General features: G+C 68.8%; 62 protein-coding genes (2 of these 62 only partly in view). 38 read left to right on the top strand and 24 right to left on the bottom strand.

Annotated elements, in window-relative coordinates; translation table 11 throughout:
- The 3 genes from ACFVVM_RS07210 to ACFVVM_RS07200 all read left to right on the top strand — a co-directional run.
- On the top strand, positions 1–545 hold the 3' portion of the coding sequence (locus ACFVVM_RS07210; RefSeq protein ID WP_387614076.1) for a helix-turn-helix transcriptional regulator. Its footprint begins 370 nt before the window's first position; the window shows 545 of its 915 coding nt (coding positions 371–915); the start codon falls outside the window, past its left edge; it ends in the stop codon at positions 543–545.
- A 240-nt stretch (positions 546–785) separates the two neighbouring features.
- On the top strand, positions 786–1,808 hold the full coding sequence (locus ACFVVM_RS07205) for a zinc-dependent alcohol dehydrogenase family protein (protein WP_387614074.1): 1,023 nt from the start codon (positions 786–788) through the stop codon (positions 1,806–1,808).
- Between the two features lie 160 nt (positions 1,809–1,968).
- The gene (locus tag ACFVVM_RS07200) at positions 1,969–2,913 is read left to right on the top strand and encodes an exodeoxyribonuclease III (RefSeq protein WP_387614072.1); all 945 of its coding nucleotides are present in this window, start codon (positions 1,969–1,971) and stop codon (positions 2,911–2,913) included.
- Here ACFVVM_RS07200 and ACFVVM_RS07195 read toward each other — a convergent pair.
- Complete coding sequence (locus ACFVVM_RS07195; RefSeq protein ID WP_387614069.1) at positions 2,829–3,725, bottom strand: DoxX family protein; 897 nt, start codon at positions 3,723–3,725, stop codon at positions 2,829–2,831. The two genes, ACFVVM_RS07200 and ACFVVM_RS07195, sit on opposite strands and share 85 nt — an antisense overlap.
- A 119-nt stretch (positions 3,726–3,844) precedes the next feature.
- Entirely contained in the window at positions 3,845–4,699 is an 855-nt protein-coding gene (locus tag ACFVVM_RS07190; RefSeq protein ID WP_387616783.1) for a sigma-70 family RNA polymerase sigma factor, read from the bottom strand.
- Positions 4,700–4,934: 235 nt separating this feature from the next.
- Here ACFVVM_RS07190 and ACFVVM_RS07185 point away from each other — a divergent pair, with 235 nt between their 5' ends.
- Positions 4,935–5,393: a DoxX family protein gene (locus ACFVVM_RS07185; RefSeq protein ID WP_387614066.1), complete on the top strand. Its 459-nt coding sequence runs from the start codon at positions 4,935–4,937 to the stop codon at positions 5,391–5,393.
- Between the two features lie 52 nt (positions 5,394–5,445).
- Positions 5,446–5,880: an ester cyclase gene (locus ACFVVM_RS07180; protein ID WP_387614064.1), complete on the top strand. Its 435-nt coding sequence runs from the start codon at positions 5,446–5,448 to the stop codon at positions 5,878–5,880.
- A gap of 374 nt (positions 5,881–6,254) precedes the next feature.
- On the opposite strand, the gene ACFVVM_RS07175 is transcribed toward ACFVVM_RS07180, so the two are convergent.
- Together ACFVVM_RS07175 and ACFVVM_RS07170 are read right to left on the bottom strand one after the other, a co-directional pair.
- Positions 6,255–6,911 carry a response regulator gene (locus ACFVVM_RS07175; RefSeq protein WP_387614062.1) on the bottom strand — a complete coding sequence of 219 codons (657 nt, stop codon included), beginning with the start codon at positions 6,909–6,911 and terminating at the stop codon, positions 6,255–6,257.
- On the bottom strand, positions 6,908–8,050 hold the full coding sequence (locus tag ACFVVM_RS07170) for a sensor histidine kinase (RefSeq protein WP_387614059.1): 1,143 nt from the start codon (positions 8,048–8,050) through the stop codon (positions 6,908–6,910). The genes ACFVVM_RS07175 and ACFVVM_RS07170 overlap by 4 nt, the downstream gene beginning before the upstream one ends.
- Before the next feature lie 132 nt (positions 8,051–8,182).
- Between ACFVVM_RS07170 and ACFVVM_RS07165 the strand changes: the two genes are divergently transcribed.
- From ACFVVM_RS07165 to ACFVVM_RS07145, 5 genes are all read left to right on the top strand, one after another.
- The gene (locus tag ACFVVM_RS07165; RefSeq protein WP_387614056.1) at positions 8,183–9,100 is read left to right on the top strand and encodes an ABC transporter ATP-binding protein; all 918 of its coding nucleotides are present in this window, start codon (positions 8,183–8,185) and stop codon (positions 9,098–9,100) included.
- On the top strand, positions 9,097–9,891 hold the full coding sequence (locus tag ACFVVM_RS07160; protein WP_387614053.1) for an ABC transporter permease: 795 nt from the start codon (positions 9,097–9,099) through the stop codon (positions 9,889–9,891). Before ACFVVM_RS07165 ends, ACFVVM_RS07160 begins: the two co-directional genes overlap by 4 nt.
- Before the next feature lie 192 nt (positions 9,892–10,083).
- Complete coding sequence (locus ACFVVM_RS07155) at positions 10,084–10,422, top strand: DUF732 domain-containing protein (RefSeq protein WP_387614051.1); 339 nt, start codon at positions 10,084–10,086, stop codon at positions 10,420–10,422.
- A 68-nt stretch (positions 10,423–10,490) separates the two neighbouring features.
- On the top strand, positions 10,491–11,453 hold the full coding sequence (locus ACFVVM_RS07150; protein WP_387614049.1) for an RNA polymerase sigma-70 factor: 963 nt from the start codon (positions 10,491–10,493) through the stop codon (positions 11,451–11,453).
- Positions 11,454–11,488: 35 nt separating this feature from the next.
- Positions 11,489–12,253 (top strand): SDR family oxidoreductase, encoded by a 765-nt coding sequence (locus ACFVVM_RS07145; RefSeq protein WP_387614046.1) that lies wholly within the window; start codon positions 11,489–11,491, stop codon positions 12,251–12,253.
- A 145-nt stretch (positions 12,254–12,398) separates the two neighbouring features.
- On the opposite strand, the gene ACFVVM_RS07140 is transcribed toward ACFVVM_RS07145, so the two are convergent.
- Positions 12,399–12,533 (bottom strand): hypothetical protein, encoded by a 135-nt coding sequence (locus ACFVVM_RS07140; protein WP_387614044.1) that lies wholly within the window; start codon positions 12,531–12,533, stop codon positions 12,399–12,401.
- A gap of 190 nt (positions 12,534–12,723) precedes the next feature.
- Positions 12,724–14,133 (bottom strand): PQQ-binding-like beta-propeller repeat protein, encoded by a 1,410-nt coding sequence (locus tag ACFVVM_RS07135; protein ID WP_387614041.1) that lies wholly within the window; start codon positions 14,131–14,133, stop codon positions 12,724–12,726.
- A gap of 292 nt (positions 14,134–14,425) precedes the next feature.
- Between ACFVVM_RS07135 and ACFVVM_RS07130 the strand changes: the two genes are divergently transcribed.
- Positions 14,426–15,409: an exodeoxyribonuclease III gene (locus ACFVVM_RS07130; protein WP_387614039.1), complete on the top strand. Its 984-nt coding sequence runs from the start codon at positions 14,426–14,428 to the stop codon at positions 15,407–15,409.
- Between the two features lie 168 nt (positions 15,410–15,577).
- Here the strand turns inward: ACFVVM_RS07130 and ACFVVM_RS07125 are convergent, their stop codons facing one another.
- Positions 15,578–16,180 carry a TetR/AcrR family transcriptional regulator gene (locus tag ACFVVM_RS07125; protein WP_387614037.1) on the bottom strand — a complete coding sequence of 201 codons (603 nt, stop codon included), beginning with the start codon at positions 16,178–16,180 and terminating at the stop codon, positions 15,578–15,580.
- Positions 16,181–16,330: 150 nt separating this feature from the next.
- Between ACFVVM_RS07125 and ACFVVM_RS07120 the strand changes: the two genes are divergently transcribed.
- The gene (locus ACFVVM_RS07120; RefSeq protein WP_387614035.1) at positions 16,331–17,152 is read left to right on the top strand and encodes an SDR family NAD(P)-dependent oxidoreductase; all 822 of its coding nucleotides are present in this window, start codon (positions 16,331–16,333) and stop codon (positions 17,150–17,152) included.
- Complete coding sequence (locus ACFVVM_RS07115; RefSeq protein ID WP_387614032.1) at positions 17,152–18,399, top strand: NADH:flavin oxidoreductase/NADH oxidase family protein; 1,248 nt, start codon at positions 17,152–17,154, stop codon at positions 18,397–18,399. The genes ACFVVM_RS07120 and ACFVVM_RS07115 overlap by 1 nt, the downstream gene beginning before the upstream one ends.
- A 30-nt stretch (positions 18,400–18,429) precedes the next feature.
- Here the strand turns inward: ACFVVM_RS07115 and ACFVVM_RS07110 are convergent, their stop codons facing one another.
- Positions 18,430–19,095 (bottom strand): dihydrofolate reductase family protein, encoded by a 666-nt coding sequence (locus ACFVVM_RS07110; RefSeq protein WP_387614030.1) that lies wholly within the window; start codon positions 19,093–19,095, stop codon positions 18,430–18,432.
- 91 nt (positions 19,096–19,186) lie between these two features.
- Here ACFVVM_RS07110 and ACFVVM_RS07105 point away from each other — a divergent pair, with 91 nt between their 5' ends.
- On the top strand, positions 19,187–19,681 hold the full coding sequence (locus ACFVVM_RS07105; protein WP_387614027.1) for a winged helix-turn-helix transcriptional regulator: 495 nt from the start codon (positions 19,187–19,189) through the stop codon (positions 19,679–19,681).
- 95 nt (positions 19,682–19,776) lie between these two features.
- Here the strand turns inward: ACFVVM_RS07105 and ACFVVM_RS07100 are convergent, their stop codons facing one another.
- Positions 19,777–20,667, bottom strand: coding sequence for a sigma-70 family RNA polymerase sigma factor (locus ACFVVM_RS07100; protein ID WP_387614024.1), 891 nt, complete (start codon positions 20,665–20,667; stop codon positions 19,777–19,779).
- Between the two features lie 94 nt (positions 20,668–20,761).
- Between ACFVVM_RS07100 and ACFVVM_RS07095 the strand changes: the two genes are divergently transcribed.
- Positions 20,762–21,130, top strand: a complete 369-nt coding sequence (locus ACFVVM_RS07095) for a DoxX family protein (protein ID WP_387616781.1) — start codon at positions 20,762–20,764, stop codon at positions 21,128–21,130.
- A gap of 6 nt (positions 21,131–21,136) precedes the next feature.
- Here the strand turns inward: ACFVVM_RS07095 and ACFVVM_RS07090 are convergent, their stop codons facing one another.
- Positions 21,137–21,700, bottom strand: a complete 564-nt coding sequence (locus ACFVVM_RS07090) for a TetR family transcriptional regulator (RefSeq protein WP_387614021.1) — start codon at positions 21,698–21,700, stop codon at positions 21,137–21,139.
- 91 nt (positions 21,701–21,791) lie between these two features.
- Between ACFVVM_RS07090 and ACFVVM_RS07085 the strand changes: the two genes are divergently transcribed.
- The 3 genes from ACFVVM_RS07085 to ACFVVM_RS07075 are packed head-to-tail and all read left to right on the top strand — an operon-like array spanning position 21,792 to position 24,012.
- Positions 21,792–22,262: a DUF4334 domain-containing protein gene (locus tag ACFVVM_RS07085; RefSeq protein WP_387614019.1), complete on the top strand. Its 471-nt coding sequence runs from the start codon at positions 21,792–21,794 to the stop codon at positions 22,260–22,262.
- Positions 22,262–23,350, top strand: coding sequence for an NAD(P)-dependent alcohol dehydrogenase (locus ACFVVM_RS07080; protein WP_387614016.1), 1,089 nt, complete (start codon positions 22,262–22,264; stop codon positions 23,348–23,350). The genes ACFVVM_RS07085 and ACFVVM_RS07080 overlap by 1 nt, the downstream gene beginning before the upstream one ends.
- Positions 23,344–24,012 (top strand): TetR/AcrR family transcriptional regulator, encoded by a 669-nt coding sequence (locus tag ACFVVM_RS07075; protein WP_387614013.1) that lies wholly within the window; start codon positions 23,344–23,346, stop codon positions 24,010–24,012. Before ACFVVM_RS07080 ends, ACFVVM_RS07075 begins: the two co-directional genes overlap by 7 nt.
- Here ACFVVM_RS07075 and ACFVVM_RS07070 read toward each other — a convergent pair.
- Positions 23,955–24,614, bottom strand: a complete 660-nt coding sequence (locus ACFVVM_RS07070) for a TetR/AcrR family transcriptional regulator (RefSeq protein ID WP_387614010.1) — start codon at positions 24,612–24,614, stop codon at positions 23,955–23,957. The genes ACFVVM_RS07075 and ACFVVM_RS07070 overlap by 58 nt on opposite strands.
- A 152-nt stretch (positions 24,615–24,766) precedes the next feature.
- Between ACFVVM_RS07070 and ACFVVM_RS07065 the strand changes: the two genes are divergently transcribed.
- From ACFVVM_RS07065 to ACFVVM_RS07020, 10 genes are all read left to right on the top strand, one after another.
- Positions 24,767–25,567, top strand: coding sequence for an alpha/beta fold hydrolase (locus tag ACFVVM_RS07065; RefSeq protein ID WP_387614007.1), 801 nt, complete (start codon positions 24,767–24,769; stop codon positions 25,565–25,567).
- A complete protein-coding gene (locus tag ACFVVM_RS07060) occupies positions 25,564–27,012 on the top strand; it encodes a flavin-containing monooxygenase (RefSeq protein ID WP_387614004.1) in 1,449 nt (482 codons plus the stop codon). The genes ACFVVM_RS07065 and ACFVVM_RS07060 overlap by 4 nt, the downstream gene beginning before the upstream one ends.
- Positions 27,009–28,673, top strand: a complete 1,665-nt coding sequence (locus ACFVVM_RS07055; protein WP_387614002.1) for a GMC oxidoreductase — start codon at positions 27,009–27,011, stop codon at positions 28,671–28,673. Before ACFVVM_RS07060 ends, ACFVVM_RS07055 begins: the two co-directional genes overlap by 4 nt.
- Before the next feature lie 17 nt (positions 28,674–28,690).
- On the top strand, positions 28,691–29,224 hold the full coding sequence (locus ACFVVM_RS07050) for a DUF4334 domain-containing protein (protein ID WP_387613999.1): 534 nt from the start codon (positions 28,691–28,693) through the stop codon (positions 29,222–29,224).
- 83 nt (positions 29,225–29,307) lie between these two features.
- Entirely contained in the window at positions 29,308–29,964 is a 657-nt protein-coding gene (locus tag ACFVVM_RS07045; RefSeq protein WP_387613996.1) for a class I SAM-dependent methyltransferase, read from the top strand.
- 38 nt (positions 29,965–30,002) lie between these two features.
- On the top strand, positions 30,003–30,305 hold the full coding sequence (locus ACFVVM_RS07040) for a hypothetical protein (RefSeq protein WP_387613993.1): 303 nt from the start codon (positions 30,003–30,005) through the stop codon (positions 30,303–30,305).
- A 116-nt stretch (positions 30,306–30,421) separates the two neighbouring features.
- The gene (locus ACFVVM_RS07035) at positions 30,422–30,622 is read left to right on the top strand and encodes a hypothetical protein (protein ID WP_387613990.1); all 201 of its coding nucleotides are present in this window, start codon (positions 30,422–30,424) and stop codon (positions 30,620–30,622) included.
- A gap of 40 nt (positions 30,623–30,662) precedes the next feature.
- On the top strand, positions 30,663–31,100 hold the full coding sequence (locus tag ACFVVM_RS07030) for an anti-sigma factor (RefSeq protein ID WP_387613988.1): 438 nt from the start codon (positions 30,663–30,665) through the stop codon (positions 31,098–31,100).
- Positions 31,101–31,187: 87 nt separating this feature from the next.
- Positions 31,188–32,027, top strand: a complete 840-nt coding sequence (locus ACFVVM_RS07025) for a SigB/SigF/SigG family RNA polymerase sigma factor (RefSeq protein ID WP_387613985.1) — start codon at positions 31,188–31,190, stop codon at positions 32,025–32,027.
- 137 nt (positions 32,028–32,164) lie between these two features.
- Positions 32,165–32,587: an STAS domain-containing protein gene (locus tag ACFVVM_RS07020; RefSeq protein WP_387613983.1), complete on the top strand. Its 423-nt coding sequence runs from the start codon at positions 32,165–32,167 to the stop codon at positions 32,585–32,587.
- Here the strand turns inward: ACFVVM_RS07020 and ACFVVM_RS07015 are convergent.
- The gene (locus ACFVVM_RS07015; RefSeq protein WP_387613980.1) at positions 32,567–32,950 is read right to left on the bottom strand and encodes a hypothetical protein; all 384 of its coding nucleotides are present in this window, start codon (positions 32,948–32,950) and stop codon (positions 32,567–32,569) included. The two genes, ACFVVM_RS07020 and ACFVVM_RS07015, sit on opposite strands and share 21 nt — an antisense overlap.
- A 150-nt stretch (positions 32,951–33,100) precedes the next feature.
- Here ACFVVM_RS07015 and ACFVVM_RS07010 point away from each other — a divergent pair, with 150 nt between their 5' ends.
- Positions 33,101–33,532 (top strand): ATP-binding protein, encoded by a 432-nt coding sequence (locus ACFVVM_RS07010; protein WP_387613977.1) that lies wholly within the window; start codon positions 33,101–33,103, stop codon positions 33,530–33,532.
- On the opposite strand, the gene ACFVVM_RS07005 is transcribed toward ACFVVM_RS07010, so the two are convergent.
- From ACFVVM_RS07005 to ACFVVM_RS06990, 4 genes are read right to left on the bottom strand one after another with little or no spacing between them, the layout of a single operon-like run.
- The gene (locus ACFVVM_RS07005) at positions 33,504–34,520 is read right to left on the bottom strand and encodes an iron-containing redox enzyme family protein (RefSeq protein WP_387613975.1); all 1,017 of its coding nucleotides are present in this window, start codon (positions 34,518–34,520) and stop codon (positions 33,504–33,506) included. The two genes, ACFVVM_RS07010 and ACFVVM_RS07005, sit on opposite strands and share 29 nt — an antisense overlap.
- The gene (locus ACFVVM_RS07000; protein WP_387613972.1) at positions 34,517–34,705 is read right to left on the bottom strand and encodes a CDGSH iron-sulfur domain-containing protein; all 189 of its coding nucleotides are present in this window, start codon (positions 34,703–34,705) and stop codon (positions 34,517–34,519) included. The genes ACFVVM_RS07005 and ACFVVM_RS07000 overlap by 4 nt, the downstream gene beginning before the upstream one ends.
- Positions 34,706–34,718: 13 nt before the next feature.
- Positions 34,719–35,393 (bottom strand): HemK2/MTQ2 family protein methyltransferase, encoded by a 675-nt coding sequence (locus ACFVVM_RS06995; protein WP_387613969.1) that lies wholly within the window; start codon positions 35,391–35,393, stop codon positions 34,719–34,721.
- A 1-nt stretch (position 35,394) separates the two neighbouring features.
- Positions 35,395–35,652 carry a hypothetical protein gene (locus tag ACFVVM_RS06990; RefSeq protein ID WP_387613967.1) on the bottom strand — a complete coding sequence of 86 codons (258 nt, stop codon included), beginning with the start codon at positions 35,650–35,652 and terminating at the stop codon, positions 35,395–35,397.
- A gap of 182 nt (positions 35,653–35,834) precedes the next feature.
- Between ACFVVM_RS06990 and ACFVVM_RS06985 the strand changes: the two genes are divergently transcribed.
- From ACFVVM_RS06985 to ACFVVM_RS06965, 5 genes are all read left to right on the top strand, one after another.
- Positions 35,835–36,560, top strand: coding sequence for a hypothetical protein (locus ACFVVM_RS06985; RefSeq protein ID WP_387613965.1), 726 nt, complete (start codon positions 35,835–35,837; stop codon positions 36,558–36,560).
- Positions 36,561–36,595: 35 nt separating this feature from the next.
- Positions 36,596–38,140: an AMP-binding protein gene (locus ACFVVM_RS06980; protein ID WP_387613962.1), complete on the top strand. Its 1,545-nt coding sequence runs from the start codon at positions 36,596–36,598 to the stop codon at positions 38,138–38,140.
- Between the two features lie 111 nt (positions 38,141–38,251).
- The gene (locus tag ACFVVM_RS06975) at positions 38,252–38,959 is read left to right on the top strand and encodes a GNAT family N-acetyltransferase (protein WP_387613960.1); all 708 of its coding nucleotides are present in this window, start codon (positions 38,252–38,254) and stop codon (positions 38,957–38,959) included.
- Between the two features lie 76 nt (positions 38,960–39,035).
- The gene (locus tag ACFVVM_RS06970; protein ID WP_387613958.1) at positions 39,036–40,103 is read left to right on the top strand and encodes an LLM class flavin-dependent oxidoreductase; all 1,068 of its coding nucleotides are present in this window, start codon (positions 39,036–39,038) and stop codon (positions 40,101–40,103) included.
- Positions 40,103–41,461 carry an NtaA/DmoA family FMN-dependent monooxygenase gene (locus ACFVVM_RS06965; protein ID WP_387613955.1) on the top strand — a complete coding sequence of 453 codons (1,359 nt, stop codon included), beginning with the start codon at positions 40,103–40,105 and terminating at the stop codon, positions 41,459–41,461. Before ACFVVM_RS06970 ends, ACFVVM_RS06965 begins: the two co-directional genes overlap by 1 nt.
- A 10-nt stretch (positions 41,462–41,471) precedes the next feature.
- Here the strand turns inward: ACFVVM_RS06965 and ACFVVM_RS06960 are convergent, their stop codons facing one another.
- Positions 41,472–42,194, bottom strand: coding sequence for an NAD-dependent deacetylase (locus ACFVVM_RS06960; protein ID WP_387613952.1), 723 nt, complete (start codon positions 42,192–42,194; stop codon positions 41,472–41,474).
- Positions 42,195–42,315: 121 nt separating this feature from the next.
- On the opposite strand from ACFVVM_RS06960, the gene ACFVVM_RS06955 reads away from it, so the two are divergent.
- The gene (locus ACFVVM_RS06955) at positions 42,316–43,053 is read left to right on the top strand and encodes a hypothetical protein (protein WP_387613950.1); all 738 of its coding nucleotides are present in this window, start codon (positions 42,316–42,318) and stop codon (positions 43,051–43,053) included.
- On the opposite strand, the gene ACFVVM_RS06950 is transcribed toward ACFVVM_RS06955, so the two are convergent.
- The 3 genes from ACFVVM_RS06950 to ppk2 form a co-directional block, all read right to left on the bottom strand.
- A complete protein-coding gene (locus ACFVVM_RS06950; RefSeq protein ID WP_387613947.1) occupies positions 43,050–43,976 on the bottom strand; it encodes an alpha/beta fold hydrolase in 927 nt (308 codons plus the stop codon). The genes ACFVVM_RS06955 and ACFVVM_RS06950 overlap by 4 nt on opposite strands.
- A 76-nt stretch (positions 43,977–44,052) precedes the next feature.
- Positions 44,053–44,631, bottom strand: coding sequence for a TetR/AcrR family transcriptional regulator (locus tag ACFVVM_RS06945; protein WP_387613945.1), 579 nt, complete (start codon positions 44,629–44,631; stop codon positions 44,053–44,055).
- 45 nt (positions 44,632–44,676) lie between these two features.
- Complete coding sequence (ppk2, locus tag ACFVVM_RS06940; protein WP_387613942.1) at positions 44,677–45,612, bottom strand: polyphosphate kinase 2; 936 nt, start codon at positions 45,610–45,612, stop codon at positions 44,677–44,679.
- 192 nt (positions 45,613–45,804) lie between these two features.
- Here ppk2 and ACFVVM_RS06935 point away from each other — a divergent pair, with 192 nt between their 5' ends.
- Both ACFVVM_RS06935 and ACFVVM_RS06930 read left to right on the top strand, forming a co-directional pair.
- The gene (locus ACFVVM_RS06935) at positions 45,805–47,031 is read left to right on the top strand and encodes a hypothetical protein (RefSeq protein WP_387613939.1); all 1,227 of its coding nucleotides are present in this window, start codon (positions 45,805–45,807) and stop codon (positions 47,029–47,031) included.
- A gap of 78 nt (positions 47,032–47,109) precedes the next feature.
- Positions 47,110–48,195 (top strand): metallophosphoesterase, encoded by a 1,086-nt coding sequence (locus ACFVVM_RS06930; RefSeq protein WP_387613936.1) that lies wholly within the window; start codon positions 47,110–47,112, stop codon positions 48,193–48,195.
- A gap of 19 nt (positions 48,196–48,214) precedes the next feature.
- Here the strand turns inward: ACFVVM_RS06930 and ACFVVM_RS06925 are convergent, their stop codons facing one another.
- From ACFVVM_RS06925 to ACFVVM_RS06910, 4 genes are read right to left on the bottom strand one after another with little or no spacing between them, the layout of a single operon-like run.
- On the bottom strand, positions 48,215–51,574 hold the full coding sequence (locus ACFVVM_RS06925) for a helicase HerA domain-containing protein (protein ID WP_387613933.1): 3,360 nt from the start codon (positions 51,572–51,574) through the stop codon (positions 48,215–48,217).
- Positions 51,571–52,179, bottom strand: coding sequence for a hypothetical protein (locus tag ACFVVM_RS06920; RefSeq protein WP_387613930.1), 609 nt, complete (start codon positions 52,177–52,179; stop codon positions 51,571–51,573). Before ACFVVM_RS06920 ends, ACFVVM_RS06925 begins: the two co-directional genes overlap by 4 nt.
- A gap of 31 nt (positions 52,180–52,210) precedes the next feature.
- Positions 52,211–53,233: a hypothetical protein gene (locus ACFVVM_RS06915; protein WP_387613927.1), complete on the bottom strand. Its 1,023-nt coding sequence runs from the start codon at positions 53,231–53,233 to the stop codon at positions 52,211–52,213.
- A 5-nt stretch (positions 53,234–53,238) separates the two neighbouring features.
- Positions 53,239–53,748 carry a DUF4365 domain-containing protein gene (locus ACFVVM_RS06910; RefSeq protein ID WP_387613925.1) on the bottom strand — a complete coding sequence of 170 codons (510 nt, stop codon included), beginning with the start codon at positions 53,746–53,748 and terminating at the stop codon, positions 53,239–53,241.
- A 219-nt stretch (positions 53,749–53,967) separates the two neighbouring features.
- On the opposite strand from ACFVVM_RS06910, the gene ACFVVM_RS06905 reads away from it, so the two are divergent.
- A protein-coding gene (locus ACFVVM_RS06905; RefSeq protein ID WP_387613922.1) for an OsmC family protein crosses the window boundary here: on the top strand, positions 53,968–54,004 show its start. 476 nt of this gene lie beyond the right edge of the window; the window shows 37 of its 513 coding nt (coding positions 1–37); its start codon is at positions 53,968–53,970; its stop codon lies beyond the right edge, outside the window.

The following is a 54,004-nucleotide window of genomic DNA, read 5'->3' as shown; positions in this document are numbered from 1 at the left end:
CGGTGCCCGCGTTCGTGCGCAATGCCCGCCAGGACCTGGTGTGCGCGAACCAGCTCGCCTACGCCTTCTACGCGCCGATGTACCCCGACCCGGACCGGCCCGACATCGCCACGCCGGTGAACTTCGTGCGGTTCTGCTTCCTGGACCCGAAAGCCCACGAGTTCTACCCCGACTGGGATCAGGCCGCCGACAACGCGGTCAACCTGCTGCGCACCGACGCGGGCCGCGATCCGTATGACCGCACCATCTCCGACCTGGTCGGTGAACTATCCACGCGCAGCGACGAATTCCGGGTCCGCTGGGCCAAACACAATGTGCGCCTGCACTACACCGGCACCAAACGTTTCCACCACCCGGTGGTGGGCGAGCTCGAGGTCGCCTACGAAACGATGCCGCTGCCCGCCGAGCCCGGTCTGGTCCTCACCTTCTACAGCCCCGAACCCGGCAGTCCGTCGGCTGATGCCCTCTCACTGCTGGCCAGCTGGAGCGCGACCAATCTCGCCGCCCCCACACCGGGGCAATCCGCACGGATCGTCCCGCACTGACTCAGCCGATCCAACCCCCGTATTCCGAGGAGGACTGATGTCTCACCACACGCACTGGCCGAGGGTGAAGGCCGCAGCGACTACCGCGAGGACGGGTTCCGTATTCCGAGCCCCGGGATCGTCATGATCGGCGAGATCGAGACCGGCCTCGACGCCATCCTCACCGCGGCCACAGATCAGCCCCTCACCATCACCACCGACTGAGCTCATTCACCGCCAACGACCGAGAGGCTCAACGTCATGCGTGGAGTAGTGATGTACGCGCCCGGCGACGTGCGCGTCGTCGACCGCGAGGGCCCGAAGGTCATCGACCCGACCGATGCCGTCATCCGGATCACCGCGACCTGTATCTGCGGGTCGGACCTGTGGCCCTACCGGGGTGTCGAGCCGGTGGACCACACGCTGATGGGCCACGAATACGTCGGGATCGTGGAGGAGATCGGCGCAGATGTGCTGATGTTGAAGGTCGGTGACTTCGTCGTCGGATCGTTCTGCATCTCCGACAACACCTGCCCGATCTGCCGTGACGGCTACCAATCCCGGTGTGTACACGGCTCTTTCGTCGCCGGAGCGATCGGCACCCAGGCCGAGAAGGCGCGCATCCCCTACGCCGACGGCACCCTCGTGGCCACTCCCGCACAGCCCGACGAAGACCTAATCCCGTCCCTGCTCGCGGCCTCCGACGTCCTCGGCACCGGCTGGTTCGCCGCCGTCGCCGCCGCCGCGGGCCCCGGCAAGACCGTCGCCGTGGTCGGTGACGGAGCCGTCGGTCTCATGGGCGTACTGGCCGCGAAACAGCTCGGCGCCGAACGCATCATCGCGATGTCGCGCCACGCCGACCGACAGGCCCTGGCCCGCGAATTCGGCGCCACCGACATCGTGGAAACCCGTGGAGACGAGGGCATCGCCGCCATCAAGGATCTCACCGACGGCCTCGGCGCCCACAGCGTCATCGAAGCCGTCGGCACCCGCGAATCGATGATGCAGGCCATCGGCTCGACCCGCCCCGGCGGCCACATCGGCTACGTCGGCGTCGCCCACGACGTCGCCCTGCCCCTGGACAACCTCTTCTTCGCCGAAGTCCACCTCCTCGGCGGCCCCGCCCCCGTGCGCCGGTTCCTTCCCGAACTGATCGACCTCATCTGGAACCGAAAGATCGACCCCGGCAAGGTTTTCGACCAGGTTCTTCCCCTGGACCAAGTGGCTGAGGGCTACCGTTCCATGGACGAGCGCAAGGCGATCAAGACGTTGCTCACCTTCTGACCGACAGGGGCGACGCTGCCTTTCCAACTCGCGAATGGATGCGCTCACTGTTGGAACCCAACTGGCCAGGGGAAAAGCATTTCGCAGGCAGGACGCGCACCGAGGTCGCGTACCGGAGGTGCCCGTGCGGGTGACGGTGTGACTCCGGCACAGTGTTGCCATGGGTTCGGCTGATTCTCTCACTGTCGCCACGTTCAACGTGAACGGGATTCGCGCGGCACGTCGTCGTGGTTTCGACCAGTGGTTGCGGGCGCGGTCGGTCGATGTGGTCGCGTTGCAGGAGTTGCGTTGTCCCGCATCTGAGGTGGGCACGTTCCCGGGCTATTCGGCGGCGGTGGACGTGGGTTCGGTGGCCGGTCGTAACGGTGTGGCCGTACTGACGAGGGTTCCCGCCGCTGCCGTGCGGACGTGGGTGACCCACCCTCCCAGGGCCCGCGGACTCGGTGAGTTCGCCGCACAGGGACGCTATATCGAGGTCGATTTGGCCGACCGGCCGGTGACGGTGGGCTGTCTCTATTTGCCCAAGGGTGGTCTGCCCGCGCATCTGCAGCGTCCGGGGTCGATGCGTGAACAGCCCGATGGTGGGGTCAAGTATGAACGGAAGCAGAGGTTCCTCGCGGCGTTCGCCCGTGAAGTGCATCGGAACCGGCTCGCGGCGCTGAGTGCGGGACGTGAGTTCGTGCTCACCGGGGATCTGAACATCGCGCACACCCGCCATGATGTGACCAACTGGCGTGCCGCTCGCACGATGGACGGGTTCCTGCCTGTCGACCGTGAGTGGTTCAGTTCGGTTCTCGGCACGCGTCGGCTCGTCGATGTGGTGCGACAGGTGCACGGTGATCGTCCGGGTCCGCTCACGTGGTGGAGTTGGGCGGGTCGATCGTTCGCCAAGGATGTGGGTTGGCGGGTGGACCACCAGCTCGCGACACCCGGTCTCGCCCGCCTGGCCACGTCTGTCGTCGTCGACAAGGAACCGTCGCCCGCCGAGCGGCTCTCCGATCATGCTCCACTCGTGGTGACCTACTCGGCAATGCCCGACCGAGAAGTTCTGGTGCCCTCGGCGGGGTCAGGCGCCGACGCATCGCGTCGGATGTCACGTACGTGATGCGCCGTGAGGCTTCGCGAGGCGGGGCGCAGGGCCCACGAGATCAGTACGCACAGCGCGAACGTTGCCGGCCACCAGAGGTGTTCGACGGCTGATCCGGCCGCGATGTGGGAAGCGAATGCGCCGGCGAAGTTATAGAACGCTCCCGCGTATGCCCATTCCTTCAGGCGTCCGAGGCGGGGCGCGAGAATCACCAGGGCTCCCAGTATCTTCCAAACTCCGAGCATGGTGATGAAATACGTGGGGTAACCCAGCTCCAGCATTCCCGCGACCGTCGCACCGCGTCCCAGCAGATCGGCCATGCCACCGCTGAAGAGGACGATGGCCACGACGCCGGTCGTCGCCCAGAAGCCGACGGTAGCCGCCGATCTCGGTGTGCCGCTGGAGTCGGTTCGTCCTGGTGTCCATGATCCGGTTGCGATGGTCCTGCGGTCCCGGGGACGGGTTGCCCACGACAGACAAGTCATCGTGGCGAAACCGAGCGGACCCGCTGCGGCGGCATCGCCCTGGACGGCCAGTGAAATCGCCGCCCCGAGATAGACGAAAAGGACACCCGCATAGACCCATTCCTTCAGACGGGGCAGCCGCGGCGCCACCAGCACGAAGGCTCCGGGGATCTTGGCGACTCCCAGAATCACCAGGATGTAGGGCGGATATCCGAGCTGATCGACGGCTACGTCGCGGACGATATCGATCTGCAGAATGTCCCAAATACCGCCCATCACGGATTCGAACGCGACGATCGCGGTGGTTATCCAGTAGACAAAGCTGCGGGAGCGGCTGTTCGCTGCGGTGCGCAGGATCTCGGTCATATCGGTCCTCGAAAAGTGTTCCGCCGACCACGGCGGATTCCATTGACACCGATCTGACCGAGCGGACAGCCCCGATGTGACAGGCGGGCGCGGCCTGGTGACGGCGGAGCCGATCGCCGTCACCAGTCGGACAGAGCCATGCCGACGATCCTTTCCGGATCGCCGATCATCTCGATGCCGACGATCTTCGAGTCCAGGATCGCGAACGTGAAGACGATGCGCGGGCGGCCGCCGACCGTCCAGATCGCACCCGGCTCCCGGTCGATCAGAGCCGGTCGGGCGCCCTGTGCGCGGCCGGTGAAGGTTCGGGCCACGGCGTCGGCGCCGATGACTTCCGCCGCGGCTCCGGCCGCGACGACGGTGTTGTCCGCACGCACCACCACATCGGGGTCGAGGAGTTCGAGGAGGGTGTCGAACCGGCCCGTTCGTGCGGCACGTAAGAATGCGTCGACGATCTGACTCCGCTGCGCGATGTCGATCGCCGCGGGTTGATCGATTCCCTGGACCCGGCGTCGGGCGCGGCTGGCGAGTTGACGCGTCGCTGTGGGGGAACGGCCGACGATCGCGGCGATCTCGTCGAACGGGACAGCGAACATGTCGTGCAATACGAACGCGAGTCGTTCGGCCGGGGACAGGGTATCGAGGACGACCAGGAGCGCCGAGCCGACCGAATCGGCCATCATCGTCTCTTGCTCGGGGGAGATCGTGGTGGCTCGTTCGGCCCTGTCGTCGACCACGTCGGTGCCGGAAAGCTGTTCTCGGCGGCTCTTGCGGCGCTGCAGCTCGTTCAGCGAAACCCGCGAGACCACTGTGGTGAGCCAGCCGGCCAGGTTGTCGACGTCGGAGACGTCGGTTCTGCTCAGTCGTATCCATGCCTCCTGCACCGCGTCCTCGGCGTCGGCGACCGACCCCAGCATCCGGTACGCCACCGCGCGCAGGTGCGTTCTGTTGGCCTCGATTCTTTGCTGAGCCATTCGGTGTGGTCCATCGGTCACATTCCTCCCGGGAGATCTGTCAGTACCTTTGACCGGCCCGACCGAGCCGGTGTGACAGCGATACACAAAGGAGGTACCTCGCCAGTGAACATTCTGATGTACCCGGTGATGGACGAGCCGTACCACGTCCAGTTCGAGCTGGGTGGCCAACAGGCCGGGCTCGATCCCAAGGGGCTGACCGGCGCCGCCCCTTCTGCACATCTGGAGGAATGAAATGCTGAAACGCCGCACTGTGCCGACCTGGTTGCGTACCGGCTTCTATTGGTTCCTGGCTTTCGAGTTCTTCGTCGGGTTCGCGACCAAATTCTGGCCGGGGGAGACCTTCTTCGGGCCCGCCTACTCCGAGAAGTTCGCCGACTGGGGCTTCGACCCGAATATGCGTTACCTGGTCGGGGCGATGGAGCTGGTGTGCGCGATTCTGTTGGTTGTTCCGCGCCGGCAGTCCAGATTCCTCGGCGCCGCGGGGTTGGTGCTGCTGCTCACCGGCGCGGTGACAACGCATGTCATCGATGATGCGCCGGTCTACGAAGAGGTATCGGCGCCACTGCATCTGGTGATCATGTTGTGTGTCGCGGCCGTGAACTGGCCCGCCGACCCACACGAACTGATCCGGTGGCGATCCGCACCCGCCCTGCACAAGCGGTCGACGAGTCCCGCCCCGCAGCGGAGCTGACCGTACAACTACCCCTCTCCGAGTACGACCTACCGAAATCGAGGAGAAGCCGATGCCGCCCGCCACGGAGAACACCAACAAGGAGATCGTCAGGCGATTTCACGAAGTCGTGAACACCGGTGACCACCAGGTGATCTCACGCACAATCCGTGAGATCGCCTGGTCCGACGTCATGCTGTGGACTCCACTGCCGACTCCGGAGACTGGGGTGGCCGCTGTCGAGCAGGTGTGGGCAAACCTCCTGCGGGTCTTCCCTGACGTTCATGTCGAGCTCGAGGATATGGTCGCCGAAGACGACAAGGTCGTCGGTCGGTCCACGGTAACGGGCACCCACCGCGGAGAGTTCATGGGTATCGCAGCGACCGGCAAACGCGTCGAATACAACGAGATGTTCATGTTCCACTTCGTGAACGGTCGGATCGCGCAGATATGGGGGGTTGTCGACATCTTCTCCCTGCTACGGCAGCTGGGCGCATATCCACACTGAGTCGTCGCCGCGATCATTCATCTCCCACTGCAGGCACGGGACTGCCCCCCCTGTTCGGTTGACTCCTGCCCTGTGAGGAACGTTGACGCGGATCGCGAAGGATTTCGGGATCTCGCAAAGCTGCGTGAAGACGCAACGGTTGAAGCGCGGCTGGCTGCGGGACTCCGCGAGTTCAACGAACTCGTCCACCGCGATCGGGACTTCTTCGCCGAAGATGCTCTCGAGCACAGGCAGCGAGATGATCGAGAGCGGCCCCCGCGCCTCGAGTTCCCACGCCCGAAATGGTGAGCGCGCAACTGCTGCGATGGAATGCGATCGGCGGGTAGGCACTGGCCGAAGGGCTGGTCGGCCGGCTCGAGCCCGTTCCTACCCGTTCAGTGCCCCACCCGGCCGGTGTCGTAGGCCCACATCGCGATCTCGACCCTGTTCCGGGCGCCGAGCTTGGTCAGCAGGCTGGCGACGTGGGTTTTGGCGGTGGTCAAACCGATGAACAGTTCGGTGGCGATCTCGGCGTTCGTGCGGCCGATGGCGACCAGTTTCAGGACTTCTTCCTCGCGTTGGGTGAGCGGGGTGGTCGGTTGGGGACGGGGTTTCGATGGGGTCCCCGTGGCGAGGGTCGCCAGCAGTCGGCGGGTGATGTTCGGCGCGATCAGGGCATCGCCGACGGCGGCGGCGTGGACGGCCTGCACCAGGAGTTCGGGCCCGGCGTCCTTGAGGAGGAATCCTCGGGCGCCGGCTCGAAGCGCGCCGTGGACGTACTCGTCCAGGTCGAAGGTCGTGATCACGACCACCGCGATCGGGTCCAGGACATCCCGTCCCGCAAGGAGTTCGGTCACCTCGATGCCGTCCAGCCCGGGCATCCGAATGTCGACCAGGCACACGTCGGGGCGGAGCTGACGTGCCAGTTCGACGGCGGTCTTGCCGTCGGCGGCTTGGCCGACGACCTCGATGTCGGGCTCGGCGTCGAGGATCATCGACAGGCCGGTGCGCACCAGGTCTTGGTCGTCGGCCACCAGCACGCGCACTGTCATCGGGGTGTCTCCGTCGGTAGCTCGGCGTCGACCGCCCACCCGCCCCCGGGCATCGGCCCGGCGCGCAGCGTGCCGCCGAGCAGCCGCACACGCTCGGTCATTCCGAGCAGTCCGAAGCCGTGAGTCGTCGGCCGCGCCGGGTCGATCCGGCCGTCGTCGGTCACGCGGATCCGCAGCCTTCCCGCGCTCTCGGCGACCTGGATCTCCACCCGTGAGGCGTTTCGGGCGTGCCGTAGCGCGTTGGTCAGTGACTCCTGCGCTATCCGGTACACGGCTGCGTCGACCTGGGTCCGTAGTCCGGCAAGATCACCGGCCAACTCGACGTCGACGACGGGGTCCGGGTCGCGGCGGGCGAGGGACACCAGGTCGGCGACGCCGGGTTGGGGAGCGTACTCCGCCGGTGCTCCGTCGCGCAGCACCCGGACCATCGCCCGCATCTCCGCCAGCGCCCGCGACGCTTCGCCTTCGATGACCGAAAGCGCCTCGAGTGCCGCTTCAGGTCGCTTCCTTGCCATCGCCCGGCCGGCCTGCGCTTGCACGGTGATCGCCGAGACGTGGTGGGCGACCGAGTCGTGCAGTTCGCGCGCGAGGCCGACGCGCTCCTGGCTGCGGACCTGGTCGAGCGCCCGGCGCCAGCTCTCGGCGCGATAGCGGAACGCCGCTCCTCCCGCCGCCACCGCCGCCAGGACGGCGAGCCCGCCGAAGAGCTCGGTCGGCCCGGTGTAGTCGGTCGCGATGCTCACTGCCGCACCGACCGCCACCACCGCCAGCCCGATCACGATCTGACGCCCCGAACCCCAGCGGACCAGCGCGTAGACGAGCACCAGGATGAAGCTCATCGTGTGCAGGCCCACACCCGGGATTCCGGCCAGCTGGCTCGCCAGTGCCAACGCCATGCCGGTGCCGAAGCCCACCACGACGCAGACCAACGGATGGGTCCGCCGCCACAGCAGCACCGGCGCGAGTCCGACCGTCACGATCGTCACGAGCGGTCGCCAGGTGACGTCCTCGCGGAAGGTTCCTTCGAGCAGCGCCGTCACCATCACCACGCCGACCAGCACCCAGTCGCGCCACGTCTGTTCAGGCGGGTCGGCGGCGCGGGGCTCGTCCCAGAGCGAGCGCAGGGCGGTGGGGATCACCCACTCAGCGTAGGGACTGCCGAGGCGTCTGAGACCCTCCGGAAGAACGAGACGCCGCCTCGTCCCATGGGCGGGGCGGATCCGGCCTCGACGCCGATGTGGCGGGAGTCGGTAGGGGCGAGGCTTCTACTCATGATCACCGTCGACCACCTGACCAAGAGTTATCGCGGCGTGACCGCCGTCGACAACGTCTCGTTCACCGCCCGACCGGGCCGCGTGACCGGCTTCCTCGGCCCCAACGGGGCAGGCAAGTCGACCACGATGCGGATCATGGTCGGCCTGAGCCCAGCCACCTCCGGCCACGCGGAGGTGCTCGGCAGCCGGTACGCCGACCTGCCGAACCCGGGCAGGGAGATCGGCGTACTCCTCGATGCCTCGGCCCAGCACGCCGGCCGCACCGGCCGCGAGGTGCTCACCGTCGCGGCCCGCACCATGGGGCTGCCGACCAGCCGGGTGCCCGAGATGTTGCGCCGGGTGTCGCTGACGGAGAAGGAGGGCGACAGCAGGATCCGCAACTACTCCCTCGGCATGCGGCAGCGGCTCGGCATCGCGACCGCGCTCCTCGGCGACCCCACCGTCCTGGTCCTCGACGAGCCCGCCAACGGACTCGACCCCGCGGGCATCCGCTGGATGCGTGACCTGTTACGCGAGTTCGCCGATCAGGGCGGCACGGTGCTGTTGTCCTCGCACCTGCTGCACGAGATCGAGGTCATCGCCGACGACCTGGTCGTGATCGGGAACGGCCGGATCGTCGCCGCGGGGACCAAGCAGGATCTGCTGTCGACCGCCGGGACGGTCGTCTCGTCCGCGGACAACACCCGGCTGGCCGGCGCCCTCGCGGACGCGGGCATCGGCGCCTCGTCCCCGGGCGGCGGCTCGCTCCACACTCACGCGGACCCCCACCACGTCGGCCGGGTCGCGTTCGCGGCCGGTATCGCCCTGACCGAACTGCGCGCTGCGGACGGCGCCGGTCTGGAGGAGATGTTCCTCGAGCTCACCGCGGAATCCCAGCGCGACAACAACATTCCCGAAGGGGGAGCAGCAGCATGACCACCCAGACCATCCGGACCACCACGTCCGCCGACCGCGCCATACCTCCGATCCCGACCAGCCGGCTCACCGCCGTCGAGCTGCGCAAGATGTTCGACACACGCTCGGGCTTCTGGCTGCTCACGAGCATCGGCATCCTCTCGGTCGTGGCGACCGCGGCCGCCGTCATCTTCGCGCCCGAGCTCAGCTACGAGACCCTCGCCACCGCGCTCGGCTTCCCGATGACGCTGATCCTGCCCATGATCGCGATCCTCGCGGTCACCAGCGAGTGGAGTCAGCGCAGCGGACTGACGACGTTCACACTCGTACCCAGCCGGGGGCGAGTCATCGGCGCCAAGGCGATCGCGACCGTCATCGTCGGAATCGTCTCCATGCTGGTGGCGTTCACGATCGGAGCCGTCGGCAACTCGGTCGGCTCCGCCCTCGCCGGAGCCGACACGGTGTGGAACATCGGACCGGCGCACGCGGTTCAGATCGTCCTGGGCAACCTGATGGGGATGGCCATCGGATTCACCCTGGGCGTGGTGCTGCGCAACTCCGCGGCCGCCATCGTCGGCTACTTCGCGCTGTCGTTCGTGCTCTCCGGCATCCTGGTGCTGTTGGCCCGGGTGCGGGAATGGTTCACCGACCTCCAGCCCTGGATCGACTGGAACCACACGCAGATCGCACTGTTCGAGGGTCGAACCGCCTCGGCACAGGAGTGGGCACAGCTCGGATCGACCACGATGATCTGGATCATCATCCCGCTCGCCATCGGCCTGGTGCTGCTGCGCCGCTCCGAGGTGAAATAGCCCGGTTCACCCTCGGGTTGGGGCGCTCCAACCCTGGGGTGGGTTTCGGACAGTCGCTTGCTGCGGGATCGTTGACGTCACACCGGAAACGGTGTCGGAGAGGATCGATCGAGGGAATCGGTCCCCCTGCTCGAGATCAGAGGCAACACGATGTCCGTACGCCGAATTCAGTTGCGTGCCAAGGTGGTAGTGGTGAGCTTGGCGCTCGCGGTTCTCGGTGCCGCGGTCGCGGGATGCGACCCGGCAACCGAGCCCCGCAGCGCCGACGTCACCAAGGCCCGCACCGTCGACGCCGAGATCAGCGCCGACGACGCGTCGTTCCTCGAGGAGATCAGGATCAACGACGCGGTCCTGCCGGGGAAGACGGAGGAGGAGATGGTCGCCGCGGGCCACGCGACGTGTAAACGCCTGCGTGCCGGCGTGTCCGTGCTCGACGAGACTTCCGCGATCGAGGAGAGCTACCAGTTCGATCAGGGCACGCTGTTCGTCAGCGCGGCGACCACGAATCTGTGCCCGAATTTCGGCTCGTGACCACGGTCTCGTCATCGACACGGTCACGAGGAGATGTGCCAGTATTCGGCGTATCGGTGTCGCAGTGAGTGGAATACGTCGAGGACGGATGGTGGGTGGTGGCCGAGGACGCCGGAGGCGATGCGGCTGTCGGCGAGTTCGAGCGGCAGCGGTCACGGATCTTCGGGCTGGCGTACCGGATGCTCGGCTCTGCCACGGACGCCGAGGACATCGTTCAAGACGCGTTTCTGCGATGGCACGGCACCGAACCCGGCATGGTCCGGGATCCGGCCGCGTGGTTGGTGAAGGTCACCACCAACCTGTGCTGGAACCGGCTGGGTTCGGCGGCCGGTCGGCGTGAACGGTATGTCGGGCAGTGGTTGCCGGAACCGGTGATGACCTCGGACAGTGCGCTGGGACCTGTGGAAGCGGTCGAGCAGCGCGACACCGTTTCGCTCGGCTTTCTCGTGCTCGCCGAGCGGCTCACGCCGCAGGAGCGGGCAGTGTTCGTGCTGCGTGAGGCCTTCGGGTACAGCCATCGTGAGGTGGCCGAGCTGATCGAGCTGTCGGCGGCGAACTGCCGTCAGTTGCACAGTCGTGCCCGCAAGCGGGTCGCTGCCGCCGACCTGCCACGGGAGAACGCCGACTCCGCCGACACCAGGGCCCTGGTCGAACGGTTCCTCGACGCCGCCCGCGGCGGTGACCTCACGGGTCTGGAGCGCATGCTGGCCGACGATGTCATCTCGGTGGCCGACGGCGGTGGCGCCGCGGCTGTCGCCCGGCTGCCGGTCCGTGGTGCCGACAGGGTGGCCAGGTACCTTGCCACCGCCGCGCGCCGGTTCGGCGAGGGTCTCGCCCTGGCGGTGCGGGAAGTGAACGGCGTGCCCGCGGTGTTGGCCCAGGACGGGTCGACGCTGGTCGGAGTGTTGGTTCCGGAGATCGTGGACGGCCGGATCAGCTGTATCCGGATCATCGCCAACCCGGACAAGCTCCGGTTCCTCGGTGCGCAGGTGGATCGGCTGTCACATTCGGGGGAGCTGTTCGGTTCCTAGTGGTGCAAGGCTCTTCAGCCACAACGGAGGAACAGATGACGAAGCGGATATTGGTCACCGGCGGCACCGGTCGGCTCGGGCGCGCGCTGGTGCCACAGCTGCTCGATGTGGGCGATGATGTGCGGGTGTTGACCCGCTCGGAACGTGCGTCGGCGGCGCACCCCTGGATGGTCGGCGACCTGCGCACCGGCAGCGGGCTGGCAGAAGCGGTCGACGGTGTCGATCTGGTCATCCATTTGGCCACGACCAATGGGCGCGGTGATGTGACCGCGACCCGTGCCTTGATCGAGGCCGCGCAGGCGTCGGGCCGGCCGCACCTGGTGTACCTGTCGATCGTCGGTATCGACGGCCACGCGCTCGGCTATTACCGCGCGAAAGTGGAGTGCGAAGCCCTGATTCAGCGATCCGGGCTGCCGTGGACCATCCTACGGACCACGCAATTCCACGATCTGATCGCCGAGATCTGCGACGCCCAGCGGAAATTGCCGTTCACCGTCATGCCGTCGAAGGTGTCCTTCCAGCCGATCGACGTCACCGACGTGGCCGGTCGGCTCGTCGCGACCACGGAGGGTCCCGCGAGAGGCCGCCTACCGGATCTGGGCGGCCCGCAGATACACGCGGCCACCGACCTGGCCCGGATGTACCTGCGGGCCGTCGGCCGCCGCAGACCGGTGTGGGCGGTTCCTTTGCCCGGCAAGGTGATCCGGGACTTCCGCGCGGGCAAGCAGCTCACGCCGGAGCGCGCGGACGGGCGGATCACCTTCGAGGAGTTTCTCGCCGCGCGGGAAGGGGCCCGGTGATGTACGGGTGGCTTCGTGCGGGCCTGGGGTTCCTCACCGTGTCCCAGCTGGTTGTCGGCGTGTGGGCGCTGTTCTTCCCGGCGAGTTTCTTCGCGCTCGAAGTGGTCGGCATGGGTATGGCCTACAACGAGCATCTGATGCGCGACTACGGCGCGATGACGCTGGCCAGCGCCGTGGTCCTCGGCGCGGCCACCATCCGGATGAGTCCCTGGTTGACCCGCACCGCGCTGGTCATGTACTCGGTTTGGGCCGTCCCGCACTTCCTCGTCCACGTCGCCATGGTCGATCACCTCGCGCCCCGGACCGCCGCGATCCTGCTCGCGCTGCTCGGCCTCGCGGTCCTGCTGCCAGCAGGTCTGCTCGTGCTCGCGCTGCGGTCCGCGTCGCCCTCACGGACCTGGGGTGGAGTCGGCCGCTCGGCTCGGACCGAGGAGATTCACCCCGATTCGTGCCCGCTGCTTCTTCCGTGGTCAGCGATGGAACTGGAGTTCGTCGGGCCCGCTGCCCGTACTCACCGCCAGTGCCAGCCAGTCAGCACCCGCACCTTGCAGCCAGCCGACATGCCGATCGATTTCGCGACCCGTTTCGCGGTCGTAGATGATCGTGGTCGGTCGGCCGGCGTATTCGCCGGTCCGAATCGGGCCGCCCACGACAACACGATCGCCGACCAGAAAAGTCGTCCGGTCGCTCGGGTAGGGGGCGAATCCCGGATCGGGTACCGACCACTTCGTCTTCCCGGTCTCGAGATCCAGGAGTGACAAGGCGCCCTGGTCGGCGAATTCGCTGACCAGAAGCGATCGTTCGTCACCGTCCAGGGGAGTGCCGCGATCGGAGGCCGTCCAGACCGTGGAACCCGTTGTCAGATCGAACAGTTGAGGAGTTCCGTCAGCGGTGACGGCCGCGATCCTCGAGCCGGTGCCGATTACCGGGGTGAGCTCCGACCCGCTCAGCCTCTTCTGGCATTCGTTGTTCTCTTTGCGTCGGCCGCCGTGTACAGATGCGGACCACTGTCGGGTTCCGGTCGAGCCGTTGATCGCCTCCAGGGCGATTTCGCAGCGGTCCTCGTTCCGGTCGTGGTCGGTGTTGATGAGCAGCTCGCCGACGCTGAAGGCGTACCAGGCGTGATTGGCGCTGCGTCCAGGGAGAACGTGACCGGTGGCGGTCGCTACCGAGGCCCACGGCCGGTCTTCGGGACCCGCCGGCGATGACCCCACCCAGATGGGTAGATGCTCGGATTCCGGTGGAGCCTGCTGGTGCCAGGTTCCGATCTTGTCATCGCCGAGTGTGCCGTCCGCGGGGCGCGGCCACGTCGCCTTTCCATCGGCGATGTCGTGTCGCATCGTCGTGCACTGCACGTCGGACGTACCCATTGCCGTGCACTGGGTCTGGTACACCGCGTCACCATAGACGTTCAGGTAATTCGCACTGGCCTGCCACCGGGTGCGGCCGGTGGCCACCTCGATCACTTCGAACAAGGTGGGGTCGCTGGATGCGGCTCGACGCTCGGAGAGCACGACCAGCTCGCCGCTGATCCGATACTCGAATCCCACTCCGTTGGTGATCTTCTGATCTCGGCGCCACCGCTCACGGCCGGAGGCACGGTCCACCGCGATGAAGGAGCTCTTGCGCGGAGTGATGACCACGTCGCCCACCACGGCGACCTCTGCTGCGCCGAGATCGAAGTCGATCGACCACACGGCAGGCCGGTTCACGGGCGTTGTGGTCGTGGTTGGCGCCGACGATGAGGATGGGACGGGGGTGGGATGACCCTGCTGCTCTGTGGCACATGCTGAGACGCTCAACGCCGCTACGACAACCCCAGCAGTAGCCAACCTGCGCAACTTCGCCCCCTGATACTCGCGTGCCGTATCCCTTGCCACGGCCGATCGAGCGTATCAAGCCTGACCTCAGCAATAGCCAGCGTACGAAACCTTTGCTCTCCCATCGTCTGTCAGTTCAGCGGGTGCGGGTGAACTTGCCCCGAGTTTGCCTTGGTTGCAGTGGAATGAGGCTGCACTCCCAGGCCCCCGGCTGGGCAGCCCGATGCACGGCAGCAGCCGTGCGCATCGAAGGAGTCGGGTGGCGGGGAGCAGGTCCAAGGTGTCGGGCACCATGAAGTCGCGTACCGGTGCTGCCCGTGCGGGTGACGGGGGACTCCGGCACAGTGTTGCCATGGGTTCGTCGGTCGCTGATTCTCTCACTGTCGCCACGTTCAACGTGAATGGAATCCGCGCGGCACGTCGTCGTGGTTTCGACCAGTGGTTGCGGGCGCGGTCGGTCGATGTGGTCGCGTTGCAGGAGTTGCGTTGTCCCGCAGCTGAGTTGGGCGCCTTCCCGGGGTATTCGGCGGCGGTGGATGTGGGTTCGGTGGCCGGTCGTAACGGTGTGGCCGTACTGACGAGGGTTCCCGCCGCTGCCGTGCGGACGTGGGTGACCCACCCTCCCAGGGCCCGCGGACTCGGTGAGTTCGCCGCACAGGGACGCTATATCGAGGTCGATTTGGCCGACCGGCCGGTGACGGTGGGCTGTCTCTATTTGCCCAAGGGTGGTCTGCCCGCGCATCTGCAGCGTCCGGGGTCGATGCGTGAACAGCCCGATGGTGGGGTCAAGTATGAACGGAAGCAGAGGTTCCTCGCGGCGTTCGCCCGTGAAGTGCATCGGAACCGGCTCGCGGCGCTGAGTGCGGGACGTGAGTTCGTGCTCACCGGGGATCTGAACATCGCGCACACCCGCCATGATGTGACCAACTGGCGTGCCGCTCGCACGATGGACGGGTTCCTGCCTGTCGACCGTGAGTGGTTCAGTTCGGTTCTCGGCACGCGTCGGCTCGTCGATGTGGTGCGACAGGTGCACGGTGATCGTCCGGGTCCGCTCACGTGGTGGAGTTGGGCGGGTCGATCGTTCGCCAAGGATGTGGGTTGGCGGGTGGACCACCAGCTCGCGACACCCGGTCTCGCCCGCCTGGCCACGTCTGTCGTCGTCGACAAGGAACCGTCGCCCGCCGAGCGGCTCTCCGATCATGCTCCACTCGTGGTGACCTACTCGGCAATGCCCGACCGAGAAGTTCTGGTGCCCTCGGCGGGGCATATCGAAGATGGGAACGCGGGTGACCTGGGGATCAACTCCGGGCCGTCAGCGCGTGTTGTGGGTTCATAACGGGAATCAGCGACGGCGCTTGGCTCTCGAGGGTGCTCGGTGCAGCCGAGGCATTCGAACGGGCCGAGATCGGTGCTCGGAAGATGGATCAGGTCGGTGGCCTCGACGTGTCTCGACCTTCCGCCACGTTCGAGCTGGTCAGGGCGTCGTGACGGTCGGGGCGCTGCCCTACCCGTGATCTGCCGGGGTCGAGATGGTGCGCAGGAGGAGTGCGCGGGTCTGCGGCCAGTCGACGCCGCTCGACGGTGCCGTGGGCAGCGACGCGACGACGACCAGGCCCCGCATGGTCGCCACGCAGGTGAGGACCCAGTCGGTGAAGTCGGGTCGGGCGGCGAGATCGGGGAGTGCCTGCTCGACCATCGCGATGGTCAGGGCGTGGGCGGTGTCGACGCCCGCGGTGATGGTGGCGCGCAGGTCGGTGTCGGTGCGCGCGGCCACGAGCAGTTCGGTGATGACGTGGGCGATGGGCAGATTGTGGATCTCCCAGAGCATGTCGAGCACTTCCTCACCACGCTGCGGCTGGGCATCGGGGAGCGTGAGCATGCGCTTCTGGGCCTGCTCGAACAATCGCGCCGCGAGCTGGAGCAACGCGGCCTCCACCAGCACTGTCCTGGTGGGGAAATGATGCTGCAGCGCGCCCTGGCTCACCCCGGCCCTGCGGGCGACCGCGCGCACGGAGATGCCCGCGTACCCGTGTTCGGCCAGGGAGTCCACGGTCGCGTCGAGAATCGCGTCGCGCGCCACGGTGGGCGTCGTCGCCTTGCGGCTCATCGCGACGCTTTCGGAATGGTCTCCATACCCGCGAGCATAGGTAATCACCCAGTGCCAAGTCACTGACTTGACCGAGTCGGGGAGTGGTCCGTACATTCCAAGTCATCGACTTGCCGTGATGGCGGTCACTGACAGCGAGAAGGAATTGATGTGGCTGATTCGATCGTGGACGCCGTTGTCCTGATCACCGGCGCGGGCCAGGGGATCGGCGCCGACGTGGCCCGCAAACTCGTCGCCCGCGGCGCCCGGGTCGCGCTGGTCGACCGGGTCGCCGACACCGTCGACGCGCTGGCCGCCGAACTCGGCGGTGCGTCGGCGGCCTTCGTCGCCGACGTGTCCGACGAGGCGGCGATCACCGCCGCTGTCGCCGCGGCGGCCGAACACTTCGGACGACTGGATGTGGTCGTCGCCAACGCGGGTGTGATGGACCCGTCGGCGACCGTCGCACAGACGACATCGAAGCAGTTCGCCCGGTTGCTCGAGGTGAATGTGCTCGGCGTGTTCCACACCGTGCACGCGGCGCTGCCGTACCTGGCCGAGTCCAGGGGCTACGTGCTGTGCGTGTCATCGGTGGCCGGGCTCGTCCCGGTGCCGACGATCGCGTCGTATGTGGCGAGCAAGCACGCGGTCGACGGATTCGCGCGCAGCTTACGGATCGAACTCGCGCCGACGGGTATCGCGGTCGGTGTCGCGTACTTCGGCGTGATCGATACGCCCATGGCGCACAACGCGATCGCCCACGTCGCCGACATCTGGGCGGCGATGCCGGGCCCGATCGGCCGTCCTGCTCCCGTCGACGCGGCGGGCAAGGCCATCGTCGAGGGCATCGCCCGCCGATCGTCGTCGGTGTATGCGCCGAGTTGGCTGGCCGGTGCCCTCGCCACCACCCGCGGCGCCGCGGGAATCTACGAGAAAGTGTCCGGGCTGCACCCGGCGGTGCGCGCGCTGGTGCGCGGAAAAGGAAACAACTGATGTCGAACACCACCATCGCGCTGACCGATGCGCTCGCACTGCCCTGCGGTGCGTCCCTGCCCAACCGGATCATGAAATCGGCGATGAGCGAGGCGCTCGCCGACGCCGGCCACGGTCCGACCCCCGCGCTCGAACAGCTCTACCGGCGGTGGGCGAGCGGTGGCTTCGGCCTGGTGGTGACCGGCAATGTGATGGTCGACCGAGGCCATCTCGGCGAGCCGGGCAACATGGTCATCGAAGACGACCGGCACCTCGAACAGCTCCGCCGTGTGGCGTCCGCGTTCGACCGCGTCGACACCGCGTGCTGGGTGCAGCTCAATCATCCAGGGCGTCAGTCGAACCCGCTCGCTCGCACCACTCCTGTCGCACCGAGCGCGATCGCGCTCGATGTCCCCGGCGCGACCCGGCCGCGGGCGCTGACCGGACCGGAGATCGAGGAGATCGTCACCCGGTTCGCCGACGCGGCCGCCGTGTGCGAGGCCGCGGGCTTCGCCGGTGTGCAGATCCATGCCGCGCACGGCTACTTGATCACCCAGTTCCTCTCGCCATCGACCAACCAGCGCGACGACGAATGGGGTGGCGATCCGGTGCGACGGCGCCGGTTCCTGCTCGAGATCGTGCGCGCGGTCCGGTCTCGGGTGAATCCGGGGTTCGCCGTTGGCGTGAAACTGAATTCGGCCGACTTCCAGCGGGGCGGCTGCACCGAGGACGAGTCCCGCGATGTGGTGTCGGCGCTGGTCGCCGAGGGAATCGACCTGCTCGAGATCAGCGGGGGTTCCTACGAGAGTCCCGCGATGATGGGTCCGGTCACGGCGTCGGCCTCGGCCAGGGAGGCGTACTTCCTCGACTACGCGCGCACCGTCGCCGAGCTGGCGGGTTCGGTCCCGGTCGCGGTCACCGGCGGCTTCCGGACGGTGACGGCGATGCGGGAAGCGGTCGCCTCTGGTGATTGCGACATGGTCGGACTGGGTCGGCCCACCTGTCTCGACCCCGATGCGGGCGACACCGTGCTGCGGGAACGTCGCACTCGACTGGCCGAGGGCAGGGTCCGGGTACCGTTCGCGACCGCGTCACGGATCCGCCCACTGCAGAGCCTCGTCGAATTGCAGTGGCACACCGATCAACTGCATCGACTGGGCAACGGACACGACCCCGACCTGAAGCGTGCCTGGTGGCAGACCGCGGCGAGCGCGCTACGACGCAACGGCGCCGACCTCCTGCGACCGAAACGCGGTGGCCGCAGCTAGTGCCGATGCCTCGCTTCTACCCGCATGTGCTCACGCCTCGCGGGTGAAAGTCACGTGGACCACGCCGCTGGGTGAGCTGACGGACTCGACGTGGAATCGGTCTTCGATGGCTTCGAGGCCGTCCCAGAGTCGTTCGCCGCGTCCCAGCACGATCGGTACGACGGCCAGGTGGAGGTGGTCGATCAGGTCCGCGGCCAGGAACTCCCGCACGGTGGTCGGTCCGCCGCCGATTCGGACGTCGTCGCCGAGATCGTCGCGTTCGGCGGCGAATTGGCGGGCTGCCGCGAGGGCGTCGGCCGGGGAGGCGTCGAGGAAGTGGAAGACGGTGCCGTTGGCGAACTCGATGCTGGGTCGTGGGTGGTGGGTGAGCACCACGACGGGGGTGCCGAAGGGCGGTTCGTCGCCCCACCAGCCCCGCCATTCGTGGTCGGTCCAGGGGCCGCGGTGGGGCGCGAACTTGTTGCGGCCCATGATCTCGACGCCGATTCCGGGCTGCCACTGCTCGACGTAGGCGTCGTCCACCGTGCGCAGGCCCCCGGACTCGCCGTGGATGCGTCGCCCGAATCTGGTGCCGTCGATCATCCAGTCGAGCAGTCGTGTCCCGGCATGACCGAAGGGTTCATCCAGCGACTGGCCCTCGCCGGTCGCGTAGCCGTCCAGCGAGATCCCCATGTTGTGTACCCGTACCGCCGACATGTCCACTTCCTCCAAGTGATTGTGATCTGCAACTACTTCAGGCACGCTACGCTGTAGTGGTTGCGATTCGCAAGTACTTGGAAGGAGCCGGATGCGCACGAAGGGACCACGCAGTGGTTGCGCGATCAATGCCACGGTGGAGGCGCTCGGCGATCCGTGGAGTCTGATCGTGCTGCGCGATGTGATCTTCGGTAATCGGCGCAGCTTCCGGGACCTGCTCACCCACTCCGAGGAGGGGATCGCCTCCAACATTCTCAGCAGCAGGCTGCGGTCGCTCGTCGAGGCCGGGCTGCTCACCAAGGCCGAGGCCGTCCGGGGTCAGCGCGGCTCCTATTCACTCACCGAGGCGGGCATCCAGACCTTGCCCATCCTGGTCGCACTCGGGACATGGGGCCTTGCGCACCGGGACGGTACCGAAGAGCTGCGGGTCCGCGTCGAGCTGCTGCGCGACGGGGGGCCGGAACTGGTGGACGGGCTGATGGACGAGTTGCGTGAGCTCCACCTGGGCATCCCGCGGCCTGATCCGTGGGCTCCCCGCGCTTCCGCGCAACTGCAAGCGGCGTACGAGGCGGCGCTGAACCGATAGCGCAGTCCAGGGCGGCCGCCATGGAAGCTGTGCGCCCTGGCCAGCCTCGCTTCACCGGTAAGGGATCGACTTGTCCGGCCGGACGCCCGAGGGCTCTACGGGGACATGTACCTGGATGCCCACGCGGCGGTGATCGGGGTCGACGGCATCGCGCATTCTGTCCCCGCCGACGCTCGGTTGATGTCGATCCGGGCGACTCGTCCGCCGCTGGTGACGATGTCGATGATCGCGAGCAGGTGACCGCCCGGAGCGATGACCTGGGCCCATCGATCGTCGACGAGCATCGGTGTGCTCGCTCTGATGCGGTCGGCGAATCGGGTCGTCTCCTCGGCGACCGCGGCGGCGCCGGAGACGATCGAGGGTGTGCCGGGTGGGAGGAGGGCCGGATCGGCGGTTCGGACACAGTCCGCGGTCATCAGCGACAGCATTCGGTCGATGTCGCCGCCGGCCGCCGCGGCGAGGAAGGCATCGATGACCGCGTGGTCGGTGGGCGGGGCGGTGGCGTGCTGGGCGGGGGTGGTCCGGGTGATTCGGGCGCGTGCGCGGCTGGCGTGCTTCTTGGCACTGTCCGGGCTGGTGCCGAGCGTCTCCGCCACCGCATGGAACGGGATGTCGAACAGATCGTGGAGAACGTAGGCGACGCGCTGTGGCGGCGTCAGCTGATGCAGGACCACCATCAGCGCTCGGCCGACGCGTTCCTGTCGCAGATAGTGCTCGTCGGCCGCGAGCGCCTCGGCGGGGATCAGGTCGGCGAGCAGGGGTTCTTCCCGTCGGCGCTGCCGTGCCCTGAGCTGGTCGAGGCAGATGCGGGTCACGACGGTGGTCAGCCAGGCCGCGGGGTTCCTGAGCTCACCGGGGTCGCCGGTCGATGCTTTGAGCCAGGTGGCCTGCACGGCGTCTTCCGCGTCGTGGATCGAGCCGAGCAGACGGAACGCGATCGCGGTCAATCGCGGGCGTTCTGTTTCGAATTCGGCAGCTGTAACCACCGGGTGTCACCTTTCCGGAGTGCGGGACGTCGGGATGGACGAGACCACCATCTCGATTCCGATGCTCGACGCCACCAGAGGAGGCACCCCGCCGATGACCCTACAAAACGCCCTACTCGTCGCCACGATCGCGTGCATCGCGGCCAACGCGTTCATCGCCGTCGCCGACTATGCCAAGGCGGAGTTCGTGGTGAAGAACTCCGGCGAAGTCCACCTTCCCGCGAGCACTCTGCCCTACCTCGCGACCGCGAAACTGGCCGGTGCGCTCGGTCTCGTCGTCGGAGCGACCGTGATCCCGTGGCTGGGCGTAGCGGCCGGGGCGGGTTTGATCCTGTTCTTCGTCGGCGCCGTGATCGCGCATCTGCGAGCGCGCGTGCTCTACAAGATCGCCTTCCCTGGCCTGTTCCTGCTGCTCGCCGTCGCCGCGACCGCCTACATGATCGACCTCGCGACCGGATCCTGACGCGGGCTAGGGGGCCGTGATGCGTTGGGCGGCAAGGACTGTCGCCGCTCGCTGGGCGGCCAGCTGATCGCCGCCGGAGTGTTCGGCGGCGAGGCGGGCGCGGGTGGCGGTGGTGCGGGCGAGGTCGGTGAGCATGCGCAACAGCAGGGGGGCGGCGATGTCGGCGGTGATCAGGCCCGCGCGCTGGCCGCGGCGCAGTTCGGCGTGTTTGGTCTCGAGCGTGGCGCGCAGTGCCTGGGCGATGTGGTCGCCGGAGGGTTCCAGATCGGCCCAGGCCTGGAGGCGGGCATTGTCGGGGTGGGCGATGAAGTGGTCGAACAGCCGGCCGACGTAGGCGGGCACGTCCTCGGCGCTGAGCGCGGTCTCGGCGCTGGCCTCACCGGTCCAGCGCTCGGTGACCGCGGCGTAGAGTTCGTTCTTCCCGGGAAAATAGGCGTAGAGACGGTCCTTGCTGGCGCGCGCCGCCGCCGCGATCCGGTTGATCCGGGCGCCCGCGATACCATACCGCGCGAACTCCGCCTTCGCCGCGGCCAGTATTCGTTCCCTGGTCGCCGCCCCTGCCGCACGCATGGCCGAATGGTACCCCTTGCCGAACCATCTGGTTCGGAACTATGGTCGATTCGCGAACCGCATGGTTGGCGATCGGTGAGACGAGGACACGATGGGCGCGGACAAGCCACGCTGGCAACAACTCCGGGAACAGGCCGAGGGGGTCTCGACCACCGAACTGGACGACCTGTGGACCCGGCTACGCCCGGCCCGCGCCGAAGAGATCCTCGGCTCCTGGCACGGTGACGCCTTCCAGACCGGTCATCCGCTGTGCCGGGCCCTGCCCGCGAGCCGGTGGTACGGCAAGGACTTCCTCGCCGTCGACGATGCCAAGCCGCTGATCTGTCGCGCCGAGGACGGCACGCTGTTCTCGAATGTCGAACTGGGACAGGGCGAGGCGACGCTGTGGAACATCGAGTTCCGCGGCGAGGTCACCGCGACCATGGTCTACGACGGCCGCGCCGTGTTCGACCACTTCAAATGGCTCGACGCCACCACGCTGATGGGCATCATGAACGGGCGCGCCGAGCTGGTCCTGTCCCGCGGCGAGCACTTCTACTTCCTGCTGGAACGGGTGTCCTGATGCGCACCACGGCAGTGCTGTCCCGCGATCCGAAGGCGGAGTTCTCGATCGAGCCGGTCGAGATCGACGAACCCCGAGCGGGGGAGATCCTGGTGCGGATCACCGCCGCCGGGATCTGCCACACCGACTTGGCGACCCGCCGCGCCGGCGCCGCCGACCGGCCGATCCTGCTCGGGCACGAGGGCGCGGGCGTGGTCGAGGCGGTCGGACCCGAGGTGCGTACCGCGCGTCCCGGCGACCATGTGGTGCTGACGTTCCGGCACTGCGGCGCCTGCGCCAACTGCACCGCCGGACGCCCGGCCTACTGCCATCGGTCCGTCGCGCTCAACCAGTTCGGCCGCCGCGGCCACGACTTCCCCCGGCTGACCGTTGACGGCGCGCCGATCCTGGACGGATTCTTCGGCCAGTCCAGCTTCGCCGGCTACGCCCTGACCACCCAGGACAACACCATCGTGGTCGACCCCGCGGTGGACCTGGCGCTGGCGGCGCCGTTCGGCTGCGGCTTCCAGACCGGCGCGGGCGCGGTGCTCAACGCATTGCGTCCCGAGCCGGGCGCGTGGCTCGCCGTGTACGGGGCGGGCGCGGTCGGCATGGCCGCGCTGCTGGCCGCCCGCACCATCGCCGGGGTCCAGGTGGTCGTCGTCGAAACGTCCTCCGCGCGTCGGGAACTCGCGCTCGAACTGGGCGCCGAAGCCGCGCTCGACCCCGCCGACGGAGAGACCGTGGCGCGCATCCGCGAACTCACCGGTGGCGGCGCAACCCACGCGCTGGACACCACCGGCATCCCGGCCGTGCTCGGGGACGCGGTGGCCGCGCTCGGCATCGGTGCCACGGTGGTCGCCGTCGGCCTCGGACTCGGTACCCCGCCGATCGACGTCAGCGATATCGTGCTGCGCGGCAAGACGATTCGTGGCTGCCTCGAAGGCGACAGCGTCCCGGCCGCGTTCGTTCCGCATCTGCTCGACCTGCACGCCGAGGGCCGGTTCCCGGTGGAGCGGCTCATCACGCGCTACCCGCACGCCGAGATCGCCACGGCGCTGGCCGACCAGCGCGCGGGCCGAGTGGTCAAGCCGGTGCTGACATGGTGAGCATCCTGCCCGGCGACACCCGGGCCGAAGCCGCCCGGGCCGAACGACGCCGGATCGTGCTCACCGCCGCCAGGGAGATCTTCGTGGTGTACGGCTATCACGGCGCGAGCATGGACGACATCAGCACCAGGGCCGGGATGAGCAAACCGGTGCTGTACACGCACTTTCCGAGCAAGCTGGACCTCTATCTGGCCGTGCTGCAGATCTATCTGGACCGGATGGTCGATGGCACTCGCGAGGCGCTGAACTGCCCGCCGGGGGAGCAGAAGGTGCGGCGCGCCGTGCTGTCCTACTTCGACTTCGTCGACCAGGACGCGGGCGGGCACACCCTGGTCTTCGAATCGGCGGTGCCCAGCGAACCGGTGGTGCGGTGGCGGGTGCGCAACGCGATGGCCGAATGCGCGGTGCTGGTCAGCGCCGAGTTGCGCGCGCGGGGAATGCCGGACGCACGGGCCTACACCTGCGCGTTCGGCCTGGTCGGGGCCAGTCACGCGGCCGCGCGCCACTGGCTCGACGCCGGGCGGCCGATTCCGAAGGACGACGCGGTCGACACCACGGTCGCGCTGTACTGGACCGGCCTGTCCGGAATCCGGCAGGCGGCCGCTCAGTTCGCGGCGGCGGGCAACGGGGAACCGTCGAGCAACTCGTCGCTGGGGAGCTGACCCACCAGCACCGCCAGCGCGCGCTTCCAGCGCCGCACGACGGCCTCGCGTTCACCGAGGGTGCCGGTGAGCATGGCCGTCATCGACAGGCCGGTCAGCAGGTCGATGGTGAACTCGACCAGGATCTCCGCGCGTGGGTCGGAGGCATAGGGCTCGCCGAGCACCTCGACGTAGAGCCTGCGCATCTCGGTGAAGACCCGCCGCTCCTCGTGCACGAGCCGTTCGCGCAGTTCGGCGTCGGTGCGCGCGGCGACCCACAGATCCAGCGCGGTGAAGAAGGCCGGGCTGTTGAGATCGCGCCAGGCCAGATCGACGACGGACTGCAGCCGGTCGCGGCCGGGCGGGAGCAGTTCGGCCTCGTGCCGGAATCGCGCCAGCCGGATGTCGACGACCTCGGTGGTCGCCGCGATGAGCAGTTCTGCCCTGGTGGGGAAGTGGTGCTGCACGGTGCCGCGGGCGAGTCCGGCCCGCTCCTGCACCGCGCTCACGGTGGTGGCCGCGTAGCCGCGTTCGAGCAGGCATTCCGCGGTGCAGGCCAAGATTCTGGCCCTGGTCGAGGCCCGGCGCTCGGCCTGGGTGCGGCGGGGTCGTTGCACGGTCACCCGAGAAATCGTACGCCCTGACGGTTGTTTGCGGGATACTGTGACGGCGGTCTCGGCCTCGGACCGAAGACATCCACTATTGACGACGAGCGTCCGAGCTGATGCAATCAACAAACCGTACGCAGTAACTGTTTCCTGGACGAAGGGCTGCGATGACGCAGATCTCCTACAGTCGCCGAGGTAGCGGCTCGCCGATCGTGCTCGTGCACGGTCTCGGCAGCCGCTGGCAGGTGTTCACGCCGATCCTGGACCGACTCGCCGAACAGCACGAGGTGATCGCGGTCGATCTCCCCGGCTTCGGCGAATCCCCGGCGCTGGACGGGGTGCGACCCGGTCCGCGCGGCTACGCCGACTGGCTCACCCGATGGCTGTCCGACAACGACATCCGCCGCCCGCACGTGGTCGGCAGTTCGATGGGCGGTGGCATCGCGATCGAACTCGGCCGTTCCGGGCTGGCCTCGGCGGTCACCGCCTTCTCGCCGATCGGCTTCTACGGCACCGCCGGACGGCGCTGGACCCAGGGGCTGCTCACCGGCATGCGCGGTGCCGCCCGTCTGGCCGGTCCCGTCCTCGGCCGGGCGGTCGACCACCGGATCGGACGGTTCGCGCTGCTCTCGTCCATGTTCGGCAAACCCGACCGCGTCACCCCCGAGGCGGCGCGCATGGACCTGGCCGGACTCGCGGGCGCCACGGCGTTCACCGCGGCCCGCGACGACTTCGACAACTACACGCTGAACCCGGGTGAGGATTTCGGTGCGCTGCGCGAGATCCCGGTGACCATCGCCTGGGGCACCCGCGATGTCGTGCTGATCCATCGCACGCAGAGCGCACGCGCCCGCGTGGTGCTGCCGTTCGCGCGGCACGTCGATCTGCCCGGCTGTGGGCACCTGCCCTTCAGTGACGAACCGGACGGGTGCGCGCGCCTGGTCCTCGAGAACGTGAGGCAGATGTGAAGCCCTCCATCGCGGTCATCGGTAGCGGTTTCGGCGGTCTGGCCGCCGTCATCGAGTTGAAGAAGCAGGGCTTCGAGGACATCGTGGTGTTCGAGAAGGCCGACGAGGTCGGCGGTGTGTGGCGGGAGAACACCTATCCCGGCGCGGCCTGCGATGTGCCCTCGCCGTTCTACTCCTATTCCTTCGAGCCGAATCCGCGCTGGCCGCACCGTTTCTCGCGGCAGCCGGTGATTCTCGACTACATCCGGCACGTGACCGACAAGTACGACGTGCGCCGCCACATCCGCTTCGGCACCGAGGTCGTGGGCGCCGCCTTCGACGAGGCGGCGGGGAAGTGGACCGTCGAGCTGAGCACGGGGGAGCCGGTGGTCGTCGACGTGCTGGTCTCGGCGGTCGGTCAGCTGTCGCGGCCCGCACTGCCCGCCATCGAGGGCCGGGACTCCTTCGCGGGCACCAGTTTCCACTCCGCGCAGTGGGATCACGATGTCGATTTGGCGGGCAAGCGGGTCGCGGTGATCGGCACCGGGGCCAGCGCGATCCAGTTCGTGCCCGAGATCCAGCCGAAGGTGGAGACGCTGACGCTGTTCCAGCGGACCGCGCCCTACATCATCCCGCGCCCGGATCGCGAGTTCTCCGCACGCCACCACCGGGTGTTCGAGAAGCTGCCGGTGACCGAATTGGCCGAGCGCGGCACCTGGTACGGCGTGGTCGAAGGGCTCAGCCTGGCCTGGGTCTACGCCAAGCCGCTCGCCGCCGCGATCCGTGGCGTGTCCAAGTGGCACATGCGCAGGCAGACCAAGGCCAAGCCCGGCCTGTTCGAGAAGGTGTGGCCGGACTACCCGATCGGCTGCAAGCGAATCCTGTTCTCCGACAACTATCTTCCCGCGCTCGCGGAGCCGAATGTCGACGTGGTGACCGAGCGGATCGACCGGATCACGCCGTCAGGGGTGCGCACCGCCGACGGGCGCGAGCACGAGGTCGACGTGATCATCTGGGGGACCGGGTTCAAGACGACCGAATTCCTCGCGCCGATGTCGATCACCGGCGTCGGGGGTCATCCGCTGACCGAGGAATGGCGCGAGGGCGCGCACGCCTACTTCGGCATGACCGTGCCGCAGTTTCCGAATCTGTTCCTGATGTACGGCCCCAACACCAATACCGGTGGCGGGTCGATCATCTACTTCCTGGAGGCGCAGGCGAAGTACCTGGGCCGCTACGTCGCCCACCTCGCCGCGACCGGCAAGGCGCTGACCGTGCGCCGTGACGTCGAGAAGGCCTACGACGCGCGCATCCAGGCAGAGCTCACCAACAGCGTGTGGAGCCAGTGTTCGTCGTGGTATCGCCAGGCCGACGGCCGGATCACCACCAACTGGCCGCTGCTGGGCATCCAGTACAAGAAGCAGGCGCGGTTCGACCCCGCCGATTACGAGGTGATGGCTCGATGAGTACCTACGACTACGACGTGATCGTCGTCGGTTCCGGCTTCGGCGGGAGCGTGAGCGCGCTGCGCCTGACCGAGAAGGGCTACCGGGTCGGCGTTCTCGAATCCGGGCGCCGCTGGGACGCCGACACCTACCCGAAGACCAACTGGAACATCCCCAAGGCGATCTGGGCGCCGCGACTCGGCCTGACCGGTCCGCAGCGGATCAGCGCGCTGGGCAAGTGCCTGGTGTTCAGCGGAGCGGGTGTCGGCGGTGGCTCGCTGATCTACGGCAACACGCTCTACGAGCCGCTGCCGGAGTTCTATCGCGACAACGCCTGGGCGCACATCACCGACTGGAAGACCGAGCTCGCGCCGTACTACGACCAGGCCAAACGGATGCTCGGGGTCGTCGAGAACCCGCGGCTGGGCCCGAAAGACGAAGTGCTGCTGCAGGTCGCGCGCACCCTCGATGTCGCCGACACCTTCCACCGCACCCACGTGGGCGTCTTCTTCAACGAGGGCAAGGAAGGCGTGGAGGTCGACGATCCGTACTTCGGTGGGGTCGGCCCGCGCCGGGCCGGGTGCATCCACTGCTCGGAATGCTTCACCGGCTGCAAGCACAACGCCAAGAACACCACCACGCTCAACTACCTGCACCTGGCGGAAAGCAAAGGCGCGCAGGTACATCCGCTGACCACGGTGACCTCGGTGGCACCGGACGGGCGGGGTGGTTACCGGGTGGAGACCGTGCAGTCCAACGGCTGGCTGCGCAAGGAACGTCGCACGTTCACCGCCGAGCAGGTGGTCTTCGCCGCGGCCGCTCTCGGCACCCAGAAGCTGCTGCACAAGCTGCGCGGAGACGGCACGCTGCCCGCGCTGTCGCCGCGACTCGGGGAACTGACCCGCAGCAATTCCGAGGCGATCATCGGCGTCACCAGCAAGTCGCGCCGCGACTTCGCCCAGGGCGTCGCGATCACCTCCTCGATCCACCCGGAACCGCAGACCCACGTCGAGGTGTGCACCTACGGCAAGGGCCAGAACGCGCTGTTCCTGCAGACCGTGCCGATGGTCGACGGTGGCGCGTTCCGGTTCCTGCGGCTGCTGCTGACCATCCTGTTGCACCCGATCCAGTTCCTGCGCTCGCAGAACGCGCACGGCGCCTCGGATCGATCGGTGATCCTGCTGGTCATGCAGTCGCTGGACAACTCGCTGACCTCGTACCTGAAGGGGCGACGGCTGGTCACCAAACAGGGCAGCGGACAACCCAATCCCGAATGGATCCCACAGGCGCACGACATCGCCCGCCGCTACGCCGCCGAATCCGACGCCATCACCGGCAACATCGCCACCGACATCTTCAACATCCCCGCCACCGCCCACTACATCGGCGGCTGCACCATCGGCGACTCCCGCGAGACCGGGGTGATCGACGGCTACCAGCGCGTCTTCGGCTACCCGGGCCTGCACATCGCCGACGGGAGCGCGATCACCGCCAATCTCGGCGTGAACCCCTCGCTCACCATCACCGCCCAGGCCGAACGCGCGATGGCGTACTGGCCCAACAAGGGCGAGCCGGACCCGCGGCCCGAACTCGGCAAGGCCTACCAGCGGATCAGTCCCGTGGTCCCGGGCCGCCCGGTCGTGCCCGAGTCCGCGCCCGGCGCCCTGCGCCTGCCCGTCTGAACCCCTCGGAGGACTTCGTGACCGCGACCGATCAACTCACCGGGCTCGAGCCCGCCTGCACCCGCGAGGACGCCCTCGCCTTCTTCGACAGCCTGCCGCCGGTGCCCGTCACCGACCTGACCGGTCGCTGGCACGGCCGCGAACTGGCCACCGGCCACCGGCTCGACGGGCTGCTCGAGGCCTCGGGCTGGTACGGCAAACAATTCGACGACGCCGAGCGCGTGCACCCGCTGCTGTTCCGCGATCCGGGCGGCGACATCTTCGCCGTCGACCCCAAGCGGGTTCCGCTCGGCGTCGCCGACAAGGTGCCCGCCGCGCTCGTCGACCGGGGACGCGGCCTGCTCGGCGTGCTCAAACCGGCACTGCGCACCCGCAGGTACCGGGCGCGCCTGCGGTCGGTGGAACACCGCGGGGTGGTGACCACGGCGATGGTCTACGACCACCTGCCGATCATCGACGTGTTCCGGCGCGTCGACGCCGACACCGTGCTCGGCGTCATGGACTTCCGCGACATTCCCGAACCGTATTTCTTCGTCCTCGCCCGGGACTGAGCGGGCGATTCGGGGTTGTCCCTGATGTGGTGGCCGCGTCCGCGCGCCAGACTGGGCAGAAGTCGGTCGGCGAGAGGGAGCGGATGAGACAACCCAGTGGTGCGGAGATCGCGGCGATCTACGACAAGAACGCGGCGGCCTACGACCAGCAGATCGGCTGGTTCGAGCGGGTCGTACTCGGCGACGCGCGCCACTGGGTCACCGCGCGAGCCACCGGGAAGGTGGTGGAGTTCGCGGTCGGCACCGGGTTGAATCTGCCGAACTACGGCGCCGAGGTTCGCCAGGTCATCGGGATCGACCTGTCCTCACGCATGCTCGGCATCGCGGGTGAACGTGTGCGCCGCCTCGGCCTGACCCACGTCCAGCTGCGCCACGGCGACGTGCAGGACGTCGACCTGCCCGACGGTGTGGTCGACACCGTCGTGTCGACCTTCAGCTTCTGCACCGTCCCCGACCCGGACCGCGCCGCCGCGGAGGCCTTCCGCCTGCTCACTCCTGGTGGCCGATTCGTGCTGGCCGAGCACGGCCCGGCCACCTCGGCACCGTGGCGCACCGTGCTGCGCCTGGCTCAGCCGCTGGCGCTACGTTTCAGTGCCGACCACCTGCTCCGCGATCCGATCCCGTACCTCACCGCCGCCGGATTCGTCATCGAGGAATCCCACCGTGGCGGCCGCGGCGGCATCACCTTCCGCGTGCTCGCCCGCAAACCGGCACTGCTCGCCGGCCCCGATCCCGAGTAGGCTGCGAGTAGGGAAAATCACCGAAAGGACGGTCGGCCATGAACGCCACCAGCCTTCCCCACGAGCACCATTTCCCCGACAACGACCGCACCACCCGATCGCACGTCGGAGAATCGATCGAGGACTATCTGAACTGGCCGGGCCTGCTCCTGGTCGGTATCGGCATCGTCGCCCTCGCCGCCACGCTCACCGCGGCAGGCTACGGTTTCGCGGGCTGGGCGTTGATCGCCGGAATCACCAGCGCCGTCTGCCTGCTCGCCGGCATCTCGATCGTGCTGGCCGAACACAGCCGAATAAAGGCGCTCGAAGGACTACGCCTGCGCGATCCCTGCGGGCACTGACCGCAGCGCTCGTCCGTCCTCGCCGCTGATCGCCCCGCGGGAACCGCCCCTCGGTTCCGGTGCGATCGAAGCGGCCCGCCGCGACGCGCGACGGTGACCGTGGAATGATCGGCCGCATGAGTGGACCGACGAGCACCAAACGACTGCTGGGTCTGTTCGCCGGCGTCGCGATCATCATGCTGCTCGCCAATTGGAGCCCGATGCGGGCGGTCGCGTTCGCGGTGATCTGGTCGATCGCGGCGGCGGTGCTGCTGCTGCGCGACCGGCGCCGGGCGGCGGATTCCCCGGCGACGAATAGCTCGGCCACGGACGGGTAACCTCCGACCACGATCGGTGGAGGTGAACGAGGGAGGTGGCATGCGGGCTGACGATCGCGACATCGCACCCCGGTCGGCTTCCGTCGGTTTCCAGGTTCCCGCCCACCTCGACCAGCTGACCATGGTGCACGCGCTCGCCGAGACCGTCCTGCTCGTCGGCGGATTCGCGCTCGACGAGGTCACCGACCTGCTGCTCGCCGTGGACGAGGTGGTCACCGCACTGGTCCTGGTCGCGGCCCCCGATTCGCGCATCGACTGCTCGTTCACCGGTGGCGACGGCGCGCTCGGCGCCCGCGTCACCGCGGTGTCGACCACCGATTCCCCGATCGACGAACACGCCTTCGGCTGGCACGTGGTGGCCACCCTCACCGATGCTCTCCGCACCGAATGCGCCCCCTTCGACCAGGACCGCAACGGGTATCCGACCACGGTCGAATTCGGCTGGATCCGCCGCTCGCACGGCCCCTCCGCACCCTGATCGCCGCCCCGGACATCGGGCCGGGGGGAGTATTCTCGGTAGCGATCGGGTACCCCTCGTACATCCGAAGCCACCGAATGGAGGCACATGGTGATTACCGGGGAAGCTACGACATCCCAGATTTCGACGGCACGGCGTTCGCATTCGCGCGGCGACAGCTACGACAACATCGAGCCGTGGTTCGAGAAGCTGCGCGACCTGCCACCCGACGATCCGCACTACGACGACGTCCGCGAAGAGGTGATCCGGCGGTGTCTGCCGCTGGCCGATCACATCGCGCGCAAGTTCACCGGGCGCGGCGAGCTGTTCGACGATCTGGAGCAGACGGCACGGGTCGGCCTGGTCCTCGCGGTCGACCGCTACGACGTGAGCCGTGGTTCCTCGTTCCTGTCGTTCGCGATTCCGACGATCATGGGTGAGGTGCGCAGGCACTTCCGCGATCACACGTGGGCGGTGCGCGTCCCGCGCCGGCTCAAGGAGATCCAGCTCAGGATCGGACCGGCCACCGAGGAGCTGTCCCAGCGCCTCGGCAGGCTGCCCAACGCCCGGGAGCTCGCCGACGAGCTGGAGGTCGACCTGATCGAGGTCACCCGCACGCTGGTCGCGGGCAACGGCTATCAGACCAACTCGATCGACGGTGTCACCCAGGACGATCGGGACAACTCCTCGCAACCCATCGCCGACACCCTCGGTGTCGAGGAGCCCTGCTATCAGCTCACCGAGGACGCGATGGCGGTGCGCCCGCTGATCGCCGCGCTGCCCGCCGAGGAGCGGCAGGTGCTGATCATGCGGTTCTACGAGGCCAAGACGCAGAACCAGATCGCCGAGGCGCTCGGCGTCTCCCAGATGCAGGTGTCGCGCATCCTGGCGCGCACGCTGCACTCGTTGCGCGAGCAGGCGCTGGAGGAACACTCTTCCGTGTCGTGACAGCGGCGGTTCCACGTGCCAGACTTGGTGCAGGTTGAGACTTCCAGCCGACCCCCGGTTCACGTGCGCGACATCCGGACAGTCGGTCAGACCTGTCGGCACGCACGAATCGGGATCCCTGTCGCACAGGAGGTTCTATGTCTGTCGTCACGGATCGCAGGCGTTCCAGCCGGCTCCGCTGGTACGGCGGATCCTCGCCGCACGACGAAGCCTCGCTGCGCATCGACGAACCCGGTAGACACGGTTGCTGGGTGTTGCGGGCGGGGAGCGAACTCGACGCGGCGCGTCAGCCGCAGTTCTCGGCGCTGTTGGCCCGTTCGATGCGTTCGGGCGCGCACGTGGTGGTGCTCGATCTGCGCGGCACCGATTTCCTGAGCATCCGGGTGGCCGCGCTGCTGGGTCAGGCCAAATCCGACGCCTGGCGCCTCGGCGTGGAATTGCGGCTGCTCACCGGGAGCAGGGAAGTCGAGCGGGCGCTGCAGCTGGCCGGGGTGCGGCCGCTGTTCCGGTACTACCTGTCGGTCGACGACGCGACGTGCTCAGAAACCGGCCAGCGCTGAGGCCAGGTCGGGCACCTCGAGGATCTGGATCGCCTGCTCGCGCAATTCGGGACAGTGCTGGCTGGTCACCGTGTCGACCACGGCCCGGTTGCGGGCCACCGCGGCATTGATGCCGCCGCTGCGCGCCGCCCAGTTGTGCACCGTGCCGTTGAACGACACCCTGGCCACGGCCGTGCCCTGGGTGCGCCAGTTGTCGAGTTCGGGCGCGATCATGTCGCACAGGTGCTGACCGGCCGCGTCGGAGACCTCGGGGGAGTCGGCCGGTACGGGCGGAAGGCCGGGGTCGGGGGCTTCGGTGCTCGTCGCGCACCCGGCGACGGCGAGAACGCCGATCAGGACGGCACCCGTTAGACGTGTGATCATGGCGCGATCAGCTCCGTTCGCCGTAGTTGCCCTGCGACGGGCGAGTGCCCCGTCCCGGCTCGGCCAAACGGCGTTTGGCCGACGGTATCGAGGGTAGGCGCTGGGTGACCCACTCCGGCGGAATTCGATCATCCTGGGAGGAGGCACGCCGTGGTCTCGAGCGAGCGGATCGTCGCGGATTCACGACACTCGGCCTCGGTCCACGTCCGGATCGGGGCCGAACTCGAGCAGCTGGTGCTGGTGCGCGCCATCACCGAAACAGCCGCTCTCCTCGCCGATTTCACCCTCGACGAGGTTGCCGACATCCGGATGGCACTCGACGAGGCGGCGACCTGCCTGATTCTGGCCGCCGTGCCCGGCTCGCAGATCCGGTGCGACCTCACCGCCGACGGCTTCCGCCTGCGGATCACCGTGCGCGCGGTGTGCGCCGAGCCCGACCCCGTCGACGAGTCCGGGTTCGGCTGGAATGTGCTGCATTCGATCACCGATCATCTGGCGGTCGAGTACGCGCCCTACGACGCGGTTCGCGGCGGTTGGCCCGTGGTCGTGACGTTCAGCCGCGTGCGGCGGGTGCGCCGGTGACCGGCCCGGCCTGGCGCAGCGAGCTCCGGTCCGCGCGCCAACAGCTCAGTACGTGCTCGGCGAAGCGGTCCTCGAGCAGCGTGGTCGCCTGGATGCCGAACACGATCGGTGCGACCGAATCGGGCTCGGCGGCAAGCAGTTCGGCGATCACCTCACGGCGCATCACCTGCTCGTGCACGGCGTCGGCCTCGATGTGCTCGGTGTAGAAGTGCGCGCACGCCGGATGCGGGAGCAGCGTGCGCGCCAGGGCGGCGAGACGGCGCGAGGCGGGCGAGGAGGTGATCTCGGTGGCGGCGAAATGGCCGACCGAGGCGGCGCGTAACCCGCGGTGCAGCCCGAACAGCGACATCATGTCGACCAGGGCGAGCATGGGCGCGGGGACGACGTCGAGGTAGTGCAGGTAGCCCGGCGCGAGGTCGGCGCCGGCGAGCAGGTCGGCGAACAGCCGCGCGTGCACGCGCTCGCCACGACCGCCGCCGAACTCGTCGAACTCCACCGCGACCAGCGCCGCTTTCGCCTGACCGCGCAGCCGGGGGATGACCCACGCGTACGGGTCGGCTTCGATGTGGTGGTAGATCGACCGGTGCACGAAGTATTCGCGGAGGTGATCGGGGGTGCCGTGCTCGGCGAGGAATCCGGCGATGCCGTCGGTGTCGCGGGTCGGCTCCAGCAGCCGGTCGAGTTCGGCGTCGACATCGTCGCCGCCGGGTACGTCGGCGCGCAGGGCATCGAGGAATCGCTGTTCCAGATCGCGGCGCAGGCGCAGGAGTCCGGGGTCCCACTCCCAGTTCTCGTCGACCTCGGCGAAGCCCTGGTAGTGCAGTTCGTAGCAGGTGTGCAGGGCCAGCAGCAGGTCCTCGCCGTACGGATCGGCGTCGGTGACGGTCGGGGCAGCCGAACCCGGTGGGCGAGTGAGCAATTCGGCGACGGCGGCGGAGAGCTCGCCGCGCGGGACGGGCAGGCGGCGGGTGTCGACGGTGCTGGTCATCGGTCGGTGCTTCCGGGTGCGCGGCGGCGTGCGCGGCGGTGGCTGGTGTCGCAGAGCGGGTAGTTCGCCGAGCGGCGGCACAGACACAGCGCCACCCGGAACCGGTCGCAGTGCAGCACCGTGCCGTCGGCGGTGACGAGGTCGATCGGGCCGTCGACGAGGGCGGGGCCGTCGTCGGTGAGCACGATACGCCTGCGGTCAGGCGGGGTCGGCGACGACGGGGGACGGGGTTCGGTCGGCACGGATCACCACCAGTCGCTCATCGTCCTGCCCGGGTGCGATGAGGCCGCGGGCGGCCAGCCAGCGGGCGCGGGCCCGCAGTACCGGGCCGAACGGCACGTTACCCGCGGCGATCACGGATGCTCGCGTCCCACGGTCACGCAATTGGGCGAGGCTGCGATCAGCATCGCTGATCGCCGAGTGCACGATCAACCCTACGCCGCGGTCGGTGAGCAGGTCCGGCAGTGTCGCGCACAGCCGGTCGAGCACGCTACGCCCGTCCGGGCCCGCGTCCCAGGCGAGTGCGGGCCCGCCACCGCGATCGTGCTCGGCGGGCACATACGGCGGATTGGCCAGCACCACGTCGAAGCGCGGCAGGCGCAGGGCGGCGGCGAAATCGCCGTGCAGCAACTGCACCGAGACCCCGCGCAACCGGCAGTTCAGCCACGTCGACATCAACGCGTTGCGCGACAGGTCGACCGCGGTGACGGTGTGGGCCCCCGCCCTGGCCGCAGCCAGGGTCACCACCCCTGTACCGGCGCACACCTCGAGCACTCGGCCGCCGCGCAGTCCGGGGAGCTCACGCAGCGCGCGGGCCAGCAGCCAGGTGTCGGCCTGGGGCCGGTAGACACCAGGTGCCCGGAAGACGATCACCTCACTGGGCTCTCACCCGGCGATGCTCGGCCACTACGATGCCGATGCCGCCGAGCAGGCACACCGCGCACAGGATGCCGGCGACCACCGCCCAGCCCGCGAAGCCGTAGCCCGCGGCCGTGAGGGTCAGCGCGAGCAGCACCAGGCCGACCGCGGCGAGGGCGAAGCCGGGCCAGTTGCGCGCGTCCTCGATGGATTCACCCGCATGGGGGCGGGTGGTCCTGGCATCGTCGGGGAAGTTGTGGTCGGGCTGGTTCATCAGGCGTGTTCCTTTCGCTGCTGCGACACGGTCCTGTTGTCCGCATGCCCCGAAAGCGGCGAACCAATCAGCGACCACGATCGGATGGACCGCGGACGCCGGGCGAACCTAGGATCGGCGGGATCGTGTCCTGGTCGAGGGGGATTGTTGTGTCATCGGTGTGGCCCGAGCCGGAGACGCCGGTGTCCAGGGCGGAGAAGCTCTGGACAGCGCTGGCCAGGCCCGCGGTGTTGATCGTGGTCGTGAGCTGGCTGATCGCACTGGTGTCGATGCTGCTGCCACCCGTGCGGTGGCGCTGGCTGACCATCGGGGTCGGGATCATGGCGCCGCTGTGGTTCGGGTGGCTCTACCTGCGGGCCGAGACGATCTTCCCCGCCGGATACGCGCGGCGGCGACTGCGGGCACGTCCGATCGCGCTGGCCGCCGCGGCGCTGATGGTCGTGGTCGGCTGGGGTCCCGCGTACTGGGGACGGACCGCACCGGTCGACGCCGGTGACGTGCGGACGGGATACTTCGCGCTCCTCGTCGCGTGCGCGGTGGCGTGTCTGGGCCATGCCGTGGTGCAGGTGGGCCGCCTGCGATCGGCCGCGGACGAGTTCGACGCGGCCGAGCACGGTGAGAGTCTGTACCTGCGCGGGTACGGCTGGATCCTGTTCGTCCTGCCGATCACCCTGCTGTTCGGCTGGATCGTCGGCTTCTTCGCGTTCCAGCCCGCGGCCAAGTGGGCGGCCGTCGCGATCGTCACGGTGCTCGTCCTGACCTTCTTGCTCGAGGCCGCGGCGGTGAAGATCGTCACGAAAGTCCATGGCTCCATGGACATCCCGATCATCGTGTTCTTTACGATCGGGGTCGGCGCGTTGCTGGTGTGGTCGGTGCTCCGCCTCGGCGCGGCTCCGCTGCGGCTGTGACGCGTCCCGAGTTCGCCACCCGACCGAAGGTTGCCATGACCCCAGCCACCGACCGACCGCCGACGATCACCTGCGGCGGGCGCGTCCGCCGTCAATCCGACGCCCATCACCGGGCGGGCCTGCTCGCCACCGCGCTGCTGGGCGCCGGGGTCGAACGCGGGGAACGGGTCGCGGTGATGGCGCGCAACGACATCGAGTTCCTCGAGGTCTCCCTCGCCATCGCCTCGGCCGGGGCCAACCCGGTGCCGGTGAACACCCGCTGGCGCGCGGGTGAGGTGGCGCACGTGCTGGCCGACTGCGCGCCGCGAATCGTCTTCGCGCACACCGAATTCGTGCCGATCGTCGAGGACGCGCTGACCCGGGCCGGTATCGACGCGCCCGTCGTCGAGATCGCCATGCCGAAGGAGACGCTCGTCGAGGCCGGTCTCGACCTGGCACTGGCGACACCGACGGGACGCCACCGGCTCTACGAGGACTGGATCACGGACCAGGACACCCCGGTCGGCTACCTCGAGGGCGCCGTGGCCGACTCGATGGGCCTGATCTACACCTCGGGCACCACCGGCGCGCCCAAAGGTGTGCTGCGCGAACGGATGACACCGCACCAGCTGCTCTCGATCGCGGGCGGCATCGCGCAGCGAATGGGCTTGGCACCGGGCGGGCGGATGCTGGTGGCCGGGCCGATGTATCACACCTCGCCGAACGCGGTCGCCGTGCTCGCGCTGCGAATGGGCACCGACATCGTCATCATGCCGCGCTGGGACAGCGAACGGTTCCTGCACCTGGTCGCCGAGCACGGCATCCAGCAGGCCAAGATCGTGCCGACCATGCTCTCCCGGCTGCTGTCGCTGCCCGAGGAGGTCCGGCACCGCTACGACGTCTCCTCGCTGACCCATCTGATCCATTCCGCGGCCCCGTGCCCACCGGCGATCAAACGCGCCGCCATCGACTGGTTCGGCGAGGCGGTCATCGAGTACTTCGGCTCCACCGAGACCGGCACGATCACCTGGATCGGGGCGCGGGAGTGGCTGGCGCATCCGGGCAGTGTTGGCCGACCGGTGGACGGGTCCGCCGTGGCGATCCTCGACGACGAAGGCAACGCGCTGCCCGCCGGACAGACCGGGCGCGTCTACGTGCGCGGGGCCGACTACTGGCCCGCTTTCCGCTACCTGCACCGCGACGGCGCGGTGACCGCGCACGACGACCTGATCTGGGTCGGCGACACCGGCCACCTCGACGCCGACGGATTCCTGTATCTCACCGGGCGCTCCAGTGAGAGCGTGATCCGCGGTGGGGTCAACATCTATCCCGCCGAGATCGAGAACGCCGTGATGGCGATCCCGGCGGTCGAGGATGTCGCGGTGTTCGGCGTGCCCGCCGACGACGATCTGGGAGAGGCCCTGGTGGCGTATGTGGTGGCGCGGCCCGGATTCGCGCTGGACGCCGACGCGGTGCGCACGGCGCTGACCGGTGAACTGGCGAACTACAAACTGCCGTCACAGATCCGGATCGTCGACACCGTGCCGCGCGACGACTCGGGCAAGATCTACAAGCGCGAGCTGCGCGAAGCCCACCGCTGACCACGCCGGCGCCGCGCGGGGAACGAAATCGGGGTGAGCGCAACCGGTGACCGGCGCTCGTGTGCCTGGCTAACGTCTCTGTATCGGATTCGCTGGCTGGAGGAGAATGCGTTGACCATCGAGTCGATCATCGACGTCGATACCGCACTGCATCCACTGGACGACCCGGTGCGCAGCTCCCTGCGGGGTGAGCACCACCGGTTCGCCGACTGGGTGGGCCGGATCGGACGGTACGACCCGGAGGTCGCCAAGTTCGTCGGCCACCCGCCCGCGCTCGATGAACAGGACTGGCGGGACCTGGCCACGGTGGTCGGTCCGGGTGGTATCACGGGACTGCGGGGTTTCGGCCACGTGCCACCGCCGGGCTGGACGGTGATCGAGGAGTTCCGGAGCGTACAGCTGGACGGTACCGGGCTGCGCGTCGCGACCGATCCCGAGCTCGAAATCCTCACCGCCGCCGATGTTCCCGAGATTCTGGAACTGATCGCGCGCACCGAGCCGGGACCGTTCGCGCCGCGCACCATCGAGATGGGCACCTATCTGGGCCTGCGGGTGGACGGACGGCTGGTCGCGATGGCGGGGGAGCGGATGCATCCGCCGGGGTGGACCGAGATCAGCGCGGTGTGCACCGACGCGGAGTTCCGGGGACGCGGGTTCGCCGGTCGGCTGGTGCGCGCGGTCGGCGCCGGGATCAGGGCGCGCGGCGAGACACCGTTCCTGCACGCGGTCGCGTACAACACCACGGCGATCAGCCTCTACGAGACGCTGGGCTTCACCCTGCGCAAGAAGTCCGTCGTGACGCTGGTGCAGGCGCCCTAGATCCGCGGCGCGGCGGTTGTAATCACCGTGCAGGAAAGTGTTCCGGATTCGGTCCGGTTCGATGATCGTCGTACCTATGAGCGTCTTCGCCTTGGGCATCGAACTGGACGGCGAGGGATTCCACCCCGCCGCCTGGCGTCGAGCCGGACACGAGCCCGATCAGCTGCTGACCGCCCGCACACTGCGCGAACGAGTCGCCGCGGCCGAGAACGCGGGGTTCACCTTCGCCACTTTCGACGACTCGATCCTGCCGCCCGCGACCGGACCCGCCGGACGCATCGACGGGCCGACCCGCGCCGCGTTCGTCGCACCCATCACCAGCACCATCGGCCTGGTCCCGACCGTGGCCACCACCTACGCCGAGCCGTTCCACACCACCTCGCAGCTGGCCACCCTCGACTACGCCTCGCGCGGGCGGGCGGGCTGGCTCGCCACCCAGGACCCCGCGGCCGCGCGGACCTGGGGACGACCGGCGGTCACCGGACCCGACGCGCTGGTCACCGAGCAGCGTGATTCGGTGGAAGTGGCGCGGCGGCTGTGGGATTCGTGGGAAGACGACGCCGTCGTGCGCGACTACACCACCGGCCGGTTCCTGGACCGGGACAAGCTGCACTACGCGGACTTCGTCGGCCAGACCTTCTCGGTCAAGGGCCCGTCGATCGTGCCGCGACCGCCGCAGGGCCAGATCGTCGTCTTCGCCGGGGACACCACGACCGACGCGGACGTGGTGCTGGTGAACGCCGAACTGGTGCAGGAGGTGATCGATGCCCTCGACGCGGCCCGATCCGCCAGTGGCGCACTGGTTGTCGCCGAGGTCGAGGTGGTGCTCGACACCCCTGACGTCTCGGCGAGCGAACGGCTCGCCGCGCTGGAGGCCGACGAGACCGCGGAATCCCGTGGCCGCCTGCGCTTCTCGGGATCGGCCAACGATCTGGTCGCGCTGCTGACCCAACTGGCACAGCATGCCGACGGAGTGCGTCTGCATCCGGCCGTACTCGACGAGGACCTGCCGGTGCTGGCCCGCGCGGTCGTCCCGGCCCTGCTGCGCGCCGGTATCGCGCACCGTCCCGTGCCCGGCTCGACACTGCGCTCGAACCTTGGCCTGCACCGCCCGAGCAACCGCTACGCGAAGGATCAGCACTGATGACCGAGGTCCCGTTCCCCGCTGCCGAGGTGCATTTCGGGGTGTTCCAGCAGGGTGTCAACCACAGCACGATCTGGTCGGACGCGCGCAGCGGTTCCCAGATCGACTTCGAGACGTTCCGGCGCGTGGCGACCACCGCCGAACGCGGACTGTTCGACGCGTACTTCCTCGGCGAGGGACTGCGCCTGCGCGAGCAGGACGGCAAGATCCTCGACCTCGACATCGCGGGCCGCCCCGACGCGATCACCGAGCTCGCCGCCCTGGCCGCGGTCACCGAACGCATCGGCCTGGTCGCCACCCAGAACACCACCTACAACGAGCCCGCCGACCTCGCCCGGAAACTGGCCGGCCTGGACCTGCTCTCGGGTGGGCGTGCCGGGTGGAACGCGGTCACCACCGACAACGCCTGGACCGGCGAGAACTTCCGCCGCGGCGGATTCCTCGACCACGCCCAGCGCTACGAGCGGGCGGGGGAGTTCCTGCGCACGGCGCGCGAGATCTGGAACTCCTGGTCCGACAACGCGATTGCCCGCTCGCGGACCGACACCGGGTGGCTGGCGCCGGACGCGGTGCGCACGGTCACCCGCGACAACGAGCACTTCCAGGTGTCGGTGACCCCGACCCTGCCGCGCAGCCCGCAGGGGCATCCGGTGATCTTCCAGGCCGGTGACTCCCCGGCGGGCCGCGAGTTCGCCGCCGCGCACGCCGACGTGATCTTCTCCCGCCACGGCACCCATTTCGACGACGCGCTGGCCTTCGCCATCGACATCAGGTCGCGACTGCGCGCCGCGGGCCGCCCCGAGGACGACATCAAGATCCTGCCCGGCACCCAGATCGTATTGGCGGAGAAGGAATCCGAGGTCGAGGAGAAGGCGCGCTGGGTGCAGGAGAACCAGTTCACAGGCGCGACGACCCTGTCGCTGGCCGGTGAGGTGTGGGGCCGCGACCTGTCCGGGCTCGACCCCGACGGCCCGCTGCCCGCCGATGACCCGGTACCGACCAAGATCTCGGGCGCGCGCGGTGCGCAGCGGGACGGGCAGGACCGGGTCGCGCTCGCCAAGGAGTGGCGTGAACTCGCCGAGGCGAAGGGGCTCTCGCTGCGCCAGGTCGTCATCGCGAAGACCCAGCGCTCCGGTTTCGCCGGCACGCCCGGCCAGGTCGCCGACGAGCTGACCCGCTGGGTCCGCCACGGCGCCTCGCACGGCTTCAACGTCACCCCGTACCTGGTGCCCACCGGCCTGGACGAGATCGTCGACTGGCTCGTCCCCGAACTGCAGGAACGCGGTTCCTACCGCACCGAATACACCGGCACCACCCTGCGTGAACACCTGGGCCTGCGCCCCGCCCGGACATCCTGACCGGCCACGCTCACCCGAGCGTGGCCAGCAGGGCGGGCAGCGCGGTCCCGATCGGCTCGCGGATCACCTCGTCGGCCAGCTCGTCATAGGGCGTGGGCTCGGCATTGACGATGATCAGCCGCGCGCCGTGGTCGGCGGCGACACCGGCCAGCGACGCGGCGGGCTGAACCTGCAGGCTGGTGCCGACGGCGACGAAGACGGTGCACGCCTGCGCGATCGCCATGGCGTGCCCGAGTACCTCGGGGTCGAGGGCCTGCCCGAACATGACGGTGGCCGTCTTCAGGATCCCGCCACAGCGCAGGCAGGCCGGGTCGTCCTCGCCCGCCGCGATCCGGTCCAGCGCCTGCTCGGTGGTGGTGCGGTCCGCACACGCCGTGCACACCACGGCGCGGGCAGTGCCGTGCAGCTCGAGGACCTTGCGGTCGGGCAGTCCGGCCAGCTGGTGCAGCCCGTCGACATTCTGGGTGATCACCCGCACCGCGACCCCGCTCGCGGCCAGCGCGGTGACGGCGCGGTGGGCGGCATTGGGCTCGGCGCGCCAGGCCGGGTGCTCGGCGCGCATGAGCCAGGACCGGCGGCGGATGTCGGGGTCGCGCATGTAGTAGTCGTAGGTGACCAGCTTCTCGGCGTCGGGGTCGCGTTGCCACAGGCCGTTCGGGCCGCGATAGTCGGGAATGCCGCTGTCGGTGGAGACACCGGCGCCGGACAGGATCGCGACCAGGGGCTGGTTCATGCGGTTCAGGGTAGGGCGCGACGGTGCCCGCGGGCGACGGTGTTTCGGCGAACCCTGCCCAATCTGACTATTGGACGCTAAAGTCTGCTGGGATCGGACGTACAGCGGAAGGTGGCAGACGATGACGGCGGCAGCGGTCAAACAGCAGGTGCTCGAACTCGGCGGGGCGTTCATGCTCTCGCGCGAGGTCCGGCAGTTCGGGGCCGATATCGGGGTGCCCGGCTTCCACGGCACCTACACGCGCGGCCGGGGTGGGGTGCTCGGTGAAGTGGACGCCGATGTCATCGTGGCGGCCTTCGGCTTCTTCGAACCCGAATGTGTCCGCACGGCATGGGAATCGGTGCCGCTGCCCGCCGACAAGGCCGCCGAGGCCTACCTGAACGCCTGCCGGGAGTTCGGTCGGCGCAAACTGGCCGCCTTCGAGGAGGCCGACCGGCTGGCCGAGCTGCTGGGGCGCGTGGTCGCGGCTGCCTCGCCGGTCGGCGTGCCGTTGTTCGCGGGATGGCGGGCGATGCCGGTCGCCGAGGACGGACGCGCGGCGGTCGCGCAGTTGACCCACGTGCTGCGCGAACTGCGCGGCGGCCTGCACCTGCTCGCCGTCACCGCGCAGGGACTGACCCCGTTGCAGGCCGTGCTGATCGCCGGATCACCGGTCTCCGACGGCCCGACCCACGCACGCCTGCTGGGCTGGAACGAGCCGTTCGAGCCGACCACCGACGACCAGCGGGCCCGTTGGACGGCCGCGGAAGCGGTGACCGAAGCCCTCATCGCCCCCAGCTTCGAGGTCCTCGACGCCGACGAGAGCGCCGAACTGGTCACCCTGATGACCGCCGCGCACCGAGCCGCCCTGGTGCGCTAGACGTCGGCCGAGAAGGCCATCAGTTCGGCCACCAGGAAGTCCGGCCGCTCCTCGGCGATGTAGTGACCGCTGCCCGGAACGGCGATGACGCGCACATCGATGCCCTTGTCGGCCATCTGCTCGCGCAGGATCCCGGCAGTGTCCTCGGCCGCGAGGGTCAGGATCGGCACTGTCACCGGTGCGTAGGTGGCCAGATCGGCGACGTCCTGGCGCATCGTCTGATACCAGCGGTTGCCGGCCCGAATGGCTTCCGGTGAGTCGTAGGCGTGTGCGTAGATACGGCGCGTGTCCTCGTCCACGGCCGCCTGGTCGGCGAGCATGTGACCGTAGAGCCAGTCGATCAGCAGCCGGAATCGGCCGTCGAGCAGCTGTTCTGGGAGCTGCGGCAATTGGTTGAGGGAGAACCACCAGGGGTACCCGCCGCGGCCATGGGCGAGTGCGGCAGTCTGTTCGTCGGTGGCGGGGAGCATCGGGATGCTCAGCCACGAGGCGTCGGGAACACCCAGGTCGAGGGTGACCAGGCGGCGCACGGCCGAGGGGAAATTGGCGCTCAGGTGGTAGGCGACCGATGCTCCGATGTCGTGGCCGACGACGAAGGCCGACTCGTGGCCGAGGTGGCCGATCAGCGCATGGATGTCGGCCGCCATGGTCTTCTTGTCGTAGCCGGAGTCCGGCTTCGCGGAGCCGCCCATCCCGCGCAGGTCGACGGCGGTCACTTCGAATGCACGAGCGAGTGGGGCCATGACCTTGCGGAACTGCCACCAGGTCTGCGGCCAGCCGCCGAGCAGAATCAGCGGCGCGCCGACACCGCCGGTGACGTAATGCAGGCGGGTGCCGTTCACTGCGGCGTGGGCGCTGGTGAAATCACCATCCAGGGTGGCGGCCAGTTCGGCATCGGTGGGAACTGCGGTTGTCGAGACCATCGACAGAACTCCTTTATTGGAATGAACAGTCAAGAAATGGGGCAGGAAAAGGTGCAGGGGTGTTCGGACTGCTCCGTCAGTCGAAGACGCTGAGTGCCTGGGCGACGGTGTCGTCGAGGAAGCGTCGACGGATCGATGTCTTGCCGACCACGCGAATGCCTTGGAGGACGGTCACCAGAAAGCGGGCCAGCGCCACGGGATCGCGGTCCGCGGGTAGCTCGCCTTCGCTTCGGGCTCGCATGAGGGCGGCCGTCAGAACGGTCTCCATGTCCTCGAGGCTCGAAGTGACGAGGCGGCCGGCGTCACGATCCTCGGGCACCTCCACCGCCGTGTTGGTCATGAAGCAGCCTTTGCGCTGTTCATCGTCGGAAGCGGTCTGGGCGTACCAGCGGACGAGCGACTTGACGGCGTCCAGTGACGAGCCGGGGGCGGAGAGCTGATCCAGCAGGCCGGCGCGTGCGTCGTCCACGTAGCGCTCGAAGGCTCGCAGGAACAGGTCGTGCTTGCCGCCGAAGGTGGCGTAGATGCTGCCCCGTCCGAGGCCGAGATGGTCGACCAGGTCCTGCATCGACGTGGCCTCGTAGCCTTGACGCCAGAACAGATCCATCGCCGCCCGCAGTGCGACGTCCGGATCGAACTCCTTCACCCTGCCCATGGCTCGAACGCTACGCTATTCGGACCGATCGTTCAAATAAACCGCTCAGGACCCCAGGACGTCGCGACCCCGGCCCACGATGAGTGGGTCGGCGGCGCGGACGATCTCGTCGTCCTTGTTCTCGTAGTCGAAGCGCTCGAGCACGTGGCGCATCGCGTTGAGCCGGGCGCGCTTCTTGTCGTTGCTCTTGACCACGATCCACGGCGCGTAGTCGGTGTCGGTGTGCTCGAAGTTCTCTTCCTTGGCCGCGGTGTACTGGTCCCACTTGTCCAGTGAGGCCAGGTCCATCGGTGAGAGCTTCCACTGCCGGACCGGGTCGACCTGGCGGATGGCGAAGCGGGTGCGCTGTTCCAGCGGGGACACCGAGAACCAGAACTTCACCAGGTCGATGCCGTCGTCGACGAGCATGCGCTCGAACAGCGGCGCCTGGGCCAGGAACCGGCGATGCTGTTCGGGCGTGCAGAAGCCCATCACCCGTTCGACCCCGGCGCGGTTGTACCAGGACCGGTCGAACAACACGAGCTCACCGGCGGCGGGCAGATGCTCGACATAGCGCTGGAAATACCACTGGGTGGACTCGCGCGCCGACGGCTTCTCCAGTGCCACCACCCGCGCGCCACGCGGATTCAGGTGTTCCATGAAGCGTTTGATGGTGCCGCCCTTGCCCGCGGCATCGCGTCCTTCGAAGACGATGACGATGCGGCGCCCGGTCGCCTTCACCCAGTTCTGCAGTTTCAGCAGCTCGATCTGCAGCAACCGCTTGTCGGCCTCGTACTCCAGCCGCGAGAGGCGCTCGTCGTACGGGTAGCCCTCCCGCCAGGTGTCGACGATCAGGCCGCCGGGCTCGGTGAGCAGGATCGGATCGTCGTCGTCGGTGTCGTCGACGGAGAACGCGGTGGTGTCGGCGAGATCCACCGCGGTCGCGAGATCGGCGATCTCGCTGATCGCGCGCGGGATCGTGCGTGTCTCGAGCTCGGTCATCCAGCGGACGCTAAACGACCAGCGTGACCGGCCGGTGAACGCACGGTGTGCACGAATTCCGCGCCCCGGCCGGTTCGAACTGAACGTTTGTCCAAGTTGGTCGAGTGTTCACTTGAACGGCACCTTTTCGGAAACTGTGGGGTCTTAGGTTCGGATCGCCCGTTCCCCCGTTCGAGCCGGAGATCACCGCGCATGCGCTTGCCCCTGTCCCGACTGACCGCGTCCTGCGCGGGCGGTCTCACCGCACTCGCCCTGGTCGCGGGTCTACTGCTAGCGCCGGGCGTGCACGCCGAACCCACCGCTGAGACGCTCGCCTCGACCCCGGTCGTCGACGTGCCGGAGCTGTGCGTCGGTGGCGCACCGACATTCGACGATGTGGTGACCGCCGCGGCTTCCGTCGTCCGCGGCGTCGTCGGGCCCGCCGAACTCGCGGCCTACGACCACCGGGTCGCCGAGGTGCGTGCGGCGCTGGCCGCGACGCGGGTCCACCGCGACGGGCTGCCGATGCGACCGGAGCTGGTCGGCACCCGCCCGGCCGAGCTCGACGATCCGATCGTCACCTACCTCGTGAACGGCCTCGACGCGGTGCGTACCGGCCGGATCGACGAGACCATGTCGGTGTCGCAGCTGACCATCAGCGACGCGATCGAGGTGTTCGTCCTCGCGACCGGCATCGTCAAGATCCCGGCCAAGCTGGCCGCGGGCATGGTGCCCACGGTCGGCTTCTTCCTGAAACCGGTTGTCGGCGCCGCGTTCTCCGGGACGAAGGCGCTGGCCCGCGCGGTGCAGAACTCGATCGAGGCCGGTTGTGTCGCCCCGAACGTGTATCCGCCGCTGGTGCTCGACGAACCCGTGGTCGAGCCGGTCGCGGTGCCCCAGCCGATCCGCGACCTCGCCGCACTGGTGATGACCGCCGACGGCACCTGCACACCGGTCGCCGAACTCACCCTGGCGACCGTGGTCGAGCGCACCCGCGCCTTCCTCGACAGCGGTGCGGTCGACGTCGACCGGGTCGCGATGAACGACGCCGCCGACGCGCTGCAGGACTTCCTCGCGGCCAACCGGGTGGCCAAGGTGATGCTGATGCGCCGCGCCGACGATCTCGGCCCGCTGGTCGAGGCGCTGGACATGGGCCCGGTGACCTTCCTGGCCAATCTGGGCGCCGACCTCGCCGAGGGCTCGGCACTCGACACCGTGCCGCTCGCGCAGGTCAGGGTCGAGAACGCCTACGATCTGGCAACGCTGAGCCTCGACGTCGCCAGCCTGCTGTTCTCGGCGGGCACCTCGATCGCCGGGTTCGCCGGAGTCGCCGAGACGATCACCACCCCGCTGTCGATCGTGCAGAAGCTGGTGTTCGCGCCGACCGACTACGGCGCCCCGATCGTCCGAGGCGTCATGCAGTCGATGTGCGCGATCTAGGTCCGCGCGGGGCGCGCGGGTGTCATTGTGTTTCGATCAGGTCAGTTGTCCAGTAGTCCTCCCAGTCAGAAGGTGAGCATGCACGAGCAGAACCCGACCGGTATCGGCCGTCGTGAAGTCCTCGCGGGCACGGCGGGCGTCCTCGCCGGTCTCACCCTGGTCGGCCTCACGCCCGCGGCGGCGGTGCCCGCCGAGGTGCCGAAGTTCCAGCCGAAGGCCGGGCGCAATGTGCGCGTACTGATCACCGGCGACGCGGGCACCGGCACCCGCACCCAGTGGGCCGTCGCCGACGCGGCGCGGGAATTCCATGCGCGCGAACCGTTCTCGCTGGCGGTGGGTCTGGGCGACAACATCTACGAATCGGGCCCCGACGGCCCCGACGACATCCAGTTCGCCACGAAGTTCGAAGACCCCAACGCGGGCCTGGACTTCCCGTGGGCCATGGTGCTCGGCAACCACGACACCAGCGCGATCTTCCCCGGCGACGGCGGCTGGCTCGCGCGCGGCAATCACGAGGTGGCCTATCACGCCAAGTCCTCGCGCTGGTGGATGCCGAGCCGCTACTACTCGGTGCGTGTGCCCGAGGAGAACCCGGTCGTGGAGTTCTTCGTCCTCGACATCAACCCCCTGGCCGCCTACATCCCGCCGCTGCTCGACCCCTACTGGGCCGTCGACGGTCCCTATATGAACGAACAGCGCGCCTGGCTCGACCGCGCGCTGGCCGAATCACCGGCCGAGTGGAAGATCGCCTGCACCCACCAGCCCTACCTGAGCAACGGCCCGCACGGCGACGCGGGCAACTACGAGAACCTGCCGATCGAGCCGATCAACGGCGTGCACGCCAAGCGCTTCTTCGAAGACCATGTGCTGGGCAAGGTCTCGTTCCTGCTGTCGGGCCACGATCACACCCTGCAAGCCCTCGAGCCGACCACGGCGTCCAAGGGCACCCGCCAGATCGTCTCCGGCGCCGCGGGCAAGACCGCGCGCGGGCACGGCCCGGCCAGCGGATCGTCGGACTCCGGCCACCCCGCCCTGGTCGACATCCAGGACGAACTCGGCTTCATGGTCATGGACCTGACGCCGGGTTCGGCGAACCTGCGCGTGGTGACCGTCGACCTCGCCTCGGGCGCCGGCACCGTGGTGTTCGACCGACGCCTGGCCTGACGGTCGAACACCGGGCGGCTCAGTTCTCGTCGGGACGTGCCCGCCGCAGCACCTCGTCCTCGGTGAGGGCGCTGGGCGGATGGTGGGTCAGGCACATCGGGGTGCCGAGCTTGCCGAACCCCGCGCCCTCGGTGGCCCCGTAGAAGCTGCCCGCCGGGAGCCGGGCGACGTCGTCGATCCGGCCGCCCTTGGCCCTGGCCAGCTCGGCGGCGGCCTGGATCTGCACGGGCGCGTTGAGCAGACCGAAGAACTGGGTAGCCGCGTTCCCGGTCACCAAGTTGTGCAACGCTTTCGGTGCCTGGGTGGCGTACACCATCCCGAGCCCGTACTTGCGGGCCTGGGTGGCCAGCTTCAGCGTGCTCTCGGTGGAGGCGGTGCTGCCGCGGGCCGGGACGAAGGTCTGCGCCTCGTCGAGCACCAGCAGCCCGCCCAGCGGCCGATCACCGGCGGGATGCCGTTTGATCCAGGCGAACAGCGCCAATTGCAGCTGGTTGACGAAAGTCTGGCGCTGCTCGTCGGTGGGCAGTCCGATACAGCTGATCACCGAGACGCGGGCGCGTTTGCCCGGCGCGGGGGTGAGCAGCATGCCGGGATCGAGGCGTACGCCCGCGCCGCCGAAGACGGGATCGTTGATCATCGCCGCCTTGAGCTCCTCGGCCATGCCCTCCGCGAGCCGGTGCGCGTCCCTGATGGTGCTGATCCCCTCGGGCAGATCACCCAGCAGCGTGACGAACTCACCGAGATCGCTGCCGCCCCGCTTGGCGAAATGGGTCAGTGCCTCGGTGAGTACCGCCTTGCCGGTGGCGATCCGGCGGGTGGTGAGGCCGGACCTCGGTACCAGGCCCGCGACGGAGGCGTCGATCGAGGTGCGGAACTCGTCGGGGTCGTCGAGCACACCGCTGAAGTCCGGCAGCGGATTCAGCGCGAGGGGCCGGCCCGCTTCCCGGCGCGGGGTCCAGACCACCACGTCGGTGCCGGCGAAGTACTGGTCGGCGCGGGCCACGTCGCCGGGGCTCCAGCCCTGAGGCGGTGCGGGCCACGGGTCGCCCAGGCGCGCGAGATCGTTGTTGCTGTCGATGAGGATCGAGGACACGCCGTGGATCGCGGCCTCTTCGACCAGCCTGCGCAAAAGCACGGTCTTACCCGAGCCGCTGCCCGCGAATACCGCGGTGTGCTTGCGCAGCAGCACCAGCGGGACGGTGAACGGTGCGCCGGTGCCGGTGCGATGCCCGAGCAGGACCGAGGCCGCGCCGTCGCCGTCGGTAGATCCGTTGATCGGTGGTGCGATGGGGGATGGGACCACGAGTGCGCCGGAATCGGTGTTGCCGCCTACCCCGGCCGGTGGGGCGATGGCCGGTGGGACCGGCCGCTCGGCGGATCCGGTGTCGCCGTCCACCCCGACGGACGGGGTGATGGCGGGCGGGACTACCGGCACGGCGGATCCGGTGTCGCCGTTCATCCCGACCGCCGGGGCGGTGACGGGTTGGATCTCCCGCGCGGCGGGATCGGTGTCGCCGTCCACTCCGGCCGTCGGGGCGACGACCGGTGGCACCGGCACCTTGGACCGTAGCTGCACGCGATCCTCGGTTCTGTTGCGCGAGAGGGCCACCCGGCCCAGCACCTCGCTGAGCAGCCGGGACCGGCTGGCCGGGCGCCGGACCGCCAGCCAGTTCAGGAACCCCGGTGCGGCGGCGGTCGACATGGCGGTCAGCGCGGCGAAGGTCCTGACGTCGTCCTCGCAGAGCGGCACCGCCACCCCGTGTGCCGCTTCGAATTCGGTGAGAGTGGCCTTGGTGACCGGACCGCCGGAGAACGGCGTGTTCCGCAGTACCACCAGGTGCCGTTTCGGCGCCCGCTCGTGCAGACCCGCCTCCAGGCCGGCCGAACGCAATCGGGTGAGCACGGCGCGATGGTGCGGATGGCCGATGGCGCGGAAACTCCAGTGCTCCTCGGCTTCGCTGGCCTCGTCGAGGGTGCGGCGCAGGCGGGCGTGCAGGGCTGGTCGCATCGTCGCGGCCCGGTCGACCGTGAAGTCGAAGCCGTCGAGGCGCTGCTCCACGGCATAGACGGTGAGCGCGGCGTTGAGCAGTGTGAACATCTGCTCGTCCTCGTGCTGCGGGTCGAACGGCGAGACGGTGTCGGCGGCCGCGCGCAGTCGCGCGAATTCGGCGTCGAGGTCGGACAGTTCGCGCGCCGCGGGCACGACGGCGACGCCGCGATCGCCGCTGACGGTCTGGAAGTCGGTGAGCTCGGTGACCTCGTCGGCGGCCAGGCAGTCGCGCACGTGCTCCTCCACGCGCTGCAGCAGGCGCCGGGGCGTGAAGTCCGCGATATCGGGGTCCTGGAACGCCACCGGCGACACCGGCCAAGTCGGATACGGCGGCGTGAAACCGATCTCGCCGTACAGGCTGCCGAGGTGGCCCTCGATGATGGCGGTCGCCACCTCGACCCCGGGCAGCTTGGTGGACAGTTCGAGCACCGTGAACCGGTCGGCCGCGGAGTTCACCGCACGGGTCTTGACGAGCTCCCACGACTTGGGGATGCAGGCCGCCACGATGATGGTGCGGGTGGTCTCCTCCCGCATCGACATCAATCCGTCGGCGAGCCGGTTCGCGAGGGAGTCCTCGTCGATCTCGTCGGACTGGGCGATCACGCTGTCGATCTGGTCGATGGCGAGCACCACCGGACCGGTGAGGGCGAACAGCCGCGACAGGTGCTGGAAGATCAACTGCGGCACGCAGTTCCGTTCGCGGAATCCCCAGGCGAGGCGCTCGGTGTCCTCGATGCCGTCGGCCAGGACCAGGAAACTGTGCCCGATCTCGCGCAGCGCGCCCTTCGCCTGATACAGCACCAGCGCGCGCAGGGTGTCCTGACACTGCTGGATCACCTGGACGTCGAGATCCTCGACCCGCTCCAGGAATTCGTCGAGATGGGCGCGGGTGACCGGCAGCGTTCCGCGCAATCGCATCCGCAGCTCGTCCCCGCAGCCGCTGCGCTCGGCGAGCACGCCGAGCATGTGGCCCAACTGGCCACCGTCGGCGCCGAGCAGCTGACTGACCACCCCGTGCACCGCGCCCGCCCAGAACGACTTGCCGTCGATGAGCTTCGGCATGAAGAACGCGCCGCCGCTGTCCTGCACGTGCTGACGCAGCCAGCCGAGCATGTGGGTCTTGCCGACACCGCGTTCACCGCTGAGCACCAGGCCGGTCGGGGTACTGCGCGGCCGGGCGACCGCCGCGCGCACCGCACGGGTGATCTCGGCGACCGCACGCGGGTGCAGGCCGTCGACGTGGTGGTTCAGCGGACTCCAGATCTCGTCGGGTCCGAGCGCGCTGCTGAACTGGATCGACGCGAGAGCGAGGTGGTGTTCCTCGTTCACCGCGACGCCTCGATCGTGAGCAGATGTCGTGGCGTGCCGCCCAGCACGATCGCCGCGTCGAGGTCGGCCTCGGTGAGAGTCTTCTGATCGGCCTCGGAGCGGACGTGGACCCCCTCGCGACGCGACAGCAACCCCAGCGCCCGGTCGAACTCGCCGCGCGGCAGCCCGTCGAGACGCTCGCGCAGCACGGCCAACCGCACGGGTGCGCCGGTGCCCTTGGTGACATGGGCGTAGGCGGCTTCGACCTGACCGGCGATGTCGGGTGGGAAGAGATCGGCGAGGGCGTGGCCGGAATCGGCGAGGTAGCGGCCCAATCCGGCCAGCACGGCGTAGAGCGCGCCACCCGCTGGGCCGGAGCGGTCCGGGCGTTCGGCGCCGAGTTCGGCGACGCATCGGACGGCACCCCGGTCGGTGAGCTCGTGTACGAAGGCGCCGTTGATCCGTGGGCTGTTGACCAGGCCGAGATCGTTGAGGTTGCGGCGGTACTTTCCGTCGAGCTTGAGACCCGAGATCGCGTACAGCTCGGCATTGGTGAGCTCGCGCGCCTCGGCCAGCAAGACGAGCAGCACACTGCGCTCGGTCAGCGTCAATCGGTCATCGGACATGGCTGTTCCCGTTTCTTTCCAGAGGTGGTGGTCATGGGTGGTCGTGCACGGTGAAACCGTCTGCCGCCGCGACGATTCCGGTCGATCGCGCGATGCGGGCGATCGGTCCGTGGACGCCGACCGGGTGACCGTCACGATGGGCGGCCAGCGCGGCGGCGTAGTCCTCGGCCCCGGCCAGTCGCACCGGGACCTGGCGTTGCCGGTCCTCGGTGACGCCGTCGACCGCGAGCGTGCCGCGCACTCCGATGCGCCAGCGGTCGCCGTCGTCGTCGACGAGGCTGGTGATCTGGCCTCGCACGCTACCGAGGCCGAGGGGTAGCTGATCCACGCGTTTGCCCACTGCGCGGAGTCGCTCACCCGAACCGGGCGGGAACGCCACGGATTCCTCGGCGCGGGGGAGCCGGCGCGACCAGCGGAAGTGCAGGTCGAAGGCGGACGCGCCGCCGAGGTCGGCCAGCGCGGTCACCGAGGCGGACACGTCGATTCGCCGCAGGTCGGCGATCGTGTCGGCGCCGGGGGAGACCACGGCGTGCCGTGCGGTCACCGATAGGTCGAACACGTGCAGCGAGACAGTGCGGGCGAAGGTGTCGTCCTCGGTGATCGGCAGTGCCACGTCGAGGCCGAAGGTCTGCTCGGGAAGCGACAGCATCGACTGTTCGAGGAGCGCGCGGGCGGCATCGGACGCGGTGGTCGTCTCGTCGGCGACGGCACGGGCGCTGCCCGCGAGCAGGTCGCGCAGAGCCCGCACCGCACGCATCCCGGCCGGAAGGGAGACCTCCTCCGGCGCGGGTCGCGGACGATAGCTGATCACGTCGAGCTCGGGTGCGGCCATCTCGCGGCGCACCACCCGCGGTGTGCGCCCCTCGGCTGCCGCCACGCACAGCACCAGCTCGCGCAGGCGAATCCCGGTGTCGGCCAGCGCATCATCCGGTGGCACCAGCACGTCGTAGTCCTCGCGGGACCACACCTGCGCCGCCCGCCAGGTACCACTGACGGTCCAGCCGGTGGCGGTCAGGTAGCTGGTCACGTCCTCGGTGCGCAATGGTCGTGTCATCGTGGTCAGCCGACCGGGAGCACGGAGCTGCCGGTGACGAGTCCGCGCAGGCTCGCGGCGGTGAGCACATTGCTCACCGGGATCTTCACGCGCACGCGCCGACGGGTATCGCGCGGGGACAGGCGCGATTCGGTGCGCAGCGAGGTGTAGTAGCCGATGTGGCGCAGCAGCAGACCCGCGGTGCGCAGGTCGGCGAAATCGCCGGTGCGGGGCACGTGGATGACGAACAGGTAGCGCGGGACGGTGTAGTCGTCGCCCGCCAGCTTGTCGAACTGGGCGTGGTGCAGGCCGTCGTAGGCCAGGAGACCGTGTCGCACTTCCAGTTTCGAGGCGGTCTTCACCTGGACGTCGATTCTGGGGGAGAAGCCGCGGGGTGTGCGGCCCGGCATCTTCAGGCACAGGTCGATCCCGTCGAGGTCGACATCGTCCTCGCTCCAGATCAGGCCCGCGGCGGAGGCGAGCACGCGGACGTAGTCGGCGCCGAACTTGCCCTGGTGGTTACGTGTGTCGAGCAACGAATCCCCCTACGAGCAGCGCGCAGACCCCGCGTGACGAGAACACTGTAGCCAAATCTCGAGCGGCAGTTGGCGTTTCGGCATCAAGCTTTTCGGGTAGTGCACGAGAGGGTGCTGTGGGCCGGGGCAGGATAGGCCCGTCTGACGCGTTCCACCCGCGTTCACCTCAGGCCGAGTGCAAGGGTGTCGGGGACGCCGCGGTGACGATAGCGTCCGGCCATGACGAGTCAGCTGGCGAATCTGAACGCGATCTCCG

It is taken from the genome of Nocardia sp. NPDC058176 (assembly GCF_042883805.1).
In the GTDB taxonomy this organism is placed as follows: Bacteria; Actinomycetota; Actinomycetes; order Mycobacteriales; family Mycobacteriaceae; genus Nocardia.
This window is presented reverse-complemented; position numbering and strand designations above follow the sequence as displayed.

Coding starts and splice junctions, on each gene's coding strand:
- ACFVVM_RS06945 (WP_387613945.1), bottom strand. CDS start 44,631: ATGGGCAGGGTGAAGGAGTTCGATCCGGACGTCGCACTGCGGGCGGCG.
- ACFVVM_RS07130 (WP_387614039.1), top strand. CDS start 14,426: ATGGGTTCGTCGGTCGCTGATTCTCTCACTGTCGCCACGTTCAACGTG.
- ACFVVM_RS06990 (WP_387613967.1), bottom strand. CDS start 35,652: ATGAACCAGCCCGACCACAACTTCCCCGACGATGCCAGGACCACCCGC.
- ACFVVM_RS07005 (WP_387613975.1), bottom strand. CDS start 34,520: ATGACCAGCACCGTCGACACCCGCCGCCTGCCCGTCCCGCGCGGCGAG.
- ACFVVM_RS07085 (WP_387614019.1), top strand. CDS start 21,792: ATGGGCGCGGACAAGCCACGCTGGCAACAACTCCGGGAACAGGCCGAG.
- ACFVVM_RS07165 (WP_387614056.1), top strand. CDS start 8,183: ATGATCACCGTCGACCACCTGACCAAGAGTTATCGCGGCGTGACCGCC.
- ACFVVM_RS07025 (WP_387613985.1), top strand. CDS start 31,188: ATGGTGATTACCGGGGAAGCTACGACATCCCAGATTTCGACGGCACGG.
- ACFVVM_RS07190 (WP_387616783.1), bottom strand. CDS start 4,699: ATGGCTCAGCAAAGAATCGAGGCCAACAGAACGCACCTGCGCGCGGTG.
- ACFVVM_RS07105 (WP_387614027.1), top strand. CDS start 19,187: ATGCGCACGAAGGGACCACGCAGTGGTTGCGCGATCAATGCCACGGTG.
- ACFVVM_RS07180 (WP_387614064.1), top strand. CDS start 5,446: ATGCCGCCCGCCACGGAGAACACCAACAAGGAGATCGTCAGGCGATTT.
- ppk2 (WP_387613942.1), bottom strand. CDS start 45,612: ATGACCGAGCTCGAGACACGCACGATCCCGCGCGCGATCAGCGAGATC.
- ACFVVM_RS07065 (WP_387614007.1), top strand. CDS start 24,767: ATGACGCAGATCTCCTACAGTCGCCGAGGTAGCGGCTCGCCGATCGTG.
- ACFVVM_RS06960 (WP_387613952.1), bottom strand. CDS start 42,194: ATGAACCAGCCCCTGGTCGCGATCCTGTCCGGCGCCGGTGTCTCCACC.
- ACFVVM_RS07185 (WP_387614066.1), top strand. CDS start 4,935: ATGCTGAAACGCCGCACTGTGCCGACCTGGTTGCGTACCGGCTTCTAT.
- ACFVVM_RS07035 (WP_387613990.1), top strand. CDS start 30,422: ATGAGTGGACCGACGAGCACCAAACGACTGCTGGGTCTGTTCGCCGGC.
- ACFVVM_RS07205 (WP_387614074.1), top strand. CDS start 786: ATGCGTGGAGTAGTGATGTACGCGCCCGGCGACGTGCGCGTCGTCGAC.
- ACFVVM_RS06920 (WP_387613930.1), bottom strand. CDS start 52,179: ATGTCCGATGACCGATTGACGCTGACCGAGCGCAGTGTGCTGCTCGTC.
- ACFVVM_RS07160 (WP_387614053.1), top strand. CDS start 9,097: ATGACCACCCAGACCATCCGGACCACCACGTCCGCCGACCGCGCCATA.
- ACFVVM_RS06930 (WP_387613936.1), top strand. CDS start 47,110: ATGCACGAGCAGAACCCGACCGGTATCGGCCGTCGTGAAGTCCTCGCG.
- ACFVVM_RS06950 (WP_387613947.1), bottom strand. CDS start 43,976: ATGGTCTCGACAACCGCAGTTCCCACCGATGCCGAACTGGCCGCCACC.
- ACFVVM_RS07125 (WP_387614037.1), bottom strand. CDS start 16,180: ATGAGCCGCAAGGCGACGACGCCCACCGTGGCGCGCGACGCGATTCTC.
- ACFVVM_RS07200 (WP_387614072.1), top strand. CDS start 1,969: ATGGGTTCGGCTGATTCTCTCACTGTCGCCACGTTCAACGTGAACGGG.
- ACFVVM_RS06965 (WP_387613955.1), top strand. CDS start 40,103: ATGACCGAGGTCCCGTTCCCCGCTGCCGAGGTGCATTTCGGGGTGTTC.
- ACFVVM_RS07110 (WP_387614030.1), bottom strand. CDS start 19,095: ATGTCGGCGGTACGGGTACACAACATGGGGATCTCGCTGGACGGCTAC.
- ACFVVM_RS07195 (WP_387614069.1), bottom strand. CDS start 3,725: ATGACCGAGATCCTGCGCACCGCAGCGAACAGCCGCTCCCGCAGCTTT.
- ACFVVM_RS07080 (WP_387614016.1), top strand. CDS start 22,262: ATGCGCACCACGGCAGTGCTGTCCCGCGATCCGAAGGCGGAGTTCTCG.
- ACFVVM_RS07090 (WP_387614021.1), bottom strand. CDS start 21,700: ATGCGTGCGGCAGGGGCGGCGACCAGGGAACGAATACTGGCCGCGGCG.
- ACFVVM_RS06935 (WP_387613939.1), top strand. CDS start 45,805: ATGCGCTTGCCCCTGTCCCGACTGACCGCGTCCTGCGCGGGCGGTCTC.
- ACFVVM_RS07020 (WP_387613983.1), top strand. CDS start 32,165: ATGTCTGTCGTCACGGATCGCAGGCGTTCCAGCCGGCTCCGCTGGTAC.
- ACFVVM_RS07145 (WP_387614046.1), top strand. CDS start 11,489: ATGACGAAGCGGATATTGGTCACCGGCGGCACCGGTCGGCTCGGGCGC.
- ACFVVM_RS07015 (WP_387613980.1), bottom strand. CDS start 32,950: ATGATCACACGTCTAACGGGTGCCGTCCTGATCGGCGTTCTCGCCGTC.
- ACFVVM_RS07115 (WP_387614032.1), top strand. CDS start 17,152: ATGTCGAACACCACCATCGCGCTGACCGATGCGCTCGCACTGCCCTGC.
- ACFVVM_RS07075 (WP_387614013.1), top strand. CDS start 23,344: ATGGTGAGCATCCTGCCCGGCGACACCCGGGCCGAAGCCGCCCGGGCC.
- ACFVVM_RS06970 (WP_387613958.1), top strand. CDS start 39,036: ATGAGCGTCTTCGCCTTGGGCATCGAACTGGACGGCGAGGGATTCCAC.
- ACFVVM_RS06955 (WP_387613950.1), top strand. CDS start 42,316: ATGACGGCGGCAGCGGTCAAACAGCAGGTGCTCGAACTCGGCGGGGCG.
- ACFVVM_RS07055 (WP_387614002.1), top strand. CDS start 27,009: ATGAGTACCTACGACTACGACGTGATCGTCGTCGGTTCCGGCTTCGGC.
- ACFVVM_RS06980 (WP_387613962.1), top strand. CDS start 36,596: ATGACCCCAGCCACCGACCGACCGCCGACGATCACCTGCGGCGGGCGC.
- ACFVVM_RS07140 (WP_387614044.1), bottom strand. CDS start 12,533: ATGGCGACGTGGACGAGGAAGTGCGGGACGGCCCAAACCGAGTACATG.
- ACFVVM_RS07045 (WP_387613996.1), top strand. CDS start 29,308: ATGAGACAACCCAGTGGTGCGGAGATCGCGGCGATCTACGACAAGAAC.
- ACFVVM_RS06915 (WP_387613927.1), bottom strand. CDS start 53,233: ATGACACGACCATTGCGCACCGAGGACGTGACCAGCTACCTGACCGCC.
- ACFVVM_RS07175 (WP_387614062.1), bottom strand. CDS start 6,911: ATGACAGTGCGCGTGCTGGTGGCCGACGACCAAGACCTGGTGCGCACC.
- ACFVVM_RS07095 (WP_387616781.1), top strand. CDS start 20,762: ATGACCCTACAAAACGCCCTACTCGTCGCCACGATCGCGTGCATCGCG.
- ACFVVM_RS07030 (WP_387613988.1), top strand. CDS start 30,663: ATGCGGGCTGACGATCGCGACATCGCACCCCGGTCGGCTTCCGTCGGT.
- ACFVVM_RS07040 (WP_387613993.1), top strand. CDS start 30,003: ATGAACGCCACCAGCCTTCCCCACGAGCACCATTTCCCCGACAACGAC.